The organism is Lysinibacillus sp. 54212 (assembly GCF_036662795.1).
In the GTDB taxonomy this organism is placed as follows: Bacteria; Bacillota; Bacilli; order Bacillales_A; family Planococcaceae; genus Lysinibacillus_B.
The window spans coordinates 57672-115342 of record NZ_JBAFWZ010000006.1 but is presented as its reverse complement, the minus strand read 5'-3'; the positions used below and the strand labels follow the sequence as shown (position 1 = coordinate 115342).

The window sequence follows — 57671 nt, the reverse complement described above, 5'->3', positions numbered from 1 at the left end:
TGGCTGTGCCAAGTAACGATATCCCAATAATAGTTACAACTGAGCCTGTTACAATCGGAGGGAAGAAACGTACAATTTTACCGAATACACCCGAAATTAACACAATGATTAATCCAGATGCAATGATTGAACCGTAGATTGCATTGATGCTTACGTCCAAACCTATTGTGATGATTGGTGTTAAGGCAGTAAATGTACACCCAAGTACAACAGGTAAGCCAATGCCAACAACTTTCCCACGCCAAACTTGCAGTAGGGTAGCTAAACCACACATAAATAAATCAATTGCTACTAAATACGTAATTTGCTCACTTGACATGCCTAGGGCGCCACCAATAATTAATGGTACTAAAATAGCGCCTGTATACATTGCTAACAAATGTTGAAAGCCGAATGTTAATGCTTTTACGTTATTCATTAGAATTCACCATCGTCAAAAAACTCGACCTTTCCGTCCTCTAACGATTTAATTCTAGCTAGAGATTCAATTAGAACACCTTGTGCACGGAGTTGTTTTCCACCGTCTTGGAATCCTTTTTCGATTACAATTCCAACACCCACAACTTTGGCACCGGCTTGCTGGGCGATATCAAGTAACCCTTTAACCGCTTCACCGTTTGCTAGGAAGTCGTCAATAATAATGACATTATCCTCTGGAGATAAGAAGTTTTTCGAAACGGATATTTCATTCGTTTCATTTTTTGTAAAAGAATGTACCTTTGAAGAATATAAATTATCCGTTAATGTAAGTGATTTGCGTTTACGGGCAAATACAACTGGTGCTCCAATTGTTAAGCCAAGGAATGTAGCTGGTGCAATTCCTGAAGATTCGATTGTTAATACTTTTGTGATGATTTCGTCTGAATAGCGATTTGCAAATTCTTCACCAATTTCCTTCATTAGTTGTGGATCAATTTGGTGATTTAAAAATGCATCAACCTTTAAAACAACATCCGATAAAACTTTGCCCTCTTGCTCGATTTTCTCCTTTAAAAGCTTCACGTTGAAAGCTCCTCCTCTATTCTAATTCAACTCAAACATAAAAACCCGAAAGCCCGTTACCTACTAGAGGAGAACAAGTCTTTCGAGTTATCGTCAAAAGAATCCAACTAAAAAAATCACTTTAATGTGACAATTTAAAGTTAAGCATGTCCCTCATAGTCAACCTATTTACGGTAGATTGGTAGAAACTTGCGAGCCTTATTCCCGCTGTTATATGAGTGAGTCTATTTAGCTATAATTTAAGAATGTTACAATTATAATCAGCCGCTATTCTAAATGCAATGGTAATTATAATAATAAAATGATTCGGATTATTCGGAAATTGGAGAGTTAAACCGACGTGCTCCTACCTAACGTTCGTTTTTTCAATCCTACTCTGACGTTAAAACTTTTTGTACATAGTTTTTAAAGGAGGCAAAGCTTTCACCAGATTTCCCGTAATACACTAGACTTCGACATGCCATTACTCTTACACGTTTGCCATTATCAAAACGCATTTCTGCAAATACACCTAGCCCCTCTAAATGTTGGATTTTTTCAATCGAAGCATGATAATCCACTAGGTGCTCGTAAAACTGTATTCGAAACTGCTTAACCGCTTCCATTCCGTGCAAAATAATTAATTCTGGTTGGAATTCTTCCATTAAATGCTGGAAAATTGTAAAACCCTTTTCATAATCCGCACGATTTGCCATTTTTAATTGCTTGAGATGCTGTAAAGAATCTGCCTGTAATACATTTATATTTGTACAAAGAATATTTTCATTTAGTGTGATTTTCATCCATCTAATAAATTGCTGTATTCCTATATTTTCTTTAGTTCCCGTTAGATTTCCGTAAAGATGATCGAATAATTCTGGATTCACTAGCGACTCTGCAAACATCGAAGCCTCATCTAGGGAAATATCCAATGGAGGGTGTGGAAACGCACCTACTAAGAAGACACGAGATTTATAAGGATTCCCTTCTACTTGAAATGGACGAAATATTATTTTCCGATTGTCACAGGATAGAATCCAATCTGTAATTTTTCTATAAAACCCTATTGAAACTGCCATCGGTATACCTCCTCTAGCTTTTTACAGAGCAAAATAATAGATTAACATGCTCTTCTAGCTCAGGTAATAATTTCGCATTAGGATGATGCTTTTTCGTCTGTTCAATAATATTAATGTAATACCAATGCTGCTTGTCCTTTCCAGCATTAAAGTTTTTCCACGTTTGCTCTCCAAGCTTTTCTACCTCATACGTGATTGATTTAACATTTTGAATTTTTTCTGCTAGCATTATAGCTAGTTCAAATTCAGATTTAAACTGAATTTGATTTATTCCTTCCTGCTTTCGAACGTCCCAACTGAGAGATTTGTCTGGTTCTGATACTGCTTTTACAAGTGATAGGATATTCTCACCAAATTTCACTCGCAGCTCTTCCTCTGTAGCATCCGTATCCTCTAATACATCATGCAAAAGACCTGCAATGACCACTTCTTCTGAATATCCTGCAATTTTTAAAATGCGGGCTACACCAAATAAATGTGTAGAATACGGAACTTTCAGCCCACCACGGTATTGCCCTTCATGTTTTGCTGCAATATATTGTGTCGCATTATCAATTAAACTCATCCAAATCCCCCCTCTTTTCTATATTATAACATTATTTAACAGATAATATTATCCGTATTAGAAGGGGTAACTGTGTAAGTTTTTTGAATTTTCTGTTTAAAATAAGACTTTTTAAATTTAGCCGCTAATCTCTATTTATATTATTTTCAGATTGAGAGGAAAGACCCCGTCCGATAAGGTTTGCAGAAACAGGATTTCTTCCCAGTTCTCTTGCCCAAATTGATAATTGTCCTATATGGTGAATTTCATGAGCAATGGTATGCCTCATAACTTCCCCCCAAGTATACGTTTCAATTCTTCCATCTGGTAGGGTATAGTTAAATAATTGATTCTCCATATTAGCATTCCAGTTATTAACAAAGTTCTCCACTTCTAAATGAAATTCTATTTCTAATGTTCGAACCTTATTCAAGCTTTTATAATTATTGAAACTCTCCTGAAAGTCAGTTTTACCCTGTAAGAGACGTATCCAGCTCCACTCAACATCAATAATATGGAAAAGTGTATGTAATATACTTCCCATTCCACCCGTTCGATTTTGTAAAAGTTCTTCTTCGCTTACATTTTCACACCAACGATACCAGTCTTCTCTTACCATCCAGTTATATTTAAATAGTGTTTGCAATTTCCCCCTCCTCAATAAGAAAATAAATTAACCATTAAATTATACATTAATAACATTAACAAGCTTACTTAGAATGACTATTTCAACTAACTTAGGATAAATTCCTTTTTGAAACAACAAACATTAACAAAGTCTAAATTTAAAAAGAAGCTATCTCACGTTGAGACAGCTTCCTTCTAAGTTATTCGTCTGTCATTCGTTTTTTATAAAGAATACTTGCAGCAAAAGTAGCTATTAACATCCACACAATGATCACTACAAATGGTATAGCAATCTCTTTTATAGGTGCCGTTGCTTCTAGTGCATCTACCAATAGCAACAGCTGTGCACTCGGTAACCATTGCGCAAGCTCAAGAATCGGATATCGGTCTGCTATGATTAATGCTGTAGGCCCAAATGAAAAAACGGACATAACTGGTAAAACTGCAACACCCGCCTCCATAATTGTTTTCGCAAATAATCCGCAAATTGTACCTAGAATGATATAAAAAACAATCGATACAATAATCGCTAATGATAATACAACGATATTTGCAGGTTCATAACCTACTAGATACACAGTAAGTGCAATAATGATGGCTGATATACTAAAAACTAAAGAACTTTTTCCGATTAAAATATCTGCAACGCTTGCTGGTGACATCAATAGTCCCCGAAGTGTATTACGTTCCTTTTCTTCTGCAATTAAACAACATTGAATATATGTTGTAACCATTGCAAATGTCATATTTATCGGTAAAAATATCATTTGTGTTGTTGCAAGATCTCTATAGAAAAAAGCTAAAACAAGTGGCACTAAAGCCATCGTCGAGATTGCATAGTTACGTGAAAATTCTTTGTAGTCCTTTAAGAAAATCGCCTGGATTCGTTTTATTGAAATATTCATTATAATTCACTCCCCGTCATACTCATAAAAATATCACCTAATGATGGCTCATTCGTTCTAATTCTTGACACCCGTCCGTTCTGCATCCACTCTAGTAGTTCAGTAGCCTTAGTTCCATCCATCGGTATAATATGCTGCTCGCCCGATTCCAGCTCGACGGTCATTGTCTCATCTCGGAACCTTTTCTTTAACTCTGAAGGCTGACCAATTACTTGAACTTTCCCTTTATGCAAAAAGGCAACTCGATCACATAAAGTTTCTGCCTCCTGCATGTCATGTGTTGTCAAGAATATAGTAGTACCCATTTCATTTAACCTTCGTAATCCATTATAAATATGCTGTGTATTTACAGGATCTAATGCCGATGTTGGCTCATCTAAAAATAGTAGATCTGGTTTGTGCATAATTGCTCGCGCCAAAGTAACCCGCTGAATCATCCCTTTTGATAACTGATTGACTTTCTTCTTGCGATCATTCGTTAAGTTAACAAATGAGAGTGCCTCATTTACGGCTGATTTCGGCAAGTTGTATAAATTACTAAATAGTAGTAAGTTTTCTTCAATAGATAATCGCTGATACAGACCACTATTATCTGTTAAGATTCCAAACCTTTCTCTATTGAAGCCTTTCTTCATTTCAATAGCGTCCATTCCTAATACGTGTGCTTGACCTGCTGTACGCTCGAGCTGCGCCGTTAAGATTTTTATCATGGTAGTTTTACCTGAGCCGCTTGGACCCAGAAAACCAAAAATCTCTCCTTTTTTAATTGAAAATGATACATCCTCAAGCGCTACAAACTTTCCAAATGTCTTTTTTACGTTTTGTACGTCAATTGCAACTAGCATGTGCAACATCCTCCTTCAACCGTTTCGTTACACCTACTGTATTCGAAAAGAATTGAAGCTACAGCCTTTTTCCGATGAATTGTAGCAAATTGACGGTGAACTGTACTATAGGAGATCTGTTTAATCTACAATATTCCCCAGGAAATTTCACGAAATGCCAATATATTCTTTTAATTCTGAAATTTTAGCGCGAGATAACGGGATAACTGTTCCCTCACCAACATTTAATTTTAAACTATAGCTATTTTTAGTCCATGTAATGATTTCACGAACCTTTTGCAAGTTAACAATATAGGAGCGATGACAGCGATAAAATCCATAGCCTTTTAATTTTTTCTCTAAGTCCTGAAGCGTCATCCCGCAATTATAGGCATCACCTGCCACATTAACTAGGACCTCTCCATCCATACTTTCAATAAAGTCGATTTCTGGTGGATTAAATAAAATAATTTTGTCGTTCTTTTTCGTTTGGATTTTTTCTATTTTAAATGATATATCTTCTTCAGCTTTGGTAGGCGGTGAATCGTCTGCAAAGTCTAATGGATGACAGCCCGTTTGATCTACGCGATATATTTCGCCAGTCGAAATAAGTATATCCTCTAAATTATTGGATAGCAGTAGGATAAAGCGCCCTGATTCGATCCATTTCATCATTAATTGTGTGACGATCACACGACAGTCCTCATCCATTTGCTGTAGCGGCTCTTCAATAATTAGCAATTGGCTCGTCTGTAAAAAGGCTCTTAAAAAATGTAATTTATTCCTCTCGCTTTTCGTTAAATCCTTTACTTTTACTTTCCGTTGCTTTGAAAATCCAAAAGCTGATAACAGCTCTTCTACCTCATCCTTCCTATCGAAAAGTGCACAGTAATAACGAAAACTCTCTTCTATCGTTAATCGCTCATAATGTCCTTCATCCATCGGGTGTATATAACCAACTGATTTTAATGCTTGCATCACATAGTCTATCTTTTTAACATCTGTATAAATGCCAACTATAGAAGTGTTCAAGGATAATGTAATGGATGGCATGATTGTTTTTCCATCCTCTATGTATGGTTCAATTTGAATGTTCACGCTTTTATTCGCCCCTTATATTAATATCTGTCCTTTCTTCATTATAGTAATTTAGAAGCTGAGAAAACATGGGAATTCTATAAATGTTTCAAAAAGAAAAAAGCGACCTGCCCAATGCAAGCCGCTTTCTCATTATTTATAGTCCAAATCACATTCCTGTAATGGAACGATTTTTGTTTTATGTTTTAGTTTATAGCCTAGCCATAATATTGCGAATAGCGGAAGGCCAATATACGATACTAAAATACCGTACCAGTCAATCGAGTCACCTGTAAATGCTGTGTAGTTTTGGCCAAGGATGACAATCATACACACGATAAAGGCGAAGAGTGGTCCAAATGGATATAGTGCTGCACGATAAGGAAGCAGCGATACGTCTCGTCCTTGCGCAATATATGCTTTTCGGAAACGATAATGACTAATTGCAATTCCTAGCCATGCAATAAAACCGGACATACCCGATGCATTTAGTAGCCACATATACACGACACCATCACCGAAGAAGGATGCTAAAAATGCTAAGCTTCCTACTGCCAATGTAGCAAGAAGTGAATATACCGGAATACCACGTGTATTCACCTTCATGAAAAACTTTGGTGCTTTTCCGTCTACCGCAAGCTGATAGAGCATACGGCTTGCTGCATATAGACCTGAGTTTCCTGCAGATAGCATAGCCGTTAAAATAATGGCATTCATCACAGAGGCAGCAAATGCTACACCTAGATTATCAAAAACAATGGTAAATGGTGATACAGCGATATCATCTGATAATAATCGTGTATCTGTATACGGGATTAATAACCCAATTGCACCAATGGCAAAAATATAAAACAGTAAAATACGCCAGAAAACCGAACGTACCGCTTTCGGAATACTTTTTGCTGGATTATCCGTTTCGCCTGCCGTCACCCCTAATAGCTCTGTCCCCTGGAAAGAGAACCCTGCTGCAAGGAATATACCAAATGTTGCTAGGAAGCCACCGTTAAATGGTGCTTCATCCACAAAGAAATTTTTAAAGCCTACAGGATCATTTCCACCTAAAAGCCCAAAAATCATTAAGAAACTAACAATAATGAAAATAATAACCGTTGCAACTTTAATCATCGCAAACCAATATTCACTTTCGCCATATGCTTTAACTGACAACATGTTAAACGTTAATACGACAGCGATAAACATAACTGTCCACAACGCTGAAGAGCTATCTGGGAACCAATATTTCATAATTAATGATACTGCCGCGATTTCTGCCGCAATTGTAATTGCCCAGTTATACCAATAGTTCCAGCCAAGCGCAAACCCAAGTGCTGGATCAACAAATCTTGTTGCATACGTACTAAAAGAGCCGGATGTTGGCATAAATGCCGCCATCTCCCCTAAGCTTGTCATTAAAAAATACACCATAATACCAATCAATGCGTAAGCAAGTAGCGCACCGCCAGGACCAGCCTGTGCAATGGAAGCGCCGGATGCTAGGAATAATCCTGTACCAATCGTCCCACCTAAAGAAATCATCGTAATATGACGACTTTTTAAACCTCTTTTTAACTCAGATTTATGTCCAAGCCTATCTATTTTTACTTCACTCATTTTTTTATAACTCCTTTTGATTTAAAATGCTTTTGGCATCTTTCATCGCAATGAGAAAAATTTAAAACCGCCACAAGGTAATGTGACGGCTTATATTAAGTCCTCATCAACTTGAAACGATAGCTCACCCGCTAAAATGCGGCAGTTCTGTTCCTATTCGAAAACAGCCCCAATAGTATGCCCTGGTAGTGACAAACTACTTCGGCAACCATTCCTTTCATAAAGCTTCCCCGATTCTCCAAATCTCAGCTATACTAGTCATAATGATTGCGACCTCTACCCCATTTTCAAATGAGGCAAAATCTATTAAATTAGATAACGTCTTCGAGTTTAACATAGCAAATTTTTGTTATCAATTATTTTTGCTTTTTCAGTTTTTTTAGACTATTCAGACCAATAAGAAAAGCAATAGGAGGAATATTCACAATGGCATCAACAAAAGAATATAGGAGCAAAAAATTACAATTCAATAGCAAGGTCATCTTATTTGTTGTTGCTATTATCCTTGTAGCTATGACATTACGAACACCACTAACCGTTGTTGGACCGATTACGTCATTTATTCGAGATGGACTTGGTATTTCCAATGTGTTAGCAGGATTTTTAACGACTATCCCATTACTCGCTTTTGCAATTGTATCGCCATTTGCTCCACGTGTTGCATCACGCTTTGGTATGGAGTGGACGTTATTTTATTCAGTCATCCTACTTACTTTCGGGATTATACTACGCTCACTCGGAACAACGTCACTACTACTCGTTGGCACAGTGTTAATTGGCGTCGCGATTTCTTTCGGAAATGTTTTAATACCAAGCTTTTTCAAAATGAAATATCCGTTACATATTGGATTGTTAACTGGAATTTACACAGTGGCGATGAATTTATCGAGTGGTCTTGGTGCAGGTGTCAGCTATCCAATTGCTAATACTACAGTCGGTTGGCAAGGAGCATTAGCTATTGCGCTTGTTGTCACAATTGCAGCAACCTTATTTTGGATACCACAATTGCGAGGGGAAAAAGTCCAGCTATCTAGCGGAACATCAAAAGGAGCAGGGTGGTCAACTCTAATTCGCTCCCCACTTGCTTGGGCAGTGATGTTCGCCATGGGATTGCAGTCCTTCATTTTTTACACAACTGCTGCTTGGATCCCAGAGATTTATATTTCACAAGGTATTGATGCAGCAAATGCTGGCTGGCTATTTTCTGTCATGCAGTTTGCACAAATCCCTATGACCTTTATTACGCCGATTATTGCGGCAAAGCTTACAACACAACGTCCATTAGTACTAGTATTTTCGACTTTCTACCTTATCGGATTTACTGGCGTGCTTATGGAATGGACGGATTACGCTGTAGTTTGGATGATATTTTTAGGTCTTGCTGGCGGTTCATCGTTCGGACTCGCTATGATGCTCTTTACTCTTCGTACGCGTACTGCTTATGAAGCGGCAGAATTATCGGGATTTGCACAGTCAATTGGTTATTTACTAGCAGCAGTCGGACCAACCTGCTTCGGATTTATTAAAGATGTTACCGGAAGCTGGTTCGTACCGAATACGATTTTTATTGCCATTGCCATTGCATTGCTCATCTCCGGATACATTGCAGGTAATAATAAAACAATACACGAATAAGGCAAACGTATGTACTCTTTTGTGCTATAATAATGGCGAGGATGATTTTTCAAAGGAGAACATAATTTTGCGTAAACGTAGAGCAAAGAAAAAAAGACGCATTCGTATACTGCCAACACTTCCTATACTAATCGTTGCCGCGCTTGGCTGGTATTTCACCCAAACATTGCAAGGAATCGGAGCAGCAATTGTTCTTTATTTTGTGTTATCGATAGGCTTTAAGGCTTGGCGTAAATCACGTAAAACCGCGCGCCTTAGAAAAGCTGGTATGAAGGAAGTCGATGTAATGACAGGCGAAGAATTCGAGCAGTTTTTAGGTGAATTGTTTAAACGTCGAGGATTTAAAGTGACTTATACAGCCACTTCTGGCGATTACGGAGCAGATTTGATTTTAAAGGACCGTGAAGACATTATCGCTGTACAGGCGAAACGCTATTCAAGTACTGTCGGAGTAAAGGCTGTGCAGGAAATTATCGGTGCTATTAAAATGTATGAAGCTACTGAAGCTTGGGTTGTGACGAATAGCTACTTTACAAAACAAGCAATAAAGCTAGCGAACATTAACGATGTATATTTAATCGATCGACAAGAGCTAATTGACTTGATTTTGAATAAAAAATAAGTATATTTTACCCTCCAAAACTATATTTGGAGGTTTTTTATTTTGCAGCTTGCCGTAATTTTTTATTCTATGTATGAACACATACAAGGTTATTAATACTACATTTAACAGCGAAATTAGTAGGAGCTCCGCTATAAGGAAGTGATGTTTATGGATAGTCTCCAGCAGCGAATGCATTATGCTATTGCACGCTGTAAAACAGCTGAATACGAAGAAGCAAAAATCGTGATTAATCAGCTATTGAAAACATATAAAAGAAAAAAGCAACAAGATAAAATTGAACACTGTCTTTTTTATCTTGCTTGTATTGCCTATGTGCGTGGTGAAATGAACGTTTTTCTTTCCCACTATAAAGAGCTGGAGCGACTTCAATCTAACGAACAACAAGCTCCGCACTTTTTGATACGTGGATATTACACGCTACAGCAGCAACAATACAAGCTTGCTCTAGGTTTATTTTCAAACGCAGCCGCTTTTCCAGAGGATGATAATAGCATTTCAATAAAAGCGTTTGCCCTTTTGTCAAAGGCTAATTGTCAGCTACTTTTAGGAGATGCCGAGCATGCTCTTGCAACACTTAATAACGTCTATTCGAAGTATACTGAGCAAATTGCAGAGGATGCGGGTCTTTTTTTTCAATTCCATTTAAATCGCTGTGACACCCTTCTCTCACTCCGTCGTCCTGATGAAATGAGAGCTCATTTAGCCGCCTGTGAAGCACACCTAGATTTTCCAATCCTATATAAGGAACAGGCAAGAACGTTGACTACATGGGCTAAAATGTACCTTGTCAAAAGGGAGCCGAATAGAGCTTTTCATTCTTTACAGCAGGCTTTAGCTTTCTTTCAGAACTTTGATGACTATCATCTTCATAACGAAATTTTTGAAGGACTGATCACCTGCTGCGAAATGTTAGGAAAGCATAAGCAAGCCTTAGCTTTTACCAGGAGGCAGCTACAGCTTCAAGACAAAGCAAAAGGAAGAATGCTCTTCTTATAAAGAAGAATGCATAGAAATAAATTTCACTTATCTTTTGCAAGAAAACCCGGAGCATGTTCCGGGTTTTTCGTCGTTTAAAAAGGCTGTTTTTGATAAAAATAATTCGGCTTTAAGATCACGTTCGCTATTGGTTGATGAAAAATATGTGTAGTAGCAGGTGACATCGGCGGGATGAGCCATGTCCAGTTGCCCGTTACATCGCGTCCATGCCCCTCCTCCTGCTGTTGAAATAATTTGAACTGCTGTGCCGCTGTATGATGATCAACAATACTTACGCCTGCAGTTTTATAAGAATGCAGCACGGCAATATTTAATTCTACTAGGGCACGGTCTTTCCAGAGAAAGCTATTCGTATCGCTGTTAATACCGATTGCCTCGGCCATTGCAGGCAAACAATTGTAACGGTTCTCGTCCGCAAAGTTACGTGCACCAATTTCCGTCCCCATATACCAGCCATTAAACGGCGCTGCAGCAAAATCTATGCCGCCACAATTAAAACGCATGCTCGCAATAATTGGAACAGCATACCATTTCAACCGTAGTTCTTCTACTTTTTTATACTCGGGATGAGTAATGTTAACCTGGAGCACATGTTCATTCGGAATATTAAATAATTCTGGTGCTCTTTCCTCTACTTGAATTACCAGTGGCAAAATATCAAAAGGGGTGCCTTCACCTTGCCAGCCTAACTCCTGGCACACTTTTGTAAAGGCAACAGAATCCGGATCACCGACGATACCATCCACTGTTTCGTACCCTGCATAACGTAGCAGCTGATGATTCCAAATACGAACCTTCCCTGGTGCAAAAACGGTAATGGCAGGACGAATTTTGCCGTTATTCGTTGCAAAATCAATATGTCGGAGCAGCGCCTGAAAAATTGATTGCGGATCCGTCAACTTTCGCTCATCAAATACGTGAAGTGATTGCCAAAACAAACGGCCGATACATTTATTACTATTCCGCCATGCCACGCGCGCTCCAAATGTCAGCTCCTCTGTCGTGGGAACATACTCGCCTGTAGTCTCTACCTCACAAATTCGGTTAGATAACCATTGTTCCGTTAAGTGTTGCTCATTTTTATATAAAGTTAAAAACTCGAAAGCTTCATTCATCTCTTGCTGTGTTGTTAAAGTCATTGTTCTTCCTCCAATAGTTTCATTGTAGAAGATAAGGAATCCTTAGAACAACGAAAGAGGTGGGAATTAAAAGATGTATTTTTCATATATGACTAATAATAGTCAAAATTCAAAGAGGGCAATTATTGAAATTATCCGAGATAAACAAGTATAACTGAAAATGTAACAAATATTACAAGTTTATTAACTCTATCCTCATAGTGTTTATGATATATATTAGATACAATTAACTTAATTTACATTTAGGGGAGGTCAATATGTCTATACGTACTAGGGGTTTACTCTCTTTTGTTTTTATTTTTTTCACATTAATTATTGTAGGGATTGTCCAATATAATAATGCTGATTCCCAAATGAAACATCTTAAGAAAATCGAAAACACTACATTGCAAACAACTTTCTTAACAGAGGAATTAAAATTAGCAGTCGTACAAGTACAGCAGTATTTAACAGACATTAGTGCAACACGAGGACAAGACGGATTAAATGATGGCTTCGAATTAGCTGAAAAACATAGTCAAATTGTTTATAAAAATCTGAATGAATTAAAGGAGCTACAGCCAGAAAATTTAGATCGACTAAATGAAATCGAAGAAGCCTTTAATGCTTACTATCAATCTGGAATACAAATGGCACAAAATTATATTGATGGAGGCCCTGAACAAGGGAATAAAATCATGGGCGAGTTTGATGAAACATCAATTACTATTAATTCAATGGTGGATGAATTAAAACAGGAAAGTGTCGCTCAAACAAAAAATGGCTTACAAAATATTCAGCAGATTATTAATGATAATACAAACTTTTTTATTATGACGTTTTCATTTGTCATTTTCATCGGAATTATTATCGCTCTCCTATTGAGTCGTTCGATTATAAACCCACTAAAACAAATTATTCTTTCAACAGAGAAAATTGCTAAGGGAGATTTAGGGACATCTGTACTTTTAAATCGTAAAGATGAGCTCGGAAAATTGGCAGAAGCATTTGAAAAAATGCGCCTAGAGTTGCGTTCACTCATCACAAAAATTGATGAAGCCTCAGATAAAATGCTTTCTAACGCCTCTTTGTTAGTCCATAACACAGATGAAAATGTAGCAGCAACAGAAGATATTACAACAGCGATGCAGAATGTTTCGGATGGAGCCGAATCTCAATCGACTAATTTAGCACATTCCTCCAATTATCTAGAGGAAATATCACAAGGTATGTATGAAACAACAAAATCTGTCCAAACAGTAACTGACTTAAGCCTTCATGCAAAGGAAACTGCTCAGTCTGGGAATGAAGTTGTCCAACAAACACTGCAGCAAATTCATACGATTCAACAAACGGTCGGTCATGCAAATAATGTCGTCTCTCATCTCGGAAATAAATCACAGGAGATTAACCAAATTATTTCAATCATAACGGATATAGCAGACCAAACGAATTTACTCGCTCTTAATGCAGCGATTGAATCAGCTAGAGCTGGGGAGCATGGGAAAGGCTTTGCAGTTGTTGCAGACGAAGTAAGAAAATTAGCAGAGCAATCGTCTCATTCAGCCAATAATATCCGACTTTTAATTAATGAAATTCAAATGGAGACTGAAAAAGCTATTCAATCCATGACAGGCGGTATAAAGGCAGTTGAAGTAGGTAGCAACCTTGCTGAGAAAACAGGAGACGAATTCAATAATATCACAAACATTATTGAAAAGATTTCAAGGCAAACACTTGATGTGTTCGGTGTCGTGGAAGAAATCAACACAAACACAACAAATATTGCTGAAACAATTAACCATATCTCCACAATCTCTGAAAGCTTAGCAAACAATGCACAACACGTTGTAGAAATCGCAACAGATCAATATGAATCCTCCGTTGAAATATCTACATCTGTTGCTAATTTAAACGATATGGCAAAAGATTTAAAAAATACAATTAGTGAATTTAAATTGTAAAGTAAAATCTATTAAATACACAGTAATTTCTTCACCCGTATAAAAGCTAGTATTATAGGTTTTATACGGGTGACTCTTTATTACTGATACGATTCCACTATATAACCGCACCATTTCTCACAACAACTTCTCCTGCTTTAATGACGATGTCTGTATGATTCATGCCATAAAAATATTGCAGCCTCTTGTAATTGGGTACATTTAAAATAAGCACATCCGCGCGTTTACCCGGCTCAAGAGAACCAACGCTATGTTCTCGATTAATGGCGTGGGCAGCATTAATCGTTGTTGCTGTGATCACTTCCTCCATCGTCAGCCCCATATGAATGCAGGCTAGATTTTGAATGAATGGTAAGCTTATCGTTGGCGATGAACCTGGATTAAAGTCAGTCGAAATGGCGACCGGAACACCCCAATCAATCATGTAGCGCCCTCTTGCATACGGGGCACGAAGAAAATAGGCAGTGCCCGGTAGCAGCACCGCAATCGTGCCTGCCTCGGCCATCTGACGAATCCCTTCATTTGAAGCAACGAGTAGATGCTCAGCCGAAATGGCCCCTATCTCTGCAGCTAGCTCTGCCCCTTCATATGGCTCGATTTCATCCGCATGAATTTTAGGGATTAGCCCATAGCGCTTCCCCGCCTCCAAAATCCGCCGGGCCTGTAGGGGTGTGAACACGCCCTTTTCACAAAACACATCATTGAACTCTGCTAAACCTTCAGCGGCGACTTTGGGCAGCATCTCCTCAATAATGAGCTCTACAAAGGCATCCTCATTCCCTTTATATTCTTTTGGAACAGCATGCGCACCCATAAAGGTAGAGACAACATCCATTTTATGCGTTGCCTGTAGCTTTTTCGCAACCTTAAGCTGCTTCTCCTCTGTTTTCCAATCCAAGCCGTACCCTGACTTTGCCTCCACCGTTGTAATACCGTACTTAAAAAATTCATTTAGATGGTTGTATGATTTTTCATACAGCTCATCAAAGCTTGCATCCCGTGTTTTAGCTGTTGTATAGTGAATGCCTCCACCCGCCCCCATAATCTCCATATAGCTAGCGCCGTTTAGTCGCATGTTAAATTCGTTTTCCCGCGTCCCGGCGTGCACTAAATGCGTATGGCAATCTACTAGCCCAGGCATCACAATTTTTCCACTTGCATTGATGGTTTCGGCTGTTTCCATTAAAAGCGGATACCGTCTTTCTAACTCATCTAAGGGAGCAATCGCCTGAATTTTATCTTCTACAAGCAACACACTGACACCCTTTAATATTTTGAGCTCGCTCATCGCATCCTTCGTTCGTGGACCCTTTTTTTCACTGGCAAGTGTCAGCACTTCATTTGCATGATGAATAACAATTGGCATTGAATTAGTCCTCTTGCATCGGCATAGTAATGCCTTTTTCCTTTGCCGTTCGAATTGCTAGCTCATAGCCCGCATCTGCATGTCGTACTATACCAGTACCTGGATCCGCTACTAATACACGGTCGATTTTCTCCTTGGCAAGCTGTGTACCGTCTGCCACAAGCACTTGACCCGCGTGCTGTGAATATCCGATACCAACCCCACCACCATGATGAATACTTACCCAGCTAGCACCACTCGCCGTATTAATTAGCGCATTGAGTAGCGGCCAATCTGATACGGCATCTGAGCCATCAAGCATCCCTTCCGTCTCACGATTTGGCGATGCTACCGAGCCAGAATCAAGATGATCACGACCGAAAACTATTGGTGCCTTCAATTCACCGCTCGCTACCATCTCATTAACACGAAGAGCAAACCGGTGGCGATCTCCATAGCCCAACCAACAAATACGAGCAGGTAACCCTTGCCATTTCACCATTTTTTGCGCCATATTAATCCAATTTACAAGTCCCTCATCATGAGCAAACATCTCCTTCGCAAGCGCATCTGTCTTGTAAATATCTGTAGGATCACCGGATAAGGCTGCCCAGCGAAATGGTCCCTTGCCCTCACAAAAAAGTGGTCGAATGTAGGCTGGTACAAAGCCTGGGAAATCGAATGCATTCTCAACACCCATCTCCTTGGCATATGCTCGTATATTATTGCCATAATCAAATACCTCTGCACCCTTTTCCTGAAAGGCTAGCATTGTTCGTACATGCTCTGCCATTGTTTCCTTCGCTTTTTGCTCATAAAGCTTCGGGTCGACCTTCCGTAAATGCAGAGCTTCCTCAAGTGTCATGTTATTTGGTACATAGCCATTTAATGGATCATGGGCAGATGTTTGATCCGTAACAAAATCCGGTACGATACCACGATGCAATAGCTCACGGTGGACATCGGCACAATTGCCAACAAGCCCTATCGACACAGGCTCATTCAACGCACAGAACCTTTTCACAAGCGTTAATGCATCTTCCACTGTTTCTACTAAATAATCACAATAGCCTTCTTTTATTTTCCTTTGGATTTTGGCGCGATCCACTTCGACGACCATTATGACGGCACCTGCCATTTTCCCCGCAAGTGGCTGCGCTCCACTCATGCCACCCATTCCACCCGTTAATATAAATTTCCCACGTAAATCGGCTGACCCGAATTTTTTCTTCCCTGCCTCCACAAAGCTTAAATACGTTCCTTGTAATATGCCTTGTGCCCCGATGTAAATCCAGCTCCCAGCCGTCATTTGACCGTACATCATGAGATTGCGCTCCTCTAATGAGTAAAATTGATTCCAATTTGCCCACGCTGGCACTATATTCGAGTTCGCAATCAGTACGCGTGGTGCATGCTCATATGTACGAAAAACGGCAACCGGCTTCCCTGACTGTACAAGCAGCGTTTCATCGTTTTCTAATTCCTTTAACGTAGCAATCAATGTGTGATAGCTTGTCCAATCCCTCGCCGCTTTGCCTATACCGCCATAGACTATCAGCTCATCAGGATTTTCGGCAACCTCTGGGTCTAAATTATTCATCAGCATACGCATAGCTGCCTCTTGGGCCCACCCTTTACAGGCAAGCGTTTTTCCACGTGGCGCGCGAATTCTAGTAGTAAACTCCATTTCCACACTCCTTTTTACTCGAATTTTCACACTAAACTTACAATTAGAGACTTCAAATTTTGAATTCTATAATTCGGGCTTTATACTTAAGTAGAAAACAATACTTAGGAGGGAACCAATATGGCTCGATTAGAAAACAAAGTAGCAATCATTACAGGCGGTGCAAGTGGCATTGGGAAAGCAATCGCTACACTTTATGCTAAAGAAGGTGCAAAAGTGGCGATCGCTGATTTCAATGAAGATGGGTTATACCAAACGGTCGAAAGCTTTAAGGCTGAAGGTTATGATGTTTTTGGTGTACGTGTTAACGTCGCCGTTGAAGATGATGTACAGCACATGGTAGATAGTACAGTAGCTCATTTTGGACGCATTGATATTTTAGTAAACTGCGCCGGTGTATTAGATTATATGCAAGCTGCACATAATGTAGAAGATGCGATTTGGAACCGTGTCATGGACATTAACGTTGGTGGTGTAATGCGGAGCATGCGTAAAGTATTACCTTTATTTACAGAGCAAGGTAGCGGTGTTATTGTCAACTTATCATCGATTGCAGGGATAACTGGAGGGCGTGGTGGTTTAACGTACACAGCTGCCAAACACGCGGTATCAGGGATGACAAAAAATGTTGCCTCACATTATGGTGCGCAAGGTGTCCGCTGCAACGCAATTGGGCCAGCCCAAGTAGAAACGGGCTTAACACAATCGATTGAAGGCTATGATATGTTTGGCTTACAACAATCGACTCGCGGTGTTCAACTAATGAACCGTGCAGCACAACCTAGCGAAATTGCGAACATCGCATTATTTTTAGCAAGTGAGGAATCTTCGTATATCAATGGCGTCGTTTTAGCTGCAGACGCTGGATGGAGCGCATACTAGTTTATAACTACACAAGTGCACTATTTTTATAGCGCACTTGTGGTTTTTTATGCATTTTGTCCACTCTACATAGGTTATTAACATACTATAAAAGACAATACATCGTTAACATACATATCCTTTTCTCGGATATACTACCTAAAAAAACTATTACAAAAAAGTTATTCTTACATAAAACAAGCAAAAACCTTATAGGGATTTGAAACTATTTTGCCCTTACATACGTATAAAAAGAAATGCTCAAATTATATTGTATTTGTACAATTCTGTTGCAAACACAATAAATAAACGGTTAATGTTATGTTATTAATATAATACGGAATTCTTAATACACAAATCAATTGTTTTATTACTGTCATACCAGTTCGGAGGAGGAAATATATTTGAATAGTAAGTTAGGTCAAAAAATTCGTAAAATAATTTTAATCATTATCGGGGCTGCCATTGCTGCATATGGGCTAGAGGCCGTTCTTATTCCTAATAGTGTCATTGATGGTGGGGTTACCGGCGTAAGTATTATGGGCTCTAAAATCTTCGGTTTACCACTCGGGTTATTCCTATTCATACTTAATATCCCATTCGTATATCTAGGCTACAAGCAAATTGGGAAAACATTTGCAATCATGAGTATCATAGGGATAGCCGCACTATCCATTGGTACTGTATTAATGCACGATATTGACCCTATTCTTTCTGCTAACGATCCACTTCTAGTTGTCGCTTCTGGAGGAATATTACTCGGAGTAGGTATCGGGATTGTACTACGTAATGGTGGTGCATTAGATGGCTCCGAGGTGCTCGCAGTTCTGATTTCACGTAAAATCCCTTTTTCCGTAGGGGATGTTATCTTATTTATTAATGTTTTTATCTTTACAATCGCTGCATTCGTTTATACTTTAGAAAGTGCACTCTACTCAGCCTTAACATATTATATCGCTAAAGTTGTAATTGATATCGTACAGGTTGGTCTTGAAAAATCCAAATCGGTACAGGTTATTAGTAGTAAATCAGATATCATTGGTCAAGCTGTACAGGATCGTCTTGGTCGCGGTGTCACGTATACGTTAGGTCGTGGCGGATTCTCTAATGAGGAAACGGATATTTTACAATGTGTCATTAACCGAATGGAAGAAACAAAAATGCTAAGTATTATAAAAGAAATCGACCCAAGTGCCTTTATCGTTATTTCAGACGTGGCAGAAGTTCGTGGTGGTAACTTTAAAAAGCGAGATATTCACTAAAATTAAGAACGTAAAAAGAGTGCTAGAAAGAAGAAACTTCTTCTTTCTAGCACTCTTTTATTTTCATAAAATTTGAATATCACTCTTTATAATGATAGATAGCTTTTCCACCCTTACGCTGAATTTGATTAAACCATGCTAGGTTCTTTTCTTCCTGCTTCAAAGTGGTAACGATAGATGCTGAGCAGCTGACACAAAGCTTCTCTTGCGTAATTCTTCCGCATCGTTCGCATGGTGCTCCTAAATTCGGGAAAATCGTACTTTTTAATTTCCCTAGCTTTACCCACTTATTGAGTAAGTCCGGAGAAACGCCTGTTATTTCAACAATTTCATCATGCGATAACATACGGTTATTTTTTCTTAATAAAAAATGCAGAAGCTCAGAAAATACATCCTCTTCTCTAGCATCTATTTTTCTCCCGAATCGTTGCATTGACTTACACCTTACCTTCTAGTTAATAACTTCTCCCATATTTCCATCGGCATTGCTAATATTCTCGTCATACTTATAATCTTCCCAACGATTACGAGCTAATTTACGGTATTTATTCGATGTACTACGATCCGCAATTAATCGAGAAAACCCTTTTTTCGCCTCTTTAATATCCCCTAAACGTAAACTTAACTCTGCGTTCAAGTATTGAATTCGCTCCTCGCCTTCCCGGTTTGTTGCAAAGGATTTACTATAAAACTCTCTTGCCGCAGTCAAATACCTTTTTTCTGATGCTGACTCATCTTTCAATCGATACAGCCAAGCAATTTTCAGTGCAAAATTCGCCATTAGCAATGGCTCTTCCATTGCTGAACGAGATACTAAATAGGCTAACTTATAGCTCACAATGGCATCGTCTATCGTTCGTTCTCTACAAATATTAATCGTTTTTTGCAATTCATTTATATACAGCTCACCGATCATCAGCATAAAGGGTCCATACGTTCTCGCCATCGATTTGTGATAGGCATAGCCGCAATAAGGACAAACAGCTACTTCATATAGCAACGGATTTAGTCCCTCATAGATAGGCATAAAATCGCTGTGCTCATCGACTACTTTATAACGATTTGGTCTTACCTTGTAGGTAGTATATTGCTTTTTACAAAATTTACAATCTATATTACTTTCATAGTAGTTAATATTAAACCCCATAGGAAATAGCCCCCTTAACTAAACTCACACAGATTCTTTTGCACTACTATTATCATATATATCATCGTTCAATATCATTATTTTCATTACTAACATTTTAACATTTCTATAATATTTGTCACACTCCTTTTGAATCATTCATGCTAAAAATATTAGCTTCTAGCGACTAATTTGGCATAATTCCAATAAATTAGAATTCAAAAAGCAGCTTGCGTATACAAGCCGCTCTTTTACGATCAGAATGGGAACAGAATAGGGATAGCAATCATCATTACAATAAACATAATGATTTGCAGCGGAACACCGACCTTCACAAAGTCGATAAATTTATAGCCCCCCGCTGTTAATACTAAGGAATTAGTAGGTGAGGCGATAGGTGTTGCAAATGCCATTCCAGCAGCGGCGGCAACGGCAATCATAAATGTATAAGGGTTTGCATCCATCGTAAGGGCTGAGGACATAGCAATTGGTGCAAATAAGACTGCTGTAGCGGTATTGCTTATAAATTGTCCGAAAATAACGGTTAAAGCATATATCCCCATCAGTACACCATATGGACCAAAATCACCTAGAACATCAATAATAGCGTTCGACAAAATGGTCATACCGCCTGTTTTCTCAAGTGCAGTTGCCATCGGGAGCATTGCCGCAACAAGTACAATGCTTTCAAAATTCATTTTGCTATACGCATCATCCATGTTACGTAAGCAGCCTGTTACTAGCATAAGCACAGCTCCTATCAAAACCGATATAACGGCATCAAAGACCTCAAATACCATGAGGCCCACAACAAACAGCATAATGACCCCTGCAACCCACGCCTTCCCCGTTGCTGCAGCAATTCCTGCTTGCTCACGAGGTTGACCGACTACTACTACATCCTGCGTTTCTCGGGAGAGTAAATCAATTTCATCCCATGCACCTTGTACTAAAATTGCATCACCAAAACGAAGTCTCTGATTTGCCATATTTTGAAGCAAATAGTCCCCTTTTCGATTAATGCCTAAAATATTTAAATTGTACTTTTCACGGAAGCCAATTTTACTAACAGTTGATCCAATTAAACGAGATTGTGGAGTTAACAGTACTTCTGCAACCCCTATATTTTTTGATATTAGCTCCTGCATATCAGCGTCAGCCAATATTTCAAGCTGCAAATTATAGTCTAGAACAAATCGCTCAACGTCCGGTGCCATACCTTGTATATATAACACATCATTCTTATGCATAAGAGTTGTAGGACCAGCCAGCTCCTGATAAGTCATGGCGAGCAAATTCATTCCTTCTGAAGCACTTCTCTGAATTTTCATTACATAAATATGATATTTTGCTGGAAGCTTTAGATCAGCCAGCGCCTGTCCAATAATCGGCGATGTTTCAGGTATTACAACCCGAAATAATTTATCCTCCAAATTATATTCTTTTGCAATTTTTCTAGGCGATAATTTATATCCCCCATTCGATTGCGAGCGACTCTTTTCTTTTGGAAGCAATATATTACGGACAATGACTAAATACACGATCGCCGTAATTGTCGCGATAATTCCAATTGGTGTAATTGTAAAGAACCCCAGCTTATCATAGCCATTATCAGCTAAAGTTTGACTAGCAATTAAGTTTGGCGGCGATGCAATTAATGTCATTAAGCCCGACATGCTCGCAATATAGGACAGCGGCATTAAAAACTTCGATGGGCTGACCTTTATACTAATTGCAATACTAACAACAATTGGAAGCATTAAAGCTACTGTTCCTGTATTACTCATAAAGGCTCCAACCGTTGCGACGATAATAAGTAACAGAATAAATAATTTCAGCTCACTATCACCAGACCATCGTAATAACAGATTACCCGCCATTCCAGCTAAGCCTGTACGTAGTATCCCTGCTCCAATAACAAAAAGCCCTGCAATCATAATGACAACCGAATTTGAAAATCCAGCTAATGCTTCTACAGGCGTTAAAATGTCAAATATAACAAACGCAAGTATGGCCATAATTGCCACTAAATCTCCGCGGACTTTATTTGTCATAAACAGGACAATCGTTATTCCTAAAATAATAAATGTAAGTTGCACAATGCATGCTCCTTCTCTCTATAGTCATTGTCATTGTATCGGAAAAACAATAATTGGTCGCCTGTTTGTTAAAAAACAGTCCTCATTAAGAATAAGAAGAAGAACTACATTTTCAATTAGCCCCCTCTATTTTCAACACAAGCATAGTGAAAACCTCTTTTTCTCTTCCTTAAACCAATCTTATTTTTCATCTAATTCGAGAATTAATAATCTTTTCCAAAGTAAATATGCATTTTCAAGAATATTTATAGCACATAAAAACATATAAAGTTGTAGATTATTATTCAAAAACCCCCGCTATAGAAATTCCTTAAAAAGAATTATTACAATGTAGTAGATATTCTGATTTAGATTTGGTATAGTTATTTACGAAAAGTCTCACATATCATTTTAGGAGGTACTCAAAATGACAAACTTAAACAATCGTCCATTAACGACAATCACTGGTGCACCGGTAGTAAGCCACGATGATGTACAAACAGCTGGCCGCCGTGGTCCAATCTTATTACAAGACGTTTTCCTAATCGAAAAATTAGCTAACTTTAACCGTGAAGTGATTCCAGAGCGCCGTATGCATGCAAAAGGCTCAGGCGCATTTGGTACATTCACAGTAACGCATGATATTACAGAATATACAAAAGCAGCAATATTCTCTGAAGTAGGTAAGAAAACAGACATGTTCGCACGATTCTCAACTGTAGCAGGTGAGCGTGGGGCAGCAGATGCAGAACGCGATATCCGCGGTTTCGCGTTAAAATTCTATACTGAAGAAGGGAACTGGGACATGGTTGGTAACAATACACCTGTATTCTTCTTCCGTGATCCATTACACTTCCCAGATTTAAACCACGTTGTAAAGCGTGATCCAAAAACGAACATGCATAACGCAAACTCAAACTGGGATTTCTGGACTTCATTACCAGAAGCGTTACACCAAGTAACAATCGTTATGTCTGACCGTGGTATTCCAGCGAACTACCGTCAAATGCACGGCTTCGGTTCTCACACATACTCAATGATTAACGAAGCGGGTGAACGTGTATACGTAAAATTCCACTTCCGTACAGAACAAGGCATTAATAACTTGACGGGTGAAGAGGCTACTGAAGTAATTGGTAAAGACCGCGAATCTTCACAGCGCGACCTATTCGAAGCAATCGAAAAAGGCGACTTCCCGAAATGGAAAATGTACATCCAAGTGATGACGGAAGAGCAAGCCCGTAACCGTAAGGACAACCCGTTCGACTTAACGAAAGTTTGGTATAAATCAGAGTTCCCATTAATTCCAGTTGGTGAATTCGAATTAAACCGTAACCCAGAAAACTACTTCGCAGACGTTGAGCAAGCAGCTTTTGCTCCATCTAACGTAGTTCCTGGTATTTCTTTCTCACCAGACCGTATGTTACAAGCTCGTTTATTCGCATACCAGGATGCGACTCGTTACCGTTTAGGTGTGAACCACCACCAAATTCCGGTAAACACACCAAAATGCCCATTCATGGCTTATCACCGCGATGGCGCAGGTCGTGCGGATGGTAACAACGGTAGTGCATTAACGTACTATCCAAATAGCTACGGTGCTCTACAGGCTCAACCACAATATAAAGATCCAGCTCTTACTTTAGAGGGCGCCGCTGACATCTACGACTTCCGTGAAGATGATAACAACTACTTTGAGCAGCCAGGAAAGCTTTTCCGTTTAATGAGTGCGGAACAGCAGCAACGCCTATTCGAAACAACTGCTGCTGAAATGGCACATGTTGAAGAGTTCATTAAACGTCGTCACATCCTACACTGCTACTTAGCAGATCCAGCTTACGGTGAAGGTGTAGCAAAGGCAATGGGCTTATCTTTAGAAGGTATGGACCTTTCAAATCCATATGTTAATAACGTAACTGTTTAATCCTTATTTATTACTTAAGTGTTCTGTTTCAAAATCGCTTACAACAGGCACTTACGCTATCTGTTTCATTGATATCCAAAAAAGCCGAATCGCTCTGATTCGGCTTTTTCATATGAGTTAATCGATGCACTTGTTAATACGGGAATAAAATCGTTGAAAGATATATCACGACTGTTACGGTAATACAGCTCACAATTGTTGAAAATAGGACTGTTTGTGCAGCGGTAGAGGATTCAATATCATACTCTAATGCCAGACTCGAACTATTACGTGAGGTCGGAAAAGCACTAGCTATAAATAAGGATTGGGCCACTACCCCATCGATATTTAATAATAGAATAATCGCAAGCGCTACAGCAGGACCAATAATTAGACGCGTAAAGCAGCTCACAAATATCATTTTATTAAAAATCGTACGCATTTCAATTTGTGATAGCTGGGCACCTAATGTAATAAGTGCCACTGCAACAAACCCCTGTGCAACATATTCAATCGGTATTCGAAAAGTTTGCGGAATACCAATATCAAGTGCATTTAACAGCCCACCTAACCAAAGTGCATGAATAATGGGTAGCTTCAAAAAGTCCTTAATAATAGCTATCCCTGATTTTGTCGCAGAAATTAAGTTATACAGACCGTATGTGTACGTTGTGATATTTTGAAAAATGACAAGAATGACCTGAATCGCCACTCCAACTGGTTGTGTAACAAAAATCATTTGCGCTACAGGAATACCATAATTTCCAGAATTAATAAGAACGACACTATTTTTAAAAATAGCGGATTCCTGTCGATCTAGCCTTAGCAGCTTCGCTAAATAATGACTTAAAATCATCTGACTTCCTATAAATAAAACAATAAAAATCGTTAACTGTCCGACAACCGAAAATTGGATTTCCGTTTCATAAATATTCAAGAAAACGGCAGCTGGCATAAAGCAATATGTAATTAAACCTGATAACGCCTTTAAATTAAATTGAAATTTTTTCTGTAGCAGTGCCCCAACAACGAGCATTATTAATATTGGCGCAACAATTTGGAAGAAAATCATCGACAAATACACCATAGCATTAACTCCTTCAGGATAACTACTTCTAGAGTAACACGAAAATCTATCCACGCAATAGATGCAAGGAATACAAAACCCGTAGCATAATGGCTACGGGCTAAACATTTTATATTACTTTGTATATGATAGGACTGCCTTATCTTTGAAGGTTTGTAGAGCTTTAGTTGCTTCACCTTTCGTTGTGTATTCGAAAATACGAATATCATTTTGATTATTAAATACTGTAACTACCCACATGTTTACATTCTCCTTTTGTTTTATTTTTTATTTAAAGACGATTATTTCGTATAAGATAACACTGCTTGATTGTCGAAAGCTTTTAATGCTTCTGTTGCTTCACCCTTATTTTCAAATTCAAAAATACGAATGTCGTTTCTATTATTAAATACTGTAATTACCCACATGTTTCATTTCTCCTCTACAATAAATTGTGTACTATAACAACGGAATATCCGAAAGACTTTTTCATTTACTTGTTATATAACATCCTCTTCTTGATTCTCATTCTACTCCGATTTCCTAAAAAAGAAAGCTATTCTTTCAGCTTTTCACAAAAGGTTCAAAATCAAAACGCTTTCAGTGAACGATCTGTGACAACGCGTTTTCCCGGTTTTAAACGGGCATTTAGCATTGATTATCCTTTGCGAGAATAATCTTGTTATAGTACAGAATAATAGCGCTTTCTTACAAAACGTGGAAGACATTTTGGTCCAATCACTTTTTGACCAATAAAAAACCCCACATGGGTGAAGTTACAGACTGTAGACAAAGTATTCTCTTAGAAATCGGCAAGCCCCGCCACTTCGCTTTTCGTGGGCGAGCGCCGAGCCTCCTCAAATTTGCACTAGTGCAAATTCTGCGGGGTCTCGTCTGTCTCGCTTTCCCACAGAAGTCTACGTGGCGGGGCTTTCCTTGTTTTCCAACATATTTTAATAAAATTTTCTAAGGACAACTGGCACAAACAGTTTCCCCTCAAACGGATAAATGAAATTGTTACTTTACGAAGAAGATGGTCTCCTTGAACAAGCTATTGGAATGACGGCATTTCCAGTTGTTCACGGTTGAAGCCGTGCCTGCGGAAAGAGAGCGCCTGGAAAGGAAATCAACGGTTTCTTACAGATTATTTTATTAGGAAAAAATGCTGGAAAACTCCAATAAATATGGATTTTTTGACACTTTGAAACTCCACATGAGTGAAGTCACATTTTTTCATATAACAATATGAATAACCCCCAAAACAACACCTAACGCAACCAAAAACATGTGTATTGTTCGAGCACTTTTATTTTTTCTATTTTTATTTAAAATCGTACCATCTATAGCACCAATGACGAAGAGGATTACTGCTGCTACTCCTATAATGCCCTTACTATCCAATTCACCTTCATTAAAATACATAAGTAAGCCATGAGCTATACCTAATACGAGAGCAGTAACTCCGATAAGGATATGATATTTACCTAAAAATTTCGTAAAGGATATATAATGGTGTTTAGATGTTGGAAAAGTCGTAATGACCGGCTTCATGATCCTTCTTACTATAAATAATAACCCTGCAGCACCAATTAGGATGATTGTACACCAACCAATCACTTCCCCTATTTCCTCATAGAGCTCATCTTCATGTTCCTCTCTATTGCCAATTCCTTCATAATATTCGTGTTCCTCATCAATATCATCATCAGCCACTACAACATAGTTAGTGAATAAATTCAGGATTAGTAGGATTGTCACGATCCTTTGAAATCTTTTCAAATTTCTCATAAAAGAACTCCTTTTCATCTTAATTGTACTCTTCAGAATAGACATCAAAGATGAAAAAACACTGAAAAAGCCTGATATTAATCCGAAATTTTTTCAACTTTTCAGTTAAATGGGCTTTTCTAGAGTACAATAAATACTAAATAGCTCTATTTCTCACACCGTTTTTCAGATTAATTTCATATTATTTTTATATGGTACTGATATTAATAACGCAATAAAGGTGGTAGTAGCGTGAAAATACTAATTGCAGAAGATGATAGTCGTCTACGAAAAAATATTGTTCATATTATTCAAAAGGAATTTCATGGAGTTGATGCTGTCGATAACGGTCAGGATGCACTAGAATACATTCTTTTTGACGAATATGATCTAGTCATTTTAGATTGGATGATGCCAGAATTAAGTGGCATCGAGGTTTGTGAAGAAGTCCGAAAGAAAGGGTATAAGGGCGGAATTTTAATTTTAACAGCGAAAGATGATAGTTCTAATATTATCCAGGGATTAGATGCAGGTGCTGACGATTATATTTTGAAACCATTTAAGATGGATGAACTGTTAGCTCGAATACGCGCCGTTTTAAGAAGAAAAGATAAACCTATCTGTCAGATCATCCAAATCGATAACTATAAACTGGATTTAAATTCAAGAATACTTTATAGAGATAATGCCGAAATGTTATTAACTAAAAACGAATTTCTTTTATTAGAGTATCTTTTTATCAACAATGGCATTGTGCTAACAAGGGAACAAATTTGCTCCTATGTTTGGGGATTTGATCATGAAACGACGAACAACAATCTAGATGCTTTAGTAAAGCTTGTACGAAAAAAAATTGATACAAACCGATCCAAATCAATTATTGAAAATATTAGAGGTATCGGTTTTAGAGTGAGATCGTCACATGTTTAAGAAAACGAGAAGGAAATTAACATTAATGTACTCCATTAGTTTTTTGATTTTTTTCCTTATTTTTATGACTATATTATATTTTTCAATTGTAAAATTAATGGATTATCAACAAATTGAAGAGCTCGAAATATATTATACAGAACAGTATCACGACTTTTTTGAGCATATGTATGATAGGGATCGTAAAGTAGAATTCAATGAGAATCGGATGTACTTTTATTATATTTATACAAAAGAGCATATACTTGTTCACGGGGATGAAAATTATAAAGGCCTATCTAAAAAAGTAGAAAGCATATATCAGAATGAGGATGGAGCAAAAAGTTCTGTAAAGAGATTACATTGGCAGGATGAACATTTCCTTTTATTATCGAAACCGATTCAAAACGACGGTGAATTTCTTGGATATATTATTTTAGGAAAATCCACTACATCACAATATCATTTTTTCCAAAAAATGATTTTGCTATTTGTGGTGTTAGTTATATTTTTCACCCTATTAATCGGATTATTAAGTTACTATATGGCTGGCAAAGCAATGGTCCCCATTCACAACTCTCTTGAAAAACAGAAAAAGTTTGTTTCCGATGCTTCTCATGAACTTCGAACACCACTTAGTATTTTCTATAGTTCTCTCGATATTTTAGAATCGGATGAATCCAAGAATTTAAGTGATTTTAGCAAAGAATTAATTAAAGATTTAAAAGATGAAACCCAACTCATGAAAGAACTTCTCGAAAAACTGTTATTCTTGGCTCGTCATGACCAAAATCAATTAGAAGAGAAAAGAGAGAGTTTCTCCTTAACAGATTTGCTTTTAAACATCAGTGAAAAGTTCCACAGAACATTACCAAAGGAAATTTCTCTGAAAAAGGATATCCAAAAGGATGTCGTATTCGTCGGAGATCCAAAGAAAATCGTTGAGTTAATTTATATATTTTTAGAAAATGCCGTTCTATATACACAAGCCGGATCTATTTCCATCAAACTTTTACAAACAAACGATAAGATAAAAATACTGATTGAAGATACAGGTATTGGCATCTCTGATGAAGAGGTCCCATTAATTTTCGATCGCTTTTTCCGTAGCAGCTCTGTCCGCAAAAGAGATGGGACAGGATTAGGCCTATCCATTGCACAAGCAATTGTAAAGGAACATGGTGGATGGATAGAAGTCAAAAGTGAGGTCGGGAAAGGAACAACATTTTGTACTACATTCCCTTTTCCAAAGTAACGACGGTGGCATTACCTATTCCAATCCTTGAATGGGTAATGCCCATTTTCGATACTTTCGACGGGAAAGAAGTACACCACTCGGTAATTGAACGCTATTCAGATATAGCTTTATTCTCTATCTCTTTCTTTTTAAAACGAATGTCTTTTTTCTTATCCCCTTCACCAATAATCCTTACAATAAGTGTGATTGCAACAAGTGTGACAGTCATTCCATAAAAAATTATGATAACCTCATTTTTAGAATCAGTTCCAATAAAGATTCCATGTATCAGGGATAATATCCAAGCGGGGAAAACGAGGAAATGCACCTTCTTCCAGACTGAAAAGCCCATCTTTCGTATCCATAGATCCGATGTTACAATCACGATGAAAAATAAGTAAAAGGCTATTGAACCAAAACCAGATAGGATAGATCTATAGCTCGACATGAACGGAATTAAGATTTCTGAAATTTGATACGGTTCATATTGATCGATAATTAGTAGTATCATATGTGCAATAACCGCCACAAAGCCAAGCCATCCACTAATTTGGTGCAATTGAAAATATAAGTTTTTATTGGAATGAATAGCAGGAGTTTTTCTTATTAAACCAAATACAATCGAAACTGTGAAATAAAAGTAAGCTAAAAATCCTAATAAACGAATCCACTCCCAAATACTTAGAAACATCAATTCCCCCCTCCCTCCTTCAGCCAATAACCACAATCATTGTCTTCTTTTACTATAAAACAAGCACATGGGAGATTATGTTTTTTAAACCATTGCTGCAAATCTTCTTCACTTAGTAAAAAACATAACTTCGTTGCCACTTCAGCGAGACATAATGAATTTGTCACCACTGTTGTTTGAGATATTTGACTATCAATGACTTCTCCAGTTTGTCCATTTAATAAATGGTGTTTTTTCTTTCCATCCTGACTCCAGCTTCTAAATATACGATTCGACGTTGCAATGGCACCATTTTTTATCCTGATATAATTTATTTCTTGCTCGTCATTATTTGGATGGGCAATTCCGATGGTCCATACTTTTTCCCCTGATGACCACATTTTCATATCTCCACCCCCATCTACGATTCCATATTCAGGAGATATCTCATGTTGAAGCCATTCTGCGATTTTTTCTACCACATATCCTTTGGCAAATCCACCTAGATCAACGTCTTGTTTTCCCATTTTCTTAACATACCCACCACCTAAAAAAAGAAATGGATTCCCTACTTGCTCAGGTATTTTTATTGACGCCCTCTCCCCTTCTTTAAACGGAAAGGATTGATGGTATCCATGCTGTTCTAAATGCATCTTCAAATAGGGCGAAAATAATTTCTCTGTTAAAATGCAATAATCGTCTGCCATTTTCAAACAATGGTACAAATCTGGGGAGAGCTTTAATATTTCTCCTACTGTTAATTGATTTAACCTGTCTAATTCATTGTTAGTCTCAAATCTAGACCATTCTTTCGCAACATAGCTTAGCCATTCCTCCACTTTTCCCTTCCAATCCACACTACTATTTCCAGAAATCCCGATATAAAAATTAGTATTCATTAAGTTTAACGAAAGGGTATCCAAGCTTCTTCATCTCCACTCAAATCAATAATTAAGATCTTTTTGTTTTTCGATCAGTCCGAATTTCCTCTTGCGGTTTGTTTATGCCAATAATTTCAAAATTTGTCCAATCTAATCTAACAAGTTCTTTTTCACGCTGGGACATTTCTTCCGTAGGCTCATTGAATAAATTTTGCTCGGTTACCCCTTTAGATTCCACCTCATCATTCATCTGAGCTAAGATTACTGCCGACAATAGAACACCCGATGTACCTAATAGCCATTTAGCCTTCTTTTGATCTTTCATTGCATTCACCCCTCTTTTCTTTAAATAGCTATTTGCTTACATATAATTACGTTCGTTCCTTCTTGCCATTCTGCAACATAACCTAATCCATTAGTAATGACACTAATCGGTATAAATAATTGGTTATTCATATAAAGAGCCGTAGCAGGCATAGGTGTTTTTGTTTGGTTATCGTACACAACATTTGTTCCCGCTCGAAATATTAATTCATTATTCCCAGTAGCCACTTCCAATATTTTGCTCTCATCGTAAAACTTCACCTCTGCACCTAAAACTTCAGCCATTAATTTACCTGGAACAAGCAATTCCCCCTCTAACGGAATCATATAAAGAGACCATTCTTTGTTTTGATTTTCTACCTTTATTCGAACTTGTGTCGTTTCATTAATAGGTAATTTTCCTTTATTGATGACAGTTGTTCTTGTCCAAATATTCCATGTAGCCGTATTTACTATCGAATTTGAATCGTTATATCCTTGTTCATCATCGTCATAATCTTCATAGTCGTAGTCGTCATCATCGTATTCTTCATCATGGTCGTCATCATATTCATCATCATCATCTTCATGTTCATCGTATTCATAGTCGTCATCGTCAGCACTTACATGTATATCTCCACCATTTGCAATTGCCCACAATAACAAGATGCTCAATGCAGTTAATCCAACTCTTTTTAAATACATTTCTCCAACTCCCTCCTATGACCATCATTTTATCTATGAAAAATGATAATTGACTGAAAAATAAAAAACTCCACCGAGGTGAAGTTTAATTTTGTTGCGGAGCTTAATTTTTATTACAGCTTGTGCATGTTATCCCTTTGATCTTTTGATAAAGTAGTCCTTTATATTTAATATCCAATAGCCCGGCAATTACTAGACTTGCACCGCCTAATAATAATAGTATCTGTTTCATTCAAATCTCCTCCCAATAAATAGTTCCATACCATCATAATGTAAATAGTGCTTCAAAAATGTTTGTCCGAACATCTTCCGTAGTGCTAATTGTATGTATGAGTAGTTCTTTAGCCTTTCCACAATGCATTCATCATTCGAAAAAGCATATATTTATTTTTGCACTATTTATGCAATTTATCAAAGAATAAGAGTAAAAGTCCTTTTTAAGGCTAAACAAAAAAAGTCAGTAGAGAACCTTCCTCTACCGACCTTATCCTTTTTTTATTTATTTGTACTAAATTGTGGTACACCTTGTCTAACTTTCTCACGCTTAAACATTTTATTATTTAAACGGAACATAAACTCGATTCCTTTCAGCTGACTAAGAACAAATGGAATCATAATCAGGAAATGAGCGATAGAGTATTTTTCAACAATATCTGTTTGTACAAGCCCCCAGCCAATAAAGAACATACCTAATACCGTAAAGGCAACGAATGGACAAATAAGCGTAAAGCTTGCCGCACTTTTTTCATTGCCATATACATAATCCTTGAAATAGCCAATCTTTTTCATAACTGCATAACCAACTAAACCAAACACAATTTGAAGTGACAAGAACGCAGCTAATACTAAGAAAATAATAAATGGATTCGCATTCGTATTAAAGAAGTTGTGACTAATTCCATTAAATAACCGAACAAATGTAATACCTAAAAGCGTTAATATCGGAATCATAATCCATAGACTGGGAGCAGTTTCCTTCGCAATACCATTTTGGAACATAGAATATAATCCAAATATCGTTTTAATCATAATTAACGTCACCGCAACGATGCCGAAGAAAATAGATAAGAACATCCCAACGCTTGAAGTATAAATGTTTTCACTTAGTGCTGCTGGTGCCGCTAATCCGACTGCTATCATAGCAAAAGCAAAGATGGCAATTAACTGACTTAAGTTATTATTTTTTATGAAGTCAAAATCACCCTTAATAATGAAACGAGAAAAATAACTTACGAAAATTTTAAGTGCCAGTATCCCAACTGCTAGGAACGCCACAATCGCAAACGGGAATAAATACTCGATGACACTTCTTAAATTCGGAACAAATAACATCCCTAAAATGAATAATCCGTTAATACTCATCCCTAACGTTAAAGGGATGGCCATTAAAGTTACCTCAGCATTGCTATTTCTCAATTGCACATAGGCATCTGTCTCTTTAAACTTATAAAACTCACGAATATTCCAGATTAACAAACGGAAATGCTTAAAGATAAAATACACGATGATTAATAGGACAAGAATTACTAATCCAGAGATCAATAAATTATCCCCTACAATATACGGATAAATATGTTCAAACGCTGGCATCCCGAAATCTGGGTGAGGGATTAAAAACATTAAATACATAAAGAACGAAACACCCATTCCGCCTGCACCTAAGGAAGCAAGAAAGTATAACGGACTATATTTTTCTTTTAGATTTTTAACCATCTTCATCAAACCCCTTACTTTTGTTTTTTCAAACTATCGAAAAATGCATTGCATCCACAAAAACTAAGCTGCAATACTATGAATTTCTTAAAGCATTCATAATTCGGTTCGGGTCAAAGCCAAGAACCCACTGACCATTAACCTCTGTTTGAGGGACACCTAATTGTCCTGTTTTGCTAACTAGTTTCATCATCATTTCAGGATTTGCTCCTACGTCTACCTCTTTAAACGGGACATTGTTTTGAGTTAAATAATTTTTCAACATCACACAATACGAGCAGCTTGACGTTGTATACACTGTTACTGAATTCATAACCATCTCTCCTTCGTTTTTATATACCCCATACCGTATATTATATGCTCGATTTTTAAAATGTCAATACATTAATTTCGGATAGCTTTCCCCTCTATTATGAGCGTTTTTTAAGTGTTTTTCGTTAAAATGGCTCGTTCCAAGAGGAGTTTCTATATTACCTAAAGGGGTATGTTGCCCAACAGCTACAAGACGAGGATGGGCACATAACAATCATTAGGTAACGTAGAGGAGCGATTTCCAGTGTTCATTTTTGAACATGATCATAGTTAATTGGCTTTTTGTTTAACAAGTTTGCGAATAAAAGAAGCCCCCTCTTATTTTCATATATTGGACCTTCTCTAATTGATATGGCTAATGTCCTAAATAGGTGTTAAAATTAGTTGAAATTCATCTAGAAGGAGCACAATTATGCAACAAAAAGTATCATTTTCCACCTATGCCATCATCGGGACCATGCTGTTTGGTATGTTCTTTGGTGCGGGTAATTTAATCTTCCCCATCCAAATGGGGCAACTCGCTGGTACGAATTTTTGGCCAGCTTTAATCGGCTTTTTAATCACTGCAATCGGTCTTCCATTTTTGGGGATTTTAGCATTCGGTTTGTCGGGGAGTAACGGGTTACGTGACTTAGCAGGTCGGGTTCATCCTTTATTCGGAACAATCTTTGCCGTAGCACTATACTTAACGATTGGACCATTTTTCGCTATTCCACGAACAGCAACAGTTCCTTTCGTGGTAGGCTTTGAACCGTATATCAATCAGGCATACGGTAGTTTATATCTAGGGCTTTTTAGCTTTGTATTTTTCGCAATTGTCTATTATTTCTCTTTAAATCCGGCAAAAGTAATTGACTATATCGGCAAATATTTAACACCTGCCTTTTTAGCGTTTTTATTCATATTAATCGCTATTGCTCTTATCAAACCGATGGGGCATTTCGATCAGCCTACTGGTGACTATAGTAATTTAGCCTTTATAACAGGCTTTAAAGAAGGGTATAACACGATGGATGCTCTTGCATCACTTGCATTCGGGATTGTTGTCATTAGTGCCATTAAGAGCCGAGGTATTACAAATCCAAAGGAAATTGCAAAAGCAACTTGGAAATCGGGCATCTTCGCTATGGTATTGATGGTACTCATCTATGGACTTATCACGTATATGGGGGCATCTAGCGTATCGGCTATCGGGACATATGATAATGGTGGCTTGATCTTTGCTGCTGTTGCTCAGCATTATTTTGGACCATTCGGAGCCATTTTATTGGCTATCATTATCGTACTCGCTTGTTTAAAAACGAGTATCGGCCTTATTACATCTTGTAGCGAGTTTTTCAATCAAGTTTATCCAAAAATCAGCTATAAATGGTTTGTACTAATTCTATGTACTTTCTCATTTACTATCGCCAACTTTGGTCTAAACAACATTATTCAATATGCAGTACCTGTCTTAATGTTACTGTATCCTTTAGCGATTGTGCTAATCTTATTAGCTCTATGTTCACCTTTATTTAGACATAAGCAAAGTGTTTACGCCATCTCCATGCTCTTCACATTTGGTGTAAGTATCATCGACGGCTACAGCACATTAGTAAAAAGTGTACCCGGCGCATCTCTCCCTCTGTTAGAATCTATCAAATTATTCTACACAGAGACCCTACCGCTTTATAGCATTGGCCTTGGCTGGATCTTACCGGCTTTCGTCGGGGTATTACTCGGGCTTTTATGGCCAACGAGCACTAAAAAAACGACCTTTTAACAACACGAATAAGGACCCAGCTTAGAATACTCTCTAGGCCGGGTCCTTTTATAAAAGACTATTCCCTTCGTAATGTAATCTATTTCACTCTATATTCTCCACAAAATCCTATTATCGAATTTATAAATTAGTGAATTTGGATATTGGCAATTTTAAATGCACCATAATCATCGGTAATGACTGTGTACGTTTTCAAACGATCATAGAATTGATAGTCACCCGTACCACTATAGAAATCAAATTTCTCATTCATGTGTACAAAATAATTTCCATCTTCATAGGTGACGTCTAATACATCATTCGTAAGAAAATAAAACGAATGCCCTTGATACGAAATATCCGCTACATAATCCTCTAATTCCTCATAAGCAAGACTACCCTTTGCTAGCATATCGGCTATCCAAAAAAAATCACTTTCATTCAATGCAAGCTCATAATACGTACGAAACGATTGTACAAACTGCCCTGCTAAAACAACATCAATATCTACATTAGCCGGTTCCTCATTATAAGTACTATATTGCTCATAGACACCTGCCGCAGCAAGTACATTTTCACGTGACATCGGCTGCTCGATCCACTGTTCAAATTGCTCTAACATATTATATAGTGGAATAGAGAAACCAAAAGTTGTGCTTGTTTCTGACGTATATAACAATGAATTAATACCGATGACCTTTCCTGTTTTTGCATCGACTAATGGACCACCACTACTTCCCTGGTCAATTTGCGCATCGATTTGATAGATTTGCTTATAAATAAAGCGATCTAACTCCATATCCCGATTATGTCCAGTAATATAGCCAATAGAAGCAGAATTTTCAAACCCTTGTGGACTACCGAATGCAATAACTTCAAGCCCTACCGGTGACTCATCCGTCTCCACCTCTATCGGACCTTCGTTTTGATAGTCCGGTACATGTAATAAGGCGATATCATAATGCTCCGAAATGCCAATAACAGTCGCTGCGAATTCCTGCCCTTTTGCATTACGAACCTTCACATGAACTTCACCATCTACTACATGTGCGTTTGTAATAGCATACCCGCCCTTTTTATATAAAAAACCCGATCCGTGTCCGTTCGACGTGAGCACGGTAAATACTTTTTGCTGTACGTCTTTTATTAACATGACACGATCTATCTCTTTCGAGTATTGTTCTTCTCGCTCTTCCTTTTCAACAACAGCTGCTTGCTTTACAGGATGTACATCAGAACTAACTTCCTTGTCAATTGGAACACTTTTGGTCTCAATATAATAATCCCAAAACCCATACCCTACTCCACCAATTGTGATACCACTAACAATTAAAGCAATCCATATCCATACAGGGATTCTTGTTTGGGCAACTGAATCATGTACCTTTTCTCCGCATGCAGAACAAAACTTGGCATTCGTTTCAATTTGGTGACTACATTTTCGACAAGTCATATAATCCCCCTTATGTATTGTATAATGCACTCCGTTATCAACAACTATATGCGAGGAATGAAAAAGAAAAAACTCGTACCACCACTAACTAAAAAACTTGCCAGTGTTTTTCTCCGGCAAGTTCTATCAAGCGTATATGCGGTTTTTTATGAATTATTGTACCTATAAAGAACTAAACGCCGCCATTTTAACACCCGATCCCTTTTCAAAGCACCAGAATAAATAAAAGGAAAGTTACACCTACACTGTAAAATATTTTACACCAAAATTTCATGCTGATTTACGTCATTTGTCAGAAATCATATACAACTTATTTAAAAATAAGTGTCAAAAGGGACTTTTTTCATGAATTGGCACATATTTAAATATAAGTCGTATATCAATCCTGCCGAATAGCATTTTTAACGATTTTGAAATGTGCGAAAAAAATAAGTGTGTTAAAAATTTTAATTAGACCATATTTTTTTCATGAATAAATCAAAAACACAATATTATTTGCGAATGAATGAATAGAAAGGCATACAGAACCGTTACCCTACATTTTTTGAAAAAGAGACCTATTCCATTCGTTTTTAGCGAAAAAAGACGATTTTCTCGTGTGTTTTTCATAATAAGCACTGTACATTTTATACTAATTATCTATGATTTTTGTTAATTCAATTCTTCATATGTATACAATTCCAAACTGAAAACATGCTTTTTTCATCAAAATCAATGTTTTTTGGTGCATTAATACAATGATACTCTTAACATTCAAAAATAATTTTAAAGGAAAAACTCTTACACAAATCATCAGAAAAAAAGAACCTGTTGGAGAATTCTCTCTCCAACAGGTTCTTGATATTCTTTTATATTAGTCTCAATGGTACATTTTTTAATCCCTGTAGCCAACGTGCCCAAGCCCTTTTTACGGCAATGTTGGCAATCCTGAAATCTTACGATATTTCGTTGTTCCATCAGCATCATCAACGGCCCACACAATGTTACCGTATTTATCAATTGTAAATACAAACAGGTTTTGTTGATATTGGAACACATCATTAATAGTTGCACCAGGCATCGAGCTTGTTTTTAATAAATATCTTAAACTTCCCGATCCTGTAATATCACCTCTACCATATACAACAATATTACTCATGTTTATTCTAGAATTTGTATTCAATGATTTAACTATGTTACTTACTTCTGCGTCCGTTAAGCTAGTCTTATCGGATAATGTCGAAACATAGTAATATGATTGTTGCCATCCTTCTAAAGTAACCCCAAGCTCCATAATCGCCTCAACTGTGTTTGAATATTGTTTACCATCAACAATTCCGCTCGAGCCGCCCTCTCTTGATAATTGAACACCATTAATACGGTTGCTTAGATTCGTTGGATATTCATATTTCGCAACGGAATGAGAATCGCTAAAGCTATGACGTGCTAAATCAAGTACATTTTCCAATTCTGTATCTCTCATGTCTATTGTAATATTATCAGTTATATCTACAGAATCTTTAAATGTAATTATTAAATTACGTTGCTGCCAAGTTCCTACACCGTCTAGATTTTGCCATTCGATATCAGCAATCGTACCTGAACCAATTGTTTTCTCAATATAGGTTCTTAAAGTTTCAAGGGTTGCTACTGCTACTGTATTTTCATCTACAGGAACTTTGTCACCTGCTGCCGAAAGCGCAATTGCTTCAGAAAACGTTAGTGAAAACGTTCGATTTGGTTTATATTCAATTATACCGTCTCCAGAAGTCAAGCTTGCTCCCCACGTAACTGGCACATTACTTGTTTCAAACTCCGATTGTAGCATTCGCTTAATAATCGATCCTATTTCTGGTTGAACCCCGTCCGTATACACTTCAGCTAGCATTTTATTCGCTGTGTTATAAGACCCTGCTGTTGCACCTTCTGGGAAAACAGTCATATTACCGAAAGTATCCTCAACTGCAAAGTAATACACATACTCTTCATGAGGATTTAAGCCATAATTCGTAATTGTATTTTGATCCTTAATCAATGTTGAGTTTGTCCAGCCCGTGATTTGAGTTACAAGCTGTTGTACTATAGGATCATTACTTGCTTTAATATTTCCCGCTGCATTTGCTAATGCGGTACTACTACTTGCATATAAGTTCTCCAATTCAGCAATTTGAGGATTGTCAATCATTGTCCCTGTGCCGGTACCATCATCAACTAGTTTAGGTAGACGTCTGTAGTAGACAATTCCTTTTTCAGAGCTGTCAATTTCAATTTTGACACTTGTATTGCTGCCTTCTACTGGTTTTACTGCATACGAGCGTATAAATGGCGCTCTTGCATCACTAATAACAGGAACAGACTCTATCCTTGACAGATTTCCTGAACGGTCCTTCATTAAAATATGCAGAGAATAGCTTTTAAATGGGTCAGTTTTCTCAATTGGTAAAATAACGTTTTTAGGCGTATTTGCCCCTACCTCAACAGCATTATTTCCATCCTTACCATATTTCGAAATCGCCTGTGAGAATGAGATTCCAGGTGTTGGTGCATCCGTAAAATCATTATAGAAATCTCTATTCTTAATATTCGTCATATCAAAGTCATCCGGTAATATCATATAGTAATATGTACCAGCTTTGTTTGCATCAAACTCTAGTAAACCTGAAGTGCCATCTGGATTTTTCGTGAATTTCAATTTACTTAATGCAGGTGGTAGAGTGTCACTATGCACATAAGTCGCTTTATTTTTCACTTCTTCCATGGAAGGTACAACATTTTTATTTACGAATTCGTTGTCAGCTAAATCTTTAACACCAGGTAGAATAGTAACTACTAACGTATCATCGTTTACAAAACCTGTTACAGATGGAATACGAATTGTCAATTTCGATTTCCCATTCGGTAATGCCGTATATTTTATACTATCTGGCTTTATTGTTTGTTGGCCTGTTACGTTGACAATCCCTGTACCAGATAATTCATAGTTATTAATATCTATAGCAGATGCTTCATCTAAATGCTCGTTGATTTCTATTTCAAACTCATAGTTTTCTCGATTAGCCCACTCTAAAAAACCATTCGTAACGTAAGGATGCACATTATCGAGTTCCGTTGTTGATACAGTTACTTTTTCCGGTACTGGCGTTAAATTGCCGTATTCGTCCTTCATGACTACATAAATGTCATAGGAAGTTTGTGCATCTAGATTTGGAATTCTGAAGTCCAGTTGACCAGCCCCGTCTACTTTACCACTGCCTGTACGGCTATTGTTTGCCTCGAAACGATCGATAATCCCTTGAGCTGTCGGATCCTCAGTTGCGTCAACAGTTGGTCGATAATAGTAATAATACGTACCCTTCTCATCTGGATTGATTGTTACTTCAATACGTTTCCCACCCGGTAAGCCTACTGCCGATACTGGTTTAATAGTAGGAGGTGTGCTATCTACTATTTCGAACTTTTCAGATTCCTTGTCCGATACGTTGCCTGCATCATCCACTACTACCGCGTAAATGACATACTTTTTCTTGTCATCTAAGTCTGAAATCGTAATAGCCTTTGGTATACCTTCAGAAACTGTAGTATTACCAGCCCAATTTTCATTCGACCCTTCTAAAATTTCACGAATGGACGGTGGTCGTTCGTCCTCTTCTCGAACCATGTAGTAAATTATACCGTCTTCATTCGATTCCATTGTTACCGTTGCCGTAGACCCTTGTGTTTTAATATCATCATCAATAAATAATGTCGGCGCCTCATAATCAGGTACAACCGTATCGTCTGGATCTTTATCAACTTCATTTCCACCTGTATCCTCAAGGTCACCGATATTGTCGTTATCGTTAATAAAGTCATTAAAAATATCATTTGGTCCTTTATTTGGTGGAATAATAACTTTATCTGCATAGAAATTTTCGCCAAGATCAATCCATCCATAGCTATTATCTACAATCAGCTTTTCAACAAAGCTATCTGTATTAAAATAAACATTTTTAAAGCTATTTTTATAGATGGTTTTTATATCACTTACACCGTACATCGTTGTGTTTACATCTGTTTCTACGTACAGTGTTGTAATATCCCCATAAATTTCATATTGCTTTACATCGCCCTGTACCGTTACGTGTGGGAGCGTATTACTCGCTGCTACGTATGTACGATTTTGTTCGATAATAAGTCGCTTAACGGTACAATTCGAAAAGTCGATATACTTTTCAATAACGGGCATACGCTCAACTACTTTATCCCCATTATTACCACCAGAAGGCTTGTCCACTAAGTCACCGTCGCCTGATGAATTGTCTCCACCATTATCTGGATTAGTAGGTTTTTCCCAATCAATAAAGCCTAAGCCTGATATGCTCGCAATGCGCATATTTTGAAGACGATCGAGGCTACCGATTGTTCGAGGAGGCGTTTCAGCAATCGTTACAGCCCCTGTTAAGTTCCAATTTTTAAAGCGTACATAATTTCCTCTAATAATTAATTCGCCGGAGAATGTTGAATCTTTTCCATCAAGGATTAAATGCTTGCTAGCTGTACCTGCTGCATTCAGTGTTAGCTTTGTAATGGACTTTAATGTTGTTCCAGTAATCGTACCCTCAATGTGTGCTCCCTTTAATACTTCTTTATTCGTTGTATTAATGATATTTCTTAGCGACGGATCAATAAAATGGGCTACCCCGTTAATATAAACTGTTGTGTCCGTGATATTCCCAATTTCTTTTACGGGTTTATAATCACTCGTTGCATTTTCTGCACGAATAATAAAGGAGGCCAATTGACCGCGCGATACGATTTGTTGAGGAGCAAACGATATAGCATTAACCCCTTGTGTAATTTTTAAGTTATAAATCGTTTGAATATAATAGGCAAATGGATGATTGCTTTTTACATCTGTAAAATCATGATTGAGTGCTGTTGCCTTCTCAAATCCAAAGCCTACTGAAAGAATTTTCGCCATTTGCCCACGTGTGATTGGTTCATTAGGTCGGAATGTTTTATCAGTATAGCCGCTAATAGCCCCTTGGTTAGCTAAAGCCGCGATATATGGATAGAATGGATCCTTCGTACTCACATCACGGAATTCTGGGTTTTTAATATTTGACGTATTTAAGCCTACTGATTTAGCAATCATCTTTGCGGCCTGTCCACGTGTTACCGGGCTATTAGGTCTAAATGTACCATCACCAAATCCCGCTACAATCCCCCGCTCAGTTAATTCTAATACAGGCTGGTAATAATACGCATTTGAATCTAAATCTTTAAATTTCACACTCGCCTCAGGTATAACAGGAGCAACAACTGACACGCCACTCGCCGCGAGTACTGTTGCAACAGCCGCCCTATTTAGCTTTTGAACTTTCTTTTTGTCCATACCATAGATGCCCCCTTAAAAATATTTATGTAAGAAACGATTCTCACAAGCTTATAAAATAAATGTATATAAAGATTATATCGGTTAATAAGGCGAATGCGTTCATAATGAAATTAAGAAAAAATACTTCTCCATAAAAAAATCGATTCAAACTGAACACGTTTGAACCGATAATATAAATTTTCATACTAGATGAGTAGCCTGTTTACTGAGGCTGTAGTTTTTTTAGCTCCTCTTTCAAAAGCTTGCCAACTGTATTTTTGGGTAATCGATCGACAAAAACAACCTCTTTTATAACTTTATATGCCGCCAAATCTTTTCGACAAAAATCAATCAGCTCTTCCTGCGAAACAATCATTCCCGGAACAAGCTCAATATAAGCTCTAGGAATCTCCCCGAAATACGAATCCGGCACACCAACAACCCCAACCTGCGCAACTGCAGGATGTTTTATTAATACTGCCTCAATTTCTGCACTATAAATTTTCTCTCCATTACTTACAATAATATCCTTTAGTCGATCCACTAAATATAAAAAACCATTCTCATCAACATGACCAATATCCCCCGTGTAATACCAGCCGTCCTTCAACACTTGATCTGTTCCTTCTTCATCCTGATAATAGCCTAAAAATGTTTGTGGACCAGAGCAAATGACCTCCCCATTTTCATATGGTGGAAGCTCTTCCCCGGTTTCTAGAGAGACCACTTTTACCTCGCCATACATTACCGCTTTACCTTTCGAGCCGATTTTTTTATCATCAAATTCACTACGCCAAATCGTTAAACTTCCAGTGTATTCCGTAATTCCATATACCTGTTGAACTGGAATGCCGAACTGCTTAAAGACTACAATAATTTGAGGTGGGACTGACGCGGCACCACAAGTAATTGTTCTAAGTGTAGAAAGGTTTGGCTTCATAATATCAAGCGCTTTTATTAAAGCTGCGAGCATTTCTGGTACAGACATCATGGAGGTAATACGTTCCTTTTCTATTACTTTCCATGCTGAAATTGGCTCAAAATCTTCTAGCAATATAGTTGTTGCACCAGTATGAATATTTGTAATAAGTGGTACAAAGCCAGCAATATGAAACATCGGTACGACTAGCATAAAGCGATCTGACTCTAAATATGTGATAGTAGTTGATAAGCTTACTGAGGATGAAAATAGATTCAGATGCGAAAGCATGGCAGCCTTTGGGGCACCTGATGTACCAGATGTATAAATCATTAAAATTGGGTCATGATCATACGTTTTATATTCAGGCTCCTGAGCTGAATATAATTGAAAGATATTTGAAATTAAATACTCCCCATTATTCGAACTATTCGATAAATAATAATCTACGGCTGTTTCGGATTTCGTCTGTTCGATTAAGTTTTTTAAGTCTTCATCGTACATAACAGCCTTTACTTTGCTATGATTAAAGATAGTAGCTATTTCCTTGGCTTGTAGCTTGTAATTGACCGCTACGCAAATAACACCGATTTTTGCTGCTCCGAAAAATACGGTTACAAAATCAGCATTATTTTTACAAATTATCGCGATTTTATCTCCTGCCTTAAAATTCTTACCAATCAAAAAATGCGCAACTGCGTTAGAACGGCCATTCATCTCCTCAAAAGTAAGCCGTACATTATTGGCTACAAAACCTTCTTTCTTACCTAGTAAACGGGCCCGATCTGCTAACATTTGTCCAATATTGAATGCCACACTAACCACCCTCACTCTAAGATAATCTACTAAATAGCGTTCCCCTACCCTACTAACCTTTATTTTTCTGAATTTTAAGTTAATTTTAACAAAAATAACATCCTATGTAAACTTGCAAAAAATATAATTAAAACAGCATTTTTTCATGAATTTATAGCGTTAAAAAACAAGCATTTACAACTATTTTTAATAGAAAATAATATAAAAACCATAAGATACACCGTTCTCTGTAATTCTATTCACCTACTCTATAGGGGATTTTTAAAACTATTATTAACTTAACCACTCTTGCAATCGAAGTTATTTTTATACTGCAGAGTATAGTATTTAAAGCTCTTAATATTCTATGCAAAAACTTACACTAATATACATTTCAACCTTTTTCATAGTTTTAAAAAATTGTTTGTATCCCTATTTTATTATTATATTTTTATTAATTTATTTTATTTTTGGTGCGAGGTATCTTCAAACATATGAAATTTTAAGGGCCTACAGTGGATATGAACTCTGTTGTTCAGGTTATTATTAACGTAGGTGCATAACTATTTACTTTAAATTTTTTGGTTCATCCATTCAAGAAGGGCCATTTCCAAGGAGGTGCATTATTTGGATAGTGTATCCGAGAGAAGGTTTATAGATTTCTGCTTTACTACTAATATTTCTCTTATTCTTATTTTAGGGATGCTGCTCGCTATAGTCTTTAGCCTGATTCTTTCCTCAGTTCCGATATTTTTATCAATTTTTTTTATTTTCCTAATCGAATTAACTGTTGCGTTAACATGGTGGAAAAAGGGCATGGACTTTATTCTTTTTAATGCTTTAACGGGCTTTCTTGCATTCATGAATATCGGGACCATTTTGATACTCCCTCTTCTTCATTTAACATTCGGCTCCATTCTCTTTTGGATCCTTTTATTATTCTATTTCATTAATTTTGGTGTTTTATTATTTAAGCGAAAAATTATTGTAACTAGCATCCATAATCCTCAGCAATCTAAAATAGCAATTGGCTTTTTTATTGCCACGTCAATTATTATGTTTATGGGCATGTTAGCTTCAGGCCCACGAGGACAGTACGGAATCATTCACTATTTTCTTAGTGAAACCGGACTAACGATTTATATTTTTTCAGTCTTATATGCTATCGGGTTTATCATGAGTCTCTTCTCTGTTATCATGCTATATCCAATAAACAAGGAATATGAGGTACAGCCCAGGAGGCGAAAAAAGAAATCACGTGCACAACGCCGAAAAGAAGCGTTAAAGCAACGGCTAAAAAATAATTAATGGGGGGTATTTAATTTGTATAATTTCTTTAATGAAATCAGCCAGGCCATTACTAGCCCCATTTCAACTGTTTTAAATAGTTATGAGCATTCGCCACTAATCATTGCCATCTTGCTTGGACTTATTGGTGCTCTGGCCCCCTGTCAGCTTACTGGTAATCTGAGTGCCATTACTTTTTACGGAAATCGTACGATTCAATTGAAAAGTAATTGGGGAGAAATTATTTCCTTTATTCTAGGAAAGGTTGTTGTTTTTAGCTTAATCGGCTTTTTTGCCTGGCTATTTGGACAATCCTTTGAATCAAAAATAACAACATACTTCCCCATTTTCCGCAAGGCGATTGGACCCTTGTTGTTATTAACTGGGCTCGTATTAATCGGTGTTTTGAAATTGCGCTTCCTCGACCGTTTTACCCGTATTCCCCTATTTTTTAAGGAAGGTAAATTCGGTTCCTTTTTAATGGGAGCGGGCTTCTCCATTGCCTTTTGTCCAACAATGTTTGTACTGTTTTTTGTTTGGCTAATGCCAACCGTTGCTACGTCTTCTTATGGATTAATATTGCCGGCTATTTTCGGTGTTGCAACAGCGATTCCATTAATCATTTTATTCGGATTACTAAGTATGTTCGATTCAAAGCGTTTGATTATGAGGCTAAGCAAAAAAATGGGTAATAGCATACAAATTATTGCAGGTGTACTTTTAATACTTATCGGTATTTTGGATACGATCACTTATTGGTGATGGCACTAACTATAAGCGAGTGAGGGCACACTTCTATGGCAAGTATGTGTGAAAAAGAAAAGGAGCTGGCTTGATCCAGAGCCAGCTCCACTTTTTTACGAATTATAACTTTATTTTTTGTAAGCGTAGTGCGTTTAATACGACAGATACTGAGCTAAATGCCATTGCAGCACCTGCAACCCATGGAGCTAGAAGGCCGATAGCTGCGATTGGAATACCAATAATGTTGTACGCAAATGCCCAGAACAGATTTTGTTTAATATTCCGCATTGTTTTTCTGCTCATCATTATTGCATCCGCGATACTATTTAAATCCCCGCGAATTAATGTAATATCAGCAGCCTCCATAGCTACGTCAGTCCCCGTACCAATAGCCATACCGATATCGGCTGTTGCTAATGCCGGTGCATCATTAATACCATCACCAACCATCGCGACTTTCTTACCGTTCGCTTGAAGCTTTTGTATTTCATCTGCTTTTCCTTCTGGTAACACTTCAGCGATTACTCTATCAACGCCCACCTGTTGTCCGATTGTTTTAGCCGTTCGTTCATTATCACCTGTCATCATAATGACTGTAATGCCCATCTCTTTTAATCGGCGAATCGCTTCCTTCGACGTTTCTTTAACGGTATCGGCAACAGCTACTAAGCCAGCATACTGGCCATTAATAGCTGCAAGCATTGCCGTTTTACCCTCTGCTTCAAGCTGCTCCATTGTTGATAACACAGCCGAAATATCGATCTCGTATTGTCCCATAAGCTTACGTGTACCAATCACTACATTTTGGTCCGATACTGTTGCCTGAACGCCGTACCCTGGGATCGCCTCGAAAGATTCCACATTTCCTAGTGCAATCCCTTTTTCCTCAATCCCATGAACGATCGCCTCTGCAAGCGGGTGCTCAGACTGCTTTTCAGCCGCGCCAATCAATGACAAGAACGTCGTTTCCGTAAATGAAGGAGCTACAAAAACATCCGTTAATACAGGCTTCCCATGTGTGACAGTCCCCGTTTTATCTACAACTACTACTTCAATGGCCTGCGTTTGCTCTAAATGCTCGCCACCTTTAAATAAAATGCCGAATTCAGCCGCTCGACCAGAGCCTGCCATAATCGACGTTGGGGTTGCTAGCCCTAATGCACATGGGCAAGCAATTACTAGAACTGCAATTAACACCTCTAGTGCCGGAGTAAATTCTCCTGGTGTCACCCAAATAAACCAGATAAGGAACGATAGTATCGCGATTCCGACCACAATCGGAACGAAAATACCTGAAATTTTATCTGCTAAGCGTTGTATTGGCGCCTTAGAGCCTTGTGCATCTTCAACAACCTTTATTATTTGTGCTAACGCTGTATCACGACCAACCTTTGTTGCTTTCATTTTAATAAAGCCATTTTTGTTAATCGTCGAGCCAAAGAGTGCATCTCCAGCCTTTTTATCAACAGGTAGACTTTCTCCCGTTAACATCGATTCATCAACGGCTGTGTTGCCCTCTAGCATTTCACCATCAACCGGAATTTTTTCACCTGGCTTTACTAGGATCGTATCACCGATTACTACCTCTTCTAACGGTATTTCCGTTTCATTATCTTCTCTTATAACAACTGCCGTTTTCGCCTGTAAGCCCATTAATTTTTTGATTGCTTGGGATGATCGCCCCTTTGCCTTTGCTTCAAATAATTTCCCTAAAATGATCAGAGTAATAAGCACTGCACTTGTTTCAAAATATAAATGTGGTGCGTGGTGAGAATCACTCATTACAATTGCTTGATACACACTATAGAAGTAAGCAGCCGATGTCCCCATTACAACGAGTACATCCATATTCGCACTACCATTTCGTAACGCCTTATAGGCACCGGCATAGAATTGTTTTCCGATAAAGAATTGCACCGGTGTAGCGAGCGCCATTTGCACCCACGGATTCATTAAAATATCGGGTACATAAAGGGCAGAAAGAAAGGAAAAATGTCCAACCATCGTCCACAGTAACGGTAACGAAAATAGCGCTGAAATAATAAATTTCTGCTTCTGTGACCTAATCGCCTTTTCACGGTGATCCATTGCCTCTGCTTCTTCTACTTTTTGTTGAGCACCATACCCTAACTTTTCTATTTTCGCTATAAGATCAGCAAGGGCTATTTCGGAAGGGTTAAATTCAATCGTTGCTTTTTCGAGTGCTAGGTTAACGTTAGCAGAGGAAACGCCTTCCATTTTATTTAATCCTTTTTCAATTCGTGCTGAGCAGGCTGCACACGTCATACCGGTAATATTTAACTCTGTTTTTTGCTTTACAACGCCATATCCGAGCGCTTCAATTTTCTTTTCGAAATCGGCTTCGCTCAGCTTCGATGGATCGTATTTTATAGTGGATTTTTCAAGTGCTAAATTCACATTAGCTTGCTGAACACCCTCCATTTTATTCAAACCTTTTTCAATTCGGGTTGAACAGGCCGCACAGGTCATCCCTGTTATTTGCAGATTAGCCTCTTTTAAATTTGAACTCACTTTTCTCACCTCTCCATACCATATAGGGGTATATAGAATTGCAAATAAGAGAGTGCTACTAGAGCACCCTTCTTATTTTACATCATAGCCTTGGTCATCAATTGTTTCTTTAATTTGGTCAAGCGATACTTGAGTCTCATCGAATGCTACTTCTACTTGAGCCTCTTCAAGATTCACTTTCACTGATTGAACGCCACCTAAACCACCGACGCTACCTTCTACCGCTTTTACACAATGTCCACATGACATTCCTTGCACGTTTAAAGTTACATTTTGCATATACATTCTCTCCTTTTATTTAACATTCTAAAAATATGGAAATTATTTTTTCATTAGCTTCCCGATCGTAACGACTAATTCGTCTATTACCGATTCGTCGCCCTCTGCTAAACGATCCACGACACAGCTTTTTAAGTGGCCTTCTAAAAGAATTTTCGCCACACTATTTAATGCAGATTGCGTTGCAGAAAGCTGGGTGATCACATCGTCACAGTAAACATCCTTCTCTATCATTCCCTTAATGCCCCGAATTTGACCTTCGATACGATTTAATCGGGTCGTTAAATCCTTTTTCACACGTTCAGGATGATGGCTTTGTCGACACGCTGTTACTCCCTCTATATTACAGGCAGCTTCCTTCACTGTGTTTTCCATCCGTTTCCCCTCCCCACCTTAATTCGACTATACTATACCCATGCTAGGTATGCAAATGTTATGATTATTTTTAATGGTGATGATGATGGTGCCCAGCTTCATGCTTCACTTGACATAAAACTGAATGCTCATGCGGATGTGCTTCCGTCTCCATTTGGATGGTCACATGTGAAATCCCTTTATGCTCAAGCTCGTGCTCGATTTCACGGAGGATAACTTCACTTTCCGCTACTGAAAGTGATGCGTCTACAACCGCATGACAAGAAATAGCGTTTAACCCACTAGTAATCGTCCAGATGTGTAGATCATGGATACTACGAACGCCATTTGATTTTTCAAACGTTTGAATAATATCATTTAGGTCTATATTTCGTGGTGTACCTTCCATTAAGACATGAATCGAGTCTTTCGTAACTTTGATACCCCCTCGTAATACGAGAATGGCAACAATGACACTAGCAAGCGGATCGGCAATCCCCCAACCAAAAAACATCATCAAGAGTGCTGCAATAATGGCCCCCACTGAACCAAGCATATCACTTAAAACATGTAAGAAGGCACCGCGCATATTTAAGTTTTCTTCTGTATCTCCACCACGCATCATAATCCATGCCACCAGAATGTTAACGAGTAATCCGATGACACTTATTATAAGCATCCCTGTCGTTGCAACTTCAGGAGGATTTGCAAACCGTTCAATTGACTCATAAAAAATATAGAGGGCAATTCCTATTAAAGTAACGCCATTTAATAATGCTGCCAATATTTCAAAGCGCTTATATCCGAACGTTTTACTTGCGCTTACTGCTTTTTCACCTAACCAAAATGCAACAAGTGCAATGGCTAGTGAAATCGAATCACTTAGCATATGACCAGCATCCGATAAAAGCGCCAAGCTATTCGTTATATACCCCCCAACGGCTTCAACCACCATAAAGCTCGTTATAATAATAAATGAAATGAATAATATTTTTTTATTAGTACTATGCGTATGATTGTGCTCATGATTATGTCCCATTACTATCCTCCCCTTTCCCTATCTAATTATGCGTTGCGTGCTCAATCGCCTGTTTTAGCAAATTCATAATGTGATCGTCATCTGTAGAATAATACATCGTCGTTCCTTCACGTCTAAATTTTACTAATCGTAAATTTTTTAAAAATCGCAATTGATGGGAAACCGTTGATTGTCCTAAATCTAAAACGTCAGCAATATCGTTGACAGAATGTTCGCCCTCACACAATAAATTTAATATGCGAATTCTTGTTGGATCTCCTAATGCTTTAAAGGTTTGTGACACAACAAATAGCGTTTCTTCATCTAAAAGTTCATGACTACAGCTTGTTTCTTCTTCTCTATTCATACTCCAGCACCTCGTTTATTTCAGTATATGATTATATGTTCATATACAGTATATTCTTTTAATTGTAAAAATGTCAATACAATTAAAAAGAAGGTACTCAGAAAGTAAAAGCTTTCTGAATACCCCCATCTATTATGACTATTTATCCATTAAGAATTATTGCTCCTCGGGTAGTCACATCCACATGCCATCATCCTCGTTGTTAAGGTTCGTCTCAAAACCTCTTTTTAGCCGACCCCTTAGTAATCAGTATAATATTTTATAATTTTTGTGATTTACGACTGTATAATCATTAGGAATTTCATCGATTAGCTTTGCATAAAACTCCGGATGAATTTTTACTAGCACCGAATTTTCATAGTGCTTAAGAACCTTCCCCTCAATTGGTTGGTTAAATCGATGAAAAACAATGTTATCCGCTGTCTTTGCCTTTTTTAATGTCATCGTCCCATCCCCCTATAGAAGTCTATTATCTTATTTTCAATTTTCCCTATATTAATAGTTTATAAACAAAGAACACTAAATATTCTAACTTTTGAAGAATTGTCGTATTTATAATTGAAATCTTAACCTTAATATATGCTGGAAAACCTCTATTTGTGTAGATTCGCTCGTTTGATCTATACGTATTCACACTTCTATAATGCTTTCCCAAAATACAATAAAAGGTCACAAGTTTACAGGCATCTTCATGTAATATTCAGAAAATTTACCCTATAATAATAGATAAATATATAATTCTACAAAAACAACTGTTATAATATAGATACACATAATTATAACTGTATTATTACAGTTTCTTGTTATTGACCAATATAAAGGGGATGGGAAAATGACAATTCTTAATGGTTTAAAAATTTTAGATTTCTCAAATTTATTACCAGGACCGCTTACGACGATGATGTTTGCTGATTTAGGGGCCGATGTCATTCATATTGAATCATCCAGACGCGTTGATTTAATGAGAATTATGCCACCTTACGATGAAAATAAAGAGGCTTATATTCATCAGCATTTACATCGCTCAAAAAAATCACTTTCATTGAATTTAAAAACGGACGAGGCTTCGGAGATCGTCAAATCGCTAGTAAAGGAATACGACATAATTGTTGAAGGCTTCCGACCTGGGGTAATGAAGCGACTCGGTTTAGACTACGAAACATTGAAGGAAGTCAATCCGCGCTTGATTTATTGCTCTATTACAGGCTATGGTCAAACAGGTCCTTATGCAAATCGACCAGGTCATGATAATAACTATTTATCGGTTGCAGGTGTACTCGACCACTCGCGACTAAAGGATAAAAAGCCGGTTGCTATGGGGATTCAAATTGCAGATGTTGCAGGTGGGACATTGCACGCAGCAGTAGGGGTGCTCGCTGCGGCACTACACCGCGAAAAAACAGGTGAAGGTAAGTATGTTGATGTTTCTATGACGGATGCTGTCTTTACGATGAATGCATTATATGGCTCACAATACTTTGGAAGCGGCAGATGCCCGCAACCAGAGGAAGAAATATTAAACGGCGGGACGTTTTATGACTATTACAAAACAAAGGACGGTCGATACTTCTCAGTCGGTAGCCTAGAGCCTCATTTCCGCAAGCTTCTCTGTGAGGCACTTGAAATTCCCGAGCTAATCGATAGTACATTTATTGATTCAGCATACACACAAACACGATTTAAGGAAGCTGTATGTGATGCATTTAAAACAAAAACATTTGAGGAATGGCTTGAAGTTTTTAACGAGGATTTCCACGGCTGTGTAGAGCCTGTCCTTACATTTGAGGAAGCTAGCGAGCATCCACAGCTGATTGCACGGGATATGCTCGTAGATGTGCCTAAGTCTGACGGTTCAACTCAGCGACAAATCGGTTCAGCACTTAAATTTAGCGGCGTAGAGCCAACCTACAAATTTGTTGGTGCTAAAATGGGTGAGCATACCGAGGAAATTTTAAAGGAAATCGGCTACACTCCCGAACAAATCACCGCATTCAGTAATAAAGGTGTATTAGATTAAGATAGAGGCAGGTGCTAATTTGCATCTTCAAGAACTGTATATAAACTATTGTTTTCCTACAAAGGTATATGAAACGGGGGGCTAGAGCTAGACATTGCTCAGAATCCAATAATTTATAAAGACCCTCTTATAGGTGACAGTGAAAATGCAAGAATGCTTCAAGCTATTCTTGCATTTTTTAATTTCGGGTTGGTTACTAGCCATTTTTTCAAAAATACTAGCCGATTTTTTTGATTTACTAGCCAAATTCCGAAAAATACTAGCCACTTTTAAAAATTTACTCGCCAATGTGAAAATTCGACGATTGATTAGTAGTCATATACAAGAAAAGACTTCCTCACGCTTTGTTTGAAGCGAGCTGTATTTTTCTAATCAAATTGTCCCCATTTATTGAAATATCCTCTTCGTATATATTAATGTGCACTGTAAAAACTATCGATACCATTCTTCAACTGGTAATAATTCTCGAGGAGGACAACAGATAGATGAAAAACATCAGTAAAATAATACGTTGTTGCATTATGGCGGTAGTTGCTTTTGCTTTTATGAGTAGTATTCCACTTGTTACATTCGCAGCTTCTCAACACCAGCATGCCTCATTTGGTATGCCGTCATCATTGGATGAGAAAACGAAGGCGAAAGCAAATGACATTCTGACACTATTAAAAAAGGATTTAATTGAACTCGGTGTAAAGTTTTCAAATACTGAAAAACCAAAGCTAGATGAGGCGACTAAAGTAAAAGTACAGGAAATTAAAGAAAGGATAAAAGACGGTAGCATAACAAAGGAAGAGGCTCATAAGCAATTTCAGGAACTCGGATTGAGCTGCACTATGGATACGAGAAAAGATATTTTTAAAGGGTTAGATGCTGCGAAAAAGGCCCAAGCAGAAGCACTAATAAATAAAGCAAAAGCGGATTTAAAAGAACTAGGTATTGAATTCCATTTCTATATGTTGAATCAATTTCCGAAGTAAAATGAGTCTAACTTTTTCAAGTTTTTTTCTCCAATCCATGCTACCGCCTGTAAAACGAATAACAATTAAAAGCGAAATTTCACATTAACTGTGGCACTTATCGTCAGTTGTCCCGGTTCGATTGGCGTAGAACTAGCCTCATTCATATTGTATGCTGCTTGATAAGGTGCAGGTCTGCTATTACTGATTTCCACTATTTCAATTGGTTGTGGATAGAGCGATAATTTCATCTTTTCAGCGATTGTTTTTGCCTTCAACTTAGCATTTTGAAGCGCTACTTTTAATGCCTGCTGATAATATATATCCTCATTAGAGATTGTAAATTGAATCGAGGATATATGGGTTGCACCGTTTTGAACAGCCGTATCAATAACGGTGCCTACTTGTGTTAGATCTGTCAGTTTTACCGTAATAGCATTAGATACCTCATACCCTCTAAATACTTGCCTGCCTTCTATATAGTCATAACGTGGAGAAATAGTATACGCTGCCGTTTGAATGCTCTCTCTCGGTATAGTTAATTCCACAATTGATTGAATAACCTGATTCATCGTCACGGCATTTTGTTCCTGTGCTTCGCTAACATCCTGTCCCGTCGTAACTACCTCTATTTGAAATTGAACCATATCTGGCTTCGCTGCTACTTGCCCACTCCCCGTTACCTTGATTACACGGCACATTGAACAATGGTTCTGATAGAACATCTCTTCCCACCTTTCGTAGGTTTACTACTAAAGGCTATGCTACTCCCTTTCAATATGTGTCACGTCAATCTTTTCAAGAGTTTATCGTGTAATTTCGTGAAAATAAGTAACGCAAGTAAGCAGCCCATTAACGCTAAAAACATATCCCATTGTGCATCCCATTTATCACCCTGCATGCCTAAAAAATCCTTCGATGCTCTGCCACCCTTCGATATTTTCGTGCTTAGCCATTCAATAATTTCGTACAAGGCTGCTACCGCTAGTAAAATACTGATAGATATCCCTGTTAACCAGGCTCCTTTCGTTAAAGGTGTGAGCCTTATCAATATTTCTCTAATAACAATTGCTGATAGCCCTTTTACAAAGTGACCAAATCGATCATAATTATTTCTTTTTAAATGAAACTCTTCCTTAATCCAGTCAAACAGAGGAACCTCCGAATACGTGTAATGACCACCTATAAATGTCAGGATCGATAAGAGTGCAATAATACTGTAGGAAAAAGTAGTAAAACGAAATTTATTGTATGTAGCGCAAATTATAATAATCACAACGACTGCAGGACTCACCTCTAAAAACCAATCCAAATATGTTTTCGGTTTAATTGCTGACCATATAAATACCGCTATAAGAATAAATAACAGGGCTACGTGTATAGTTGAATACCTTTTCTTACTCACAATACTCACTCCTTCTGCTCAACAGTATGTGAATAGAAAGAAGTGCTTATTCAACTAACGCAATGCAGTTTAGTAAGGGACAATCTAATAATTATTTATATTCTTTCAAATTGGTATTTTATTGAATCTTTTTCTAGTATAAAATCGTAGTATATAGTAACAAATTGTACCTTATTAAGAAAATCTTAATTATTTCATTAAGCTTTTATCATATTTGCTTGTTATAGTTAGAGTAATCAATCATTCTTATTTGGAGGTGAGAACATGAGTAAAACTATTTATATTGTGTTAACTGAAACGGGTTCTTGGCTATCTCGTGCGATTCAGCTGTACACGCAAGAAAATTTTAATCACGTTTCCATCGCCTTCGATTCAGAATTGAAGGAAATGTACAGCTTCGGTCGTAAATTTGAAAACAACCCTTTTATTGGGGGCTTTGTGAAAGAGGATGTGCGTTCAAGGCTATTCCGGAACGCAAATTGTGCGATTTATCAGTGTCAGGTAACAGAGGAGCAATATGACCACTTAAGACAGGAAATTCAATATTTTGATCTTCATAAAGAAAAGTATAAATATAACTTTATCGGACTCATCGGTGTCGCCTGCCGAATCCGACTTAAACGTTCTTATGCTTTTTTCTGTTCACAATTTATTGCAACCATTTTTATGAATGCAGGCATTTCCATTGACGGTCAATGCCCATACTTTACAAAACCGACTGATTTTGCAAAATGGGCCTGGATGCAGCCTTGTTATCAAGGACCCCTGCGTCATTATGTATTCTTGCCAAGAACAGCACCAATGCCAAATATCCCAATACGAACGATTGGTAAAATTGCTTAATGCTATTATTCTACATATGACGCAACGAAATCCCGTAACTCTTTATAATGAGGTTCAATTAGTAAATATTTTTTATACACTTCCATCAATTTCTCAAAAAGTTCGTATTGCTCAGTAGCAAATAATGCTTTCAAAAGATTGCATACATGCCTTGAAGTCATTTTAGCTATTGAATAATAAGAACTTGTTGGACTAGCATACTGTTCACGCCACGAGTCTATTGATTTCCGTATATTTCGCGGAGATTCATCAATAAGAAATGCAATATCCTGCTGAACAGTAGCTTCAATTTTATGTAACACATGCTCGTCAAAAGGCTCGTTAAAATAATTATATATAGCCTTACAGGATGCAATCTCATGCTCCGTTAATAGTTTAATGACCTGATTGAAATCCTCTACTTGAACGAGGGACTGGATAATCATATAAAATGCATGCTCTAAATAGTTTGTATTATATGCTTTTACAAGCGTCATAGGCTGTGGCTTTAAAATATGTAATGCGTGCCCATATTCTAAAATAATTTCGACAGCATAATTATTTAATCGATCTTCATCTATTAAATAGAGTCCGTGCCGAATGACGTGTCCTGCATCCTTTCTTACAGCTGCTTCCTTCATTAAAATATAGGCAAAAAGCATTCTTTCTCTCTCTGTTAAGATCCACTCCCCGCTACACCACCCTAATTCAACCTGCCTGATTAGCTTTTTTAGCTTTCTAAAATGTCTATTCCCACTTGTAAAATGAATCATCACATTTAATAAATGCAGCTGCTTCAGTTTTAAAGAGCGCTCATTTTTCTGATGGATGTGCTGAATAAGCTGATGAATCGTTGTGGCAACTCTGTTTCTACCGGTGAACTTCATTAATTGTTCCTTGTAATGCTGCATTAATAGCATTGGCTGTGAAATATGTACTAATGATATTTCTTTGAAAATGGTACTGATACTGTCAGCATATTCTTTTATCTCCACTATTGGCTCACTTTTTCTTTCAAAATGAATAAGATAGCCTTCTCCTATTTGAAAAGCGTAGATTCCTTCGTGCTGTCCCTTGACATTATTAAAAGCTATCTCTTTACCAAATACAAATGCTAAAAAATGCTGTAATTCAAATGGCTGGTGCATCATTATTTGCAGCATGAGCTGGTGTTGTTTTTCTGGGGATTGCACGAGCTGCTGCATTTTCAATTGTGCCATTTCAATTTCCTCATACGGGGCATAATTCCCTTGGCACCAATTGTTTACGATAAACTCTGCTAGGACAGCAATAGCCTCTTGCTTATTAATAATCATTTGTGACAATAACCTCACCTCCTCCGAACAAACATCTACAAAAAATATACCAAATTATTACTAGAAACGGAAAGGCTATTCATGCTGCTAAAAAAATCCGCTGAAAGTAGCGGATTCAAAGTCTATTCTTTTAACAATCGTATTGTTTTTTTACATATTTAAAGATTCGTGCATTTTTTAACATGGATTTAGGGAATTGAGCCGTAACGGTAACCGCTCCTGGATATCTACCAATTTCAACACCGCCAGCTATAGTAGCGCGATTTTTCACTTCTTCTTGGGATAGCTCAAGTAATTTTGTTGCACAGTTTAAAGCATTTTCTGTAGCACTCTTTATACATTCACCCGTACCAACGAATGATAGAGGGAATGCCTCCTCAAGCTGCTTTACGCCGTACTCATCTGCTAAATCTCGTGCAATCCGTTTTTCTTCCTTCGTAAATGGTTTTGCTAAAAAAGGTAGATCGTCTATATTCGGAAGTAGAATAGGGCTATCGATTGCCACCTTTTTTAAGACACT

General features: G+C 37.6%; 54 protein-coding genes and 2 riboswitches (2 of these 56 cut by a window edge). Of the genes, 15 read left to right on the top strand and 39 right to left on the bottom strand.

Annotated elements, in window-relative coordinates; genetic code table 11:
- From V4T18_RS06095 to V4T18_RS06055, 9 genes are all read right to left on the bottom strand, one after another.
- Positions 1-418, bottom strand: the start of a protein-coding gene (locus V4T18_RS06095; protein ID WP_332647656.1) for a nucleobase:cation symporter-2 family protein. The gene continues 899 nt to the left of window position 1, outside the view; the window shows 418 of its 1317 coding nt (coding positions 1-418); it begins with the start codon at positions 416-418; the stop codon falls past the left edge of the window.
- Positions 418-1002 (bottom strand): xanthine phosphoribosyltransferase, encoded by a 585-nt coding sequence (locus tag V4T18_RS06090; protein ID WP_332647653.1) that lies wholly within the window; start codon positions 1000-1002, stop codon positions 418-420. The genes V4T18_RS06095 and V4T18_RS06090 overlap by 1 nt, the downstream gene beginning before the upstream one ends.
- 136 nt (positions 1003-1138) lie before the next feature.
- A riboswitch (purine riboswitch) is annotated at positions 1139-1240 on the bottom strand.
- A gap of 133 nt (positions 1241-1373) precedes the next feature.
- Positions 1374-2060, bottom strand: a complete 687-nt coding sequence (locus V4T18_RS06085; protein ID WP_332647650.1) for a hypothetical protein — start codon at positions 2058-2060, stop codon at positions 1374-1376.
- A gap of 13 nt (positions 2061-2073) precedes the next feature.
- Positions 2074-2625 (bottom strand): HD domain-containing protein, encoded by a 552-nt coding sequence (locus tag V4T18_RS06080; RefSeq protein ID WP_332647648.1) that lies wholly within the window; start codon positions 2623-2625, stop codon positions 2074-2076.
- Positions 2626-2749: 124 nt separating this feature from the next.
- Positions 2750-3250: a DinB family protein gene (locus V4T18_RS06075; RefSeq protein ID WP_332647645.1), complete on the bottom strand. Its 501-nt coding sequence runs from the start codon at positions 3248-3250 to the stop codon at positions 2750-2752.
- A gap of 181 nt (positions 3251-3431) precedes the next feature.
- Complete coding sequence (locus V4T18_RS06070; protein WP_332647643.1) at positions 3432-4136, bottom strand: ABC transporter permease; 705 nt, start codon at positions 4134-4136, stop codon at positions 3432-3434.
- A complete protein-coding gene (locus V4T18_RS06065; protein ID WP_332647640.1) occupies positions 4136-4981 on the bottom strand; it encodes an ABC transporter ATP-binding protein in 846 nt (281 codons plus the stop codon). The genes V4T18_RS06070 and V4T18_RS06065 overlap by 1 nt, the downstream gene beginning before the upstream one ends.
- 147 nt (positions 4982-5128) lie before the next feature.
- Entirely contained in the window at positions 5129-6058 is a 930-nt protein-coding gene (locus V4T18_RS06060; protein ID WP_332647637.1) for a LytTR family transcriptional regulator DNA-binding domain-containing protein, read from the bottom strand.
- Positions 6059-6190: 132 nt separating this feature from the next.
- On the bottom strand, positions 6191-7648 hold the full coding sequence (locus V4T18_RS06055) for an amino acid permease (protein ID WP_332647634.1): 1458 nt from the start codon (positions 7646-7648) through the stop codon (positions 6191-6193).
- Between the two features lie 112 nt (positions 7649-7760).
- A riboswitch (Lysine riboswitch) is annotated at positions 7761-7935 on the bottom strand.
- Positions 7936-8074: 139 nt separating this feature from the next.
- Here V4T18_RS06055 and V4T18_RS06050 point away from each other — a divergent pair.
- The 3 genes from V4T18_RS06050 to V4T18_RS06040 all read left to right on the top strand — a co-directional run bounded on the left by V4T18_RS06050 (position 8075) and on the right by V4T18_RS06040 (position 10904).
- Positions 8075-9283: a CynX/NimT family MFS transporter gene (locus V4T18_RS06050; protein WP_332647631.1), complete on the top strand. Its 1209-nt coding sequence runs from the start codon at positions 8075-8077 to the stop codon at positions 9281-9283.
- 67 nt (positions 9284-9350) lie between these two features.
- Complete coding sequence (locus V4T18_RS06045; protein ID WP_332647630.1) at positions 9351-9905, top strand: restriction endonuclease; 555 nt, start codon at positions 9351-9353, stop codon at positions 9903-9905.
- Positions 9906-10055: 150 nt separating this feature from the next.
- The gene (locus V4T18_RS06040; RefSeq protein ID WP_332647627.1) at positions 10056-10904 is read left to right on the top strand and encodes a hypothetical protein; all 849 of its coding nucleotides are present in this window, start codon (positions 10056-10058) and stop codon (positions 10902-10904) included.
- A gap of 74 nt (positions 10905-10978) precedes the next feature.
- Here the strand turns inward: V4T18_RS06040 and V4T18_RS06035 are convergent, their stop codons facing one another.
- The gene (locus V4T18_RS06035; RefSeq protein WP_332647625.1) at positions 10979-12043 is read right to left on the bottom strand and encodes a nitric oxide synthase oxygenase; all 1065 of its coding nucleotides are present in this window, start codon (positions 12041-12043) and stop codon (positions 10979-10981) included.
- A gap of 257 nt (positions 12044-12300) precedes the next feature.
- On the opposite strand from V4T18_RS06035, the gene V4T18_RS06030 reads away from it, so the two are divergent.
- Positions 12301-13986, top strand: a complete 1686-nt coding sequence (locus V4T18_RS06030; RefSeq protein ID WP_332647623.1) for a methyl-accepting chemotaxis protein — start codon at positions 12301-12303, stop codon at positions 13984-13986.
- 97 nt (positions 13987-14083) lie between these two features.
- Here V4T18_RS06030 and hutI read toward each other — a convergent pair whose 3' ends face one another.
- Together hutI and hutU are read right to left on the bottom strand one after the other, a co-directional pair.
- A complete protein-coding gene (hutI, locus tag V4T18_RS06025; protein ID WP_332647621.1) occupies positions 14084-15352 on the bottom strand; it encodes an imidazolonepropionase in 1269 nt (422 codons plus the stop codon).
- A 4-nt stretch (positions 15353-15356) separates the two neighbouring features.
- A complete protein-coding gene (hutU, locus tag V4T18_RS06020) occupies positions 15357-17018 on the bottom strand; it encodes a urocanate hydratase (RefSeq protein ID WP_332647619.1) in 1662 nt (553 codons plus the stop codon).
- Between the two features lie 120 nt (positions 17019-17138).
- Here hutU and V4T18_RS06015 point away from each other — a divergent pair, with 120 nt between their 5' ends.
- Together V4T18_RS06015 and V4T18_RS06010 are read left to right on the top strand one after the other, a co-directional pair.
- Positions 17139-17900: a glucose 1-dehydrogenase gene (locus tag V4T18_RS06015; RefSeq protein WP_332647617.1), complete on the top strand. Its 762-nt coding sequence runs from the start codon at positions 17139-17141 to the stop codon at positions 17898-17900.
- 383 nt (positions 17901-18283) lie between these two features.
- Positions 18284-19141, top strand: a complete 858-nt coding sequence (locus V4T18_RS06010) for a YitT family protein (protein WP_332647616.1) — start codon at positions 18284-18286, stop codon at positions 19139-19141.
- Positions 19142-19220: 79 nt separating this feature from the next.
- On the opposite strand, the gene V4T18_RS06005 is transcribed toward V4T18_RS06010, so the two are convergent.
- The 3 genes from V4T18_RS06005 to V4T18_RS05995 form a co-directional block, all read right to left on the bottom strand.
- Positions 19221-19574: a hypothetical protein gene (locus tag V4T18_RS06005; RefSeq protein ID WP_332647614.1), complete on the bottom strand. Its 354-nt coding sequence runs from the start codon at positions 19572-19574 to the stop codon at positions 19221-19223.
- Positions 19575-19592: 18 nt separating this feature from the next.
- Complete coding sequence (locus V4T18_RS06000) at positions 19593-20288, bottom strand: DUF2225 domain-containing protein (protein ID WP_332647613.1); 696 nt, start codon at positions 20286-20288, stop codon at positions 19593-19595.
- Between the two features lie 236 nt (positions 20289-20524).
- Positions 20525-22321, bottom strand: a complete 1797-nt coding sequence (locus V4T18_RS05995; protein WP_332647780.1) for an SLC13 family permease — start codon at positions 22319-22321, stop codon at positions 20525-20527.
- A 451-nt stretch (positions 22322-22772) separates the two neighbouring features.
- On the opposite strand from V4T18_RS05995, the gene V4T18_RS05990 reads away from it, so the two are divergent.
- On the top strand, positions 22773-24269 hold the full coding sequence (locus V4T18_RS05990; protein ID WP_332647606.1) for a catalase: 1497 nt from the start codon (positions 22773-22775) through the stop codon (positions 24267-24269).
- Between the two features lie 133 nt (positions 24270-24402).
- Here V4T18_RS05990 and V4T18_RS05985 read toward each other — a convergent pair whose 3' ends face one another.
- The 4 genes from V4T18_RS05985 to V4T18_RS05970 form a co-directional block, all read right to left on the bottom strand.
- The gene (locus tag V4T18_RS05985) at positions 24403-25335 is read right to left on the bottom strand and encodes an AEC family transporter (RefSeq protein WP_332647605.1); all 933 of its coding nucleotides are present in this window, start codon (positions 25333-25335) and stop codon (positions 24403-24405) included.
- Positions 25336-25449: 114 nt separating this feature from the next.
- Entirely contained in the window at positions 25450-25575 is a 126-nt protein-coding gene (locus tag V4T18_RS05980; RefSeq protein WP_332647604.1) for a hypothetical protein, read from the bottom strand.
- Positions 25576-25616: 41 nt separating this feature from the next.
- A complete protein-coding gene (locus V4T18_RS05975; RefSeq protein ID WP_332647603.1) occupies positions 25617-25742 on the bottom strand; it encodes a hypothetical protein in 126 nt (41 codons plus the stop codon).
- 805 nt (positions 25743-26547) lie between these two features.
- Complete coding sequence (locus V4T18_RS05970) at positions 26548-27102, bottom strand: hypothetical protein (RefSeq protein WP_332647601.1); 555 nt, start codon at positions 27100-27102, stop codon at positions 26548-26550.
- Between the two features lie 231 nt (positions 27103-27333).
- Here V4T18_RS05970 and V4T18_RS05965 point away from each other — a divergent pair, with 231 nt between their 5' ends.
- The gene (locus V4T18_RS05965) at positions 27334-28011 is read left to right on the top strand and encodes a response regulator transcription factor (RefSeq protein ID WP_332647599.1); all 678 of its coding nucleotides are present in this window, start codon (positions 27334-27336) and stop codon (positions 28009-28011) included.
- Positions 28004-29245 carry a sensor histidine kinase gene (locus V4T18_RS05960; RefSeq protein WP_332647598.1) on the top strand — a complete coding sequence of 414 codons (1242 nt, stop codon included), beginning with the start codon at positions 28004-28006 and terminating at the stop codon, positions 29243-29245. Before V4T18_RS05965 ends, V4T18_RS05960 begins: the two co-directional genes overlap by 8 nt.
- Before the next feature lie 94 nt (positions 29246-29339).
- Here the strand turns inward: V4T18_RS05960 and V4T18_RS05955 are convergent, their stop codons facing one another.
- The 7 genes from V4T18_RS05955 to V4T18_RS05925 all read right to left on the bottom strand — a co-directional run bounded on the left by V4T18_RS05955 (position 29340) and on the right by V4T18_RS05925 (position 33812).
- Positions 29340-29918: a ferric reductase-like transmembrane domain-containing protein gene (locus V4T18_RS05955; protein WP_332647595.1), complete on the bottom strand. Its 579-nt coding sequence runs from the start codon at positions 29916-29918 to the stop codon at positions 29340-29342.
- Complete coding sequence (locus V4T18_RS05950; RefSeq protein WP_332647593.1) at positions 29918-30796, bottom strand: FAD:protein FMN transferase; 879 nt, start codon at positions 30794-30796, stop codon at positions 29918-29920. Before V4T18_RS05950 ends, V4T18_RS05955 begins: the two co-directional genes overlap by 1 nt.
- A gap of 52 nt (positions 30797-30848) precedes the next feature.
- Positions 30849-31103: a hypothetical protein gene (locus tag V4T18_RS05945; protein ID WP_332647590.1), complete on the bottom strand. Its 255-nt coding sequence runs from the start codon at positions 31101-31103 to the stop codon at positions 30849-30851.
- A gap of 20 nt (positions 31104-31123) precedes the next feature.
- Entirely contained in the window at positions 31124-31786 is a 663-nt protein-coding gene (locus V4T18_RS05940; protein ID WP_332647588.1) for a copper amine oxidase N-terminal domain-containing protein, read from the bottom strand.
- A 103-nt stretch (positions 31787-31889) separates the two neighbouring features.
- Positions 31890-32018 (bottom strand): hypothetical protein, encoded by a 129-nt coding sequence (locus V4T18_RS05935; protein ID WP_332647586.1) that lies wholly within the window; start codon positions 32016-32018, stop codon positions 31890-31892.
- Between the two features lie 263 nt (positions 32019-32281).
- The gene (locus tag V4T18_RS05930; RefSeq protein WP_332647584.1) at positions 32282-33499 is read right to left on the bottom strand and encodes a TsoY family (seleno)protein; all 1218 of its coding nucleotides are present in this window, start codon (positions 33497-33499) and stop codon (positions 32282-32284) included.
- Between the two features lie 76 nt (positions 33500-33575).
- Positions 33576-33812 (bottom strand): glutaredoxin family protein, encoded by a 237-nt coding sequence (locus tag V4T18_RS05925; protein ID WP_332647582.1) that lies wholly within the window; start codon positions 33810-33812, stop codon positions 33576-33578.
- A gap of 411 nt (positions 33813-34223) precedes the next feature.
- Here V4T18_RS05925 and brnQ point away from each other — a divergent pair, with 411 nt between their 5' ends.
- Positions 34224-35573, top strand: a complete 1350-nt coding sequence (brnQ, locus tag V4T18_RS05920; RefSeq protein WP_332647580.1) for a branched-chain amino acid transport system II carrier protein — start codon at positions 34224-34226, stop codon at positions 35571-35573.
- A 127-nt stretch (positions 35574-35700) separates the two neighbouring features.
- Here brnQ and V4T18_RS05915 read toward each other — a convergent pair whose 3' ends face one another.
- The 3 genes from V4T18_RS05915 to V4T18_RS05905 form a co-directional block, all read right to left on the bottom strand.
- On the bottom strand, positions 35701-37005 hold the full coding sequence (locus tag V4T18_RS05915; RefSeq protein ID WP_332647578.1) for a trypsin-like peptidase domain-containing protein: 1305 nt from the start codon (positions 37003-37005) through the stop codon (positions 35701-35703).
- Between the two features lie 907 nt (positions 37006-37912).
- Entirely contained in the window at positions 37913-42358 is a 4446-nt protein-coding gene (locus tag V4T18_RS05910) for an S-layer homology domain-containing protein (RefSeq protein ID WP_332647575.1), read from the bottom strand.
- Positions 42359-42563: 205 nt separating this feature from the next.
- On the bottom strand, positions 42564-44075 hold the full coding sequence (locus V4T18_RS05905) for a class I adenylate-forming enzyme family protein (protein ID WP_332647573.1): 1512 nt from the start codon (positions 44073-44075) through the stop codon (positions 42564-42566).
- A gap of 606 nt (positions 44076-44681) precedes the next feature.
- Between V4T18_RS05905 and V4T18_RS05900 the strand changes: the two genes are divergently transcribed.
- The gene (locus tag V4T18_RS05900) at positions 44682-45362 is read left to right on the top strand and encodes a hypothetical protein (RefSeq protein WP_332647570.1); all 681 of its coding nucleotides are present in this window, start codon (positions 44682-44684) and stop codon (positions 45360-45362) included.
- A 15-nt stretch (positions 45363-45377) separates the two neighbouring features.
- Positions 45378-46103 carry an urease accessory protein UreH domain-containing protein gene (locus tag V4T18_RS05895; RefSeq protein ID WP_332647566.1) on the top strand — a complete coding sequence of 242 codons (726 nt, stop codon included), beginning with the start codon at positions 45378-45380 and terminating at the stop codon, positions 46101-46103.
- A 102-nt stretch (positions 46104-46205) separates the two neighbouring features.
- Here V4T18_RS05895 and V4T18_RS05890 read toward each other — a convergent pair whose 3' ends face one another.
- From V4T18_RS05890 to V4T18_RS05865, 6 genes are all read right to left on the bottom strand, one after another.
- Positions 46206-48617, bottom strand: coding sequence for a heavy metal translocating P-type ATPase (locus tag V4T18_RS05890; RefSeq protein ID WP_332647563.1), 2412 nt, complete (start codon positions 48615-48617; stop codon positions 46206-46208).
- A gap of 72 nt (positions 48618-48689) precedes the next feature.
- Complete coding sequence (gene copZ / locus V4T18_RS05885; protein WP_332647560.1) at positions 48690-48896, bottom strand: copper chaperone CopZ; 207 nt, start codon at positions 48894-48896, stop codon at positions 48690-48692.
- A 42-nt stretch (positions 48897-48938) separates the two neighbouring features.
- The gene (locus V4T18_RS05880; protein WP_332647557.1) at positions 48939-49271 is read right to left on the bottom strand and encodes a metal-sensitive transcriptional regulator; all 333 of its coding nucleotides are present in this window, start codon (positions 49269-49271) and stop codon (positions 48939-48941) included.
- 70 nt (positions 49272-49341) lie between these two features.
- Positions 49342-50289 carry a cation diffusion facilitator family transporter gene (locus V4T18_RS05875; protein WP_332647555.1) on the bottom strand — a complete coding sequence of 316 codons (948 nt, stop codon included), beginning with the start codon at positions 50287-50289 and terminating at the stop codon, positions 49342-49344.
- A 22-nt stretch (positions 50290-50311) separates the two neighbouring features.
- On the bottom strand, positions 50312-50635 hold the full coding sequence (locus V4T18_RS05870; RefSeq protein ID WP_332647553.1) for an ArsR/SmtB family transcription factor: 324 nt from the start codon (positions 50633-50635) through the stop codon (positions 50312-50314).
- A 246-nt stretch (positions 50636-50881) separates the two neighbouring features.
- Positions 50882-51079, bottom strand: coding sequence for a DUF2187 family protein (locus V4T18_RS05865; protein ID WP_332647551.1), 198 nt, complete (start codon positions 51077-51079; stop codon positions 50882-50884).
- 388 nt (positions 51080-51467) lie between these two features.
- On the opposite strand from V4T18_RS05865, the gene V4T18_RS05860 reads away from it, so the two are divergent.
- Positions 51468-52652: a CaiB/BaiF CoA transferase family protein gene (locus V4T18_RS05860; RefSeq protein WP_332647550.1), complete on the top strand. Its 1185-nt coding sequence runs from the start codon at positions 51468-51470 to the stop codon at positions 52650-52652.
- 485 nt (positions 52653-53137) lie between these two features.
- Positions 53138-53629 carry a hypothetical protein gene (locus V4T18_RS05855; RefSeq protein WP_332647547.1) on the top strand — a complete coding sequence of 164 codons (492 nt, stop codon included), beginning with the start codon at positions 53138-53140 and terminating at the stop codon, positions 53627-53629.
- A 65-nt stretch (positions 53630-53694) separates the two neighbouring features.
- Here V4T18_RS05855 and V4T18_RS05850 read toward each other — a convergent pair whose 3' ends face one another.
- Both V4T18_RS05850 and V4T18_RS05845 read right to left on the bottom strand, forming a co-directional pair.
- Positions 53695-54333, bottom strand: coding sequence for an SIMPL domain-containing protein (locus V4T18_RS05850; protein ID WP_332647545.1), 639 nt, complete (start codon positions 54331-54333; stop codon positions 53695-53697).
- A gap of 59 nt (positions 54334-54392) precedes the next feature.
- Positions 54393-55013 (bottom strand): DUF2238 domain-containing protein, encoded by a 621-nt coding sequence (locus V4T18_RS05845; protein ID WP_332647542.1) that lies wholly within the window; start codon positions 55011-55013, stop codon positions 54393-54395.
- Positions 55014-55277: 264 nt separating this feature from the next.
- On the opposite strand from V4T18_RS05845, the gene V4T18_RS05840 reads away from it, so the two are divergent.
- Positions 55278-55856 carry a hypothetical protein gene (locus tag V4T18_RS05840; RefSeq protein ID WP_332647539.1) on the top strand — a complete coding sequence of 193 codons (579 nt, stop codon included), beginning with the start codon at positions 55278-55280 and terminating at the stop codon, positions 55854-55856.
- Between the two features lie 5 nt (positions 55857-55861).
- Here V4T18_RS05840 and V4T18_RS05835 read toward each other — a convergent pair whose 3' ends face one another.
- Both V4T18_RS05835 and V4T18_RS05830 read right to left on the bottom strand, forming a co-directional pair.
- The gene (locus V4T18_RS05835; RefSeq protein ID WP_332647538.1) at positions 55862-57160 is read right to left on the bottom strand and encodes a Fe-S-cluster redox enzyme; all 1299 of its coding nucleotides are present in this window, start codon (positions 57158-57160) and stop codon (positions 55862-55864) included.
- A 121-nt stretch (positions 57161-57281) separates the two neighbouring features.
- On the bottom strand, positions 57282-57671 hold the 3' portion of the coding sequence (locus V4T18_RS05830) for an acetamidase/formamidase family protein (protein ID WP_442916908.1). It continues 969 nt past the right edge of the window; 390 of the gene's 1359 nt are visible here — the last part of the coding sequence; its start codon lies beyond the right edge, outside the window; its stop codon occupies positions 57282-57284.

Bases quoted from the DNA above. Each gene is read 5' to 3' on its own strand.
- V4T18_RS06085 (WP_332647650.1), bottom strand. From the start codon at position 2,060: ATGGCAGTTTCAATAGGGTTTTATAGAAAAATTACAGATTGGATTCTA.
- V4T18_RS06080 (WP_332647648.1), bottom strand. From the start codon at position 2,625: ATGAGTTTAATTGATAATGCGACACAATATATTGCAGCAAAACATGAA.
- V4T18_RS06070 (WP_332647643.1), bottom strand. From the start codon at position 4,136: ATGAATATTTCAATAAAACGAATCCAGGCGATTTTCTTAAAGGACTAC.
- V4T18_RS06065 (WP_332647640.1), bottom strand. From the start codon at position 4,981: ATGCTAGTTGCAATTGACGTACAAAACGTAAAAAAGACATTTGGAAAG.
- V4T18_RS06055 (WP_332647634.1), bottom strand. From the start codon at position 7,648: ATGAGTGAAGTAAAAATAGATAGGCTTGGACATAAATCTGAGTTAAAA.
- V4T18_RS06050 (WP_332647631.1), top strand. From the start codon at position 8,075: ATGGCATCAACAAAAGAATATAGGAGCAAAAAATTACAATTCAATAGC.
- V4T18_RS06040 (WP_332647627.1), top strand. From the start codon at position 10,056: ATGGATAGTCTCCAGCAGCGAATGCATTATGCTATTGCACGCTGTAAA.
- V4T18_RS06035 (WP_332647625.1), bottom strand. From the start codon at position 12,043: ATGACTTTAACAACACAGCAAGAGATGAATGAAGCTTTCGAGTTTTTA.
- V4T18_RS06030 (WP_332647623.1), top strand. From the start codon at position 12,301: ATGTCTATACGTACTAGGGGTTTACTCTCTTTTGTTTTTATTTTTTTC.
- hutI (WP_332647621.1), bottom strand. From the start codon at position 15,352: ATGCCAATTGTTATTCATCATGCAAATGAAGTGCTGACACTTGCCAGT.
- hutU (WP_332647619.1), bottom strand. From the start codon at position 17,018: ATGGAGTTTACTACTAGAATTCGCGCGCCACGTGGAAAAACGCTTGCC.
- V4T18_RS06015 (WP_332647617.1), top strand. From the start codon at position 17,139: ATGGCTCGATTAGAAAACAAAGTAGCAATCATTACAGGCGGTGCAAGT.
- V4T18_RS06005 (WP_332647614.1), bottom strand. From the start codon at position 19,574: ATGCAACGATTCGGGAGAAAAATAGATGCTAGAGAAGAGGATGTATTT.
- V4T18_RS06000 (WP_332647613.1), bottom strand. From the start codon at position 20,288: ATGGGGTTTAATATTAACTACTATGAAAGTAATATAGATTGTAAATTT.
- V4T18_RS05995 (WP_332647780.1), bottom strand. From the start codon at position 22,321: ATGACAAATAAAGTCCGCGGAGATTTAGTGGCAATTATGGCCATACTT.
- V4T18_RS05990 (WP_332647606.1), top strand. From the start codon at position 22,773: ATGACAAACTTAAACAATCGTCCATTAACGACAATCACTGGTGCACCG.
- V4T18_RS05985 (WP_332647605.1), bottom strand. From the start codon at position 25,335: ATGGTGTATTTGTCGATGATTTTCTTCCAAATTGTTGCGCCAATATTA.
- V4T18_RS05980 (WP_332647604.1), bottom strand. From the start codon at position 25,575: ATGTGGGTAGTTACAGTATTTAATAATCAAAATGATATTCGTATTTTC.
- V4T18_RS05975 (WP_332647603.1), bottom strand. From the start codon at position 25,742: ATGTGGGTAATTACAGTATTTAATAATAGAAACGACATTCGTATTTTT.
- V4T18_RS05970 (WP_332647601.1), bottom strand. From the start codon at position 27,102: ATGAGAAATTTGAAAAGATTTCAAAGGATCGTGACAATCCTACTAATC.
- V4T18_RS05960 (WP_332647598.1), top strand. From the start codon at position 28,004: ATGTTTAAGAAAACGAGAAGGAAATTAACATTAATGTACTCCATTAGT.
- V4T18_RS05955 (WP_332647595.1), bottom strand. From the start codon at position 29,918: ATGTTTCTAAGTATTTGGGAGTGGATTCGTTTATTAGGATTTTTAGCT.
- V4T18_RS05950 (WP_332647593.1), bottom strand. From the start codon at position 30,796: ATGAATACTAATTTTTATATCGGGATTTCTGGAAATAGTAGTGTGGAT.
- V4T18_RS05945 (WP_332647590.1), bottom strand. From the start codon at position 31,103: ATGAAAGATCAAAAGAAGGCTAAATGGCTATTAGGTACATCGGGTGTT.
- V4T18_RS05940 (WP_332647588.1), bottom strand. From the start codon at position 31,786: ATGTATTTAAAAAGAGTTGGATTAACTGCATTGAGCATCTTGTTATTG.
- V4T18_RS05935 (WP_332647586.1), bottom strand. From the start codon at position 32,018: ATGAAACAGATACTATTATTATTAGGCGGTGCAAGTCTAGTAATTGCC.
- V4T18_RS05930 (WP_332647584.1), bottom strand. From the start codon at position 33,499: ATGGTTAAAAATCTAAAAGAAAAATATAGTCCGTTATACTTTCTTGCT.
- V4T18_RS05925 (WP_332647582.1), bottom strand. From the start codon at position 33,812: ATGAATTCAGTAACAGTGTATACAACGTCAAGCTGCTCGTATTGTGTG.
- brnQ (WP_332647580.1), top strand. From the start codon at position 34,224: ATGCAACAAAAAGTATCATTTTCCACCTATGCCATCATCGGGACCATG.
- V4T18_RS05915 (WP_332647578.1), bottom strand. From the start codon at position 37,005: ATGACTTGTCGAAAATGTAGTCACCAAATTGAAACGAATGCCAAGTTT.
- V4T18_RS05910 (WP_332647575.1), bottom strand. From the start codon at position 42,358: ATGGACAAAAAGAAAGTTCAAAAGCTAAATAGGGCGGCTGTTGCAACA.
- copZ (WP_332647560.1), bottom strand. From the start codon at position 48,896: ATGCAAAATGTAACTTTAAACGTGCAAGGAATGTCATGTGGACATTGT.
- V4T18_RS05880 (WP_332647557.1), bottom strand. From the start codon at position 49,271: ATGGAAAACACAGTGAAGGAAGCTGCCTGTAATATAGAGGGAGTAACA.
- V4T18_RS05875 (WP_332647555.1), bottom strand. From the start codon at position 50,289: ATGGGACATAATCATGAGCACAATCATACGCATAGTACTAATAAAAAA.
- V4T18_RS05870 (WP_332647553.1), bottom strand. From the start codon at position 50,635: ATGAATAGAGAAGAAGAAACAAGCTGTAGTCATGAACTTTTAGATGAA.
- V4T18_RS05865 (WP_332647551.1), bottom strand. From the start codon at position 51,079: ATGACATTAAAAAAGGCAAAGACAGCGGATAACATTGTTTTTCATCGA.
- V4T18_RS05860 (WP_332647550.1), top strand. From the start codon at position 51,468: ATGACAATTCTTAATGGTTTAAAAATTTTAGATTTCTCAAATTTATTA.
- V4T18_RS05855 (WP_332647547.1), top strand. From the start codon at position 53,138: ATGAAAAACATCAGTAAAATAATACGTTGTTGCATTATGGCGGTAGTT.
- V4T18_RS05850 (WP_332647545.1), bottom strand. From the start codon at position 54,333: ATGTTCTATCAGAACCATTGTTCAATGTGCCGTGTAATCAAGGTAACG.
- V4T18_RS05840 (WP_332647539.1), top strand. From the start codon at position 55,278: ATGAGTAAAACTATTTATATTGTGTTAACTGAAACGGGTTCTTGGCTA.